This window comes from Mesorhizobium album (assembly GCF_033977205.1).
Lineage (GTDB): Bacteria > Pseudomonadota > Alphaproteobacteria > Rhizobiales > Rhizobiaceae > Mesorhizobium > Mesorhizobium album.
This window is the reverse complement of record NZ_JAVIIW010000055.1, coordinates 1-41,440: the sequence shown is the minus strand read 5'-3', so window position 1 is coordinate 41,440 and position 41,440 is coordinate 1. Positions and strand designations below refer to the sequence as shown.

Annotated in this window: 53 protein-coding genes and 1 pseudogene; 27 read left to right on the top strand and 27 right to left on the bottom strand. The window is 63.8% G+C overall.

From position 1 onward, the window contains the following. Positions 1-549 precede the first annotated feature (549 nt). Positions 550-1,074: a DUF4142 domain-containing protein gene (locus tag RFN28_RS30245; protein ID WP_320290798.1), complete on the top strand. Its 525-nt coding sequence runs from the start codon at positions 550-552 to the stop codon at positions 1,072-1,074. Continuing rightward, positions 1,071-1,391: a cupredoxin domain-containing protein gene (locus RFN28_RS30240; RefSeq protein WP_320290797.1), complete on the top strand. Its 321-nt coding sequence runs from the start codon at positions 1,071-1,073 to the stop codon at positions 1,389-1,391. Before RFN28_RS30245 ends, RFN28_RS30240 begins: the two co-directional genes overlap by 4 nt. On the opposite strand, the gene RFN28_RS30235 is transcribed toward RFN28_RS30240, so the two are convergent. Continuing rightward, entirely contained in the window at positions 1,370-2,245 is an 876-nt protein-coding gene (locus RFN28_RS30235; RefSeq protein ID WP_320290796.1) for a crotonase/enoyl-CoA hydratase family protein, read from the bottom strand. The two genes, RFN28_RS30240 and RFN28_RS30235, sit on opposite strands and share 22 nt — an antisense overlap. Positions 2,246-2,389: 144 nt before the next feature. On the opposite strand from RFN28_RS30235, the gene RFN28_RS30230 reads away from it, so the two are divergent. After that, entirely contained in the window at positions 2,390-2,974 is a 585-nt protein-coding gene (locus RFN28_RS30230; protein WP_320290795.1) for a TetR/AcrR family transcriptional regulator, read from the top strand. 57 nt (positions 2,975-3,031) lie between these two features. Next, positions 3,032-3,745 carry a hypothetical protein gene (locus RFN28_RS30225; protein ID WP_320290794.1) on the top strand — a complete coding sequence of 238 codons (714 nt, stop codon included), beginning with the start codon at positions 3,032-3,034 and terminating at the stop codon, positions 3,743-3,745. Between the two features lie 98 nt (positions 3,746-3,843). Here RFN28_RS30225 and RFN28_RS30220 read toward each other — a convergent pair whose 3' ends face one another. Continuing rightward, complete coding sequence (locus RFN28_RS30220) at positions 3,844-4,734, bottom strand: tetratricopeptide repeat protein (protein WP_347349864.1); 891 nt, start codon at positions 4,732-4,734, stop codon at positions 3,844-3,846. Positions 4,735-4,949: 215 nt separating this feature from the next. Here RFN28_RS30220 and RFN28_RS30215 point away from each other — a divergent pair, with 215 nt between their 5' ends. Genes RFN28_RS30215 through RFN28_RS30200 form a run of 4 tightly spaced genes read left to right on the top strand, consistent with a single transcriptional unit; the run spans position 4,950 to position 8,823 of the window. Then, positions 4,950-5,810: an FAD binding domain-containing protein gene (locus tag RFN28_RS30215; protein WP_320290792.1), complete on the top strand. Its 861-nt coding sequence runs from the start codon at positions 4,950-4,952 to the stop codon at positions 5,808-5,810. Beyond that, the gene (locus RFN28_RS30210) at positions 5,810-6,286 is read left to right on the top strand and encodes a (2Fe-2S)-binding protein (RefSeq protein WP_320290791.1); all 477 of its coding nucleotides are present in this window, start codon (positions 5,810-5,812) and stop codon (positions 6,284-6,286) included. The genes RFN28_RS30215 and RFN28_RS30210 overlap by 1 nt, the downstream gene beginning before the upstream one ends. A gap of 2 nt (positions 6,287-6,288) precedes the next feature. Next, positions 6,289-8,553: a xanthine dehydrogenase family protein molybdopterin-binding subunit gene (locus RFN28_RS30205; RefSeq protein ID WP_320290790.1), complete on the top strand. Its 2,265-nt coding sequence runs from the start codon at positions 6,289-6,291 to the stop codon at positions 8,551-8,553. A gap of 24 nt (positions 8,554-8,577) precedes the next feature. Beyond that, complete coding sequence (locus RFN28_RS30200; protein ID WP_320290789.1) at positions 8,578-8,823, top strand: MoaD/ThiS family protein; 246 nt, start codon at positions 8,578-8,580, stop codon at positions 8,821-8,823. 131 nt (positions 8,824-8,954) lie between these two features. On the opposite strand, the gene RFN28_RS30195 is transcribed toward RFN28_RS30200, so the two are convergent. Beyond that, the gene (locus RFN28_RS30195) at positions 8,955-9,551 is read right to left on the bottom strand and encodes a hypothetical protein (RefSeq protein ID WP_320290788.1); all 597 of its coding nucleotides are present in this window, start codon (positions 9,549-9,551) and stop codon (positions 8,955-8,957) included. A gap of 245 nt (positions 9,552-9,796) precedes the next feature. Here RFN28_RS30195 and RFN28_RS30190 point away from each other — a divergent pair, with 245 nt between their 5' ends. Together RFN28_RS30190 and RFN28_RS30185 are read left to right on the top strand one after the other, a co-directional pair. Further along, positions 9,797-9,967, top strand: a complete 171-nt coding sequence (locus RFN28_RS30190; RefSeq protein WP_320290802.1) for a hypothetical protein — start codon at positions 9,797-9,799, stop codon at positions 9,965-9,967. Between the two features lie 151 nt (positions 9,968-10,118). Then, the gene (locus RFN28_RS30185; RefSeq protein WP_320290787.1) at positions 10,119-10,322 is read left to right on the top strand and encodes a hypothetical protein; all 204 of its coding nucleotides are present in this window, start codon (positions 10,119-10,121) and stop codon (positions 10,320-10,322) included. 306 nt (positions 10,323-10,628) lie between these two features. Here the strand turns inward: RFN28_RS30185 and RFN28_RS30180 are convergent, their stop codons facing one another. From RFN28_RS30180 to RFN28_RS30150, 7 genes are all read right to left on the bottom strand, one after another. After that, positions 10,629-11,045 (bottom strand): DOPA 4,5-dioxygenase family protein, encoded by a 417-nt coding sequence (locus tag RFN28_RS30180; RefSeq protein WP_320290786.1) that lies wholly within the window; start codon positions 11,043-11,045, stop codon positions 10,629-10,631. Between the two features lie 318 nt (positions 11,046-11,363). Beyond that, positions 11,364-12,128 (bottom strand): Stf0 family sulfotransferase, encoded by a 765-nt coding sequence (locus RFN28_RS30175; RefSeq protein ID WP_320290785.1) that lies wholly within the window; start codon positions 12,126-12,128, stop codon positions 11,364-11,366. A 274-nt stretch (positions 12,129-12,402) separates the two neighbouring features. After that, the gene (locus RFN28_RS30170) at positions 12,403-12,930 is read right to left on the bottom strand and encodes a flavodoxin domain-containing protein (protein ID WP_320290784.1); all 528 of its coding nucleotides are present in this window, start codon (positions 12,928-12,930) and stop codon (positions 12,403-12,405) included. 465 nt (positions 12,931-13,395) lie between these two features. Beyond that, positions 13,396-14,196: a sulfite exporter TauE/SafE family protein gene (locus tag RFN28_RS30165; protein WP_320290783.1), complete on the bottom strand. Its 801-nt coding sequence runs from the start codon at positions 14,194-14,196 to the stop codon at positions 13,396-13,398. A gap of 154 nt (positions 14,197-14,350) precedes the next feature. Continuing rightward, the gene (locus tag RFN28_RS30160; RefSeq protein ID WP_320290782.1) at positions 14,351-14,644 is read right to left on the bottom strand and encodes a hypothetical protein; all 294 of its coding nucleotides are present in this window, start codon (positions 14,642-14,644) and stop codon (positions 14,351-14,353) included. Between the two features lie 256 nt (positions 14,645-14,900). Next, positions 14,901-16,979, bottom strand: a complete 2,079-nt coding sequence (locus RFN28_RS30155; protein WP_320290801.1) for an ABC transporter ATP-binding protein/permease — start codon at positions 16,977-16,979, stop codon at positions 14,901-14,903. Between the two features lie 81 nt (positions 16,980-17,060). Then, positions 17,061-17,714, bottom strand: a complete 654-nt coding sequence (locus tag RFN28_RS30150) for a LysE family translocator (RefSeq protein ID WP_430679216.1) — start codon at positions 17,712-17,714, stop codon at positions 17,061-17,063. A gap of 437 nt (positions 17,715-18,151) precedes the next feature. Between RFN28_RS30150 and cyoA the strand changes: the two genes are divergently transcribed. Genes cyoA through cyoD form a run of 4 tightly spaced genes read left to right on the top strand, consistent with a single transcriptional unit; the run spans position 18,152 to position 22,138 of the window. Further along, positions 18,152-19,054, top strand: coding sequence for a ubiquinol oxidase subunit II (cyoA, locus tag RFN28_RS30145; protein WP_320290781.1), 903 nt, complete (start codon positions 18,152-18,154; stop codon positions 19,052-19,054). 2 nt (positions 19,055-19,056) lie between these two features. Continuing rightward, the gene (gene cyoB, locus RFN28_RS30140) at positions 19,057-21,060 is read left to right on the top strand and encodes a cytochrome o ubiquinol oxidase subunit I (protein WP_320290780.1); all 2,004 of its coding nucleotides are present in this window, start codon (positions 19,057-19,059) and stop codon (positions 21,058-21,060) included. Continuing rightward, a complete protein-coding gene (locus RFN28_RS30135) occupies positions 21,057-21,731 on the top strand; it encodes a cytochrome (ubi)quinol oxidase subunit III (RefSeq protein ID WP_320290779.1) in 675 nt (224 codons plus the stop codon). The genes cyoB and RFN28_RS30135 overlap by 4 nt, the downstream gene beginning before the upstream one ends. Beyond that, the gene (gene cyoD / locus RFN28_RS30130; protein WP_320290778.1) at positions 21,728-22,138 is read left to right on the top strand and encodes a cytochrome o ubiquinol oxidase subunit IV; all 411 of its coding nucleotides are present in this window, start codon (positions 21,728-21,730) and stop codon (positions 22,136-22,138) included. The genes RFN28_RS30135 and cyoD overlap by 4 nt, the downstream gene beginning before the upstream one ends. 97 nt (positions 22,139-22,235) lie before the next feature. Here cyoD and RFN28_RS30125 read toward each other — a convergent pair whose 3' ends face one another. From RFN28_RS30125 to RFN28_RS30090, 8 genes are all read right to left on the bottom strand, one after another. After that, on the bottom strand, positions 22,236-22,469 hold the full coding sequence (locus tag RFN28_RS30125; protein WP_320290777.1) for a hypothetical protein: 234 nt from the start codon (positions 22,467-22,469) through the stop codon (positions 22,236-22,238). A gap of 157 nt (positions 22,470-22,626) precedes the next feature. Further along, positions 22,627-23,616, bottom strand: coding sequence for a substrate-binding domain-containing protein (locus RFN28_RS30120; RefSeq protein ID WP_320290776.1), 990 nt, complete (start codon positions 23,614-23,616; stop codon positions 22,627-22,629). 66 nt (positions 23,617-23,682) lie between these two features. Next, positions 23,683-24,738, bottom strand: coding sequence for an ABC transporter permease (locus RFN28_RS30115; protein ID WP_320290775.1), 1,056 nt, complete (start codon positions 24,736-24,738; stop codon positions 23,683-23,685). Further along, the gene (locus RFN28_RS30110; protein ID WP_320290774.1) at positions 24,738-26,255 is read right to left on the bottom strand and encodes a sugar ABC transporter ATP-binding protein; all 1,518 of its coding nucleotides are present in this window, start codon (positions 26,253-26,255) and stop codon (positions 24,738-24,740) included. The genes RFN28_RS30115 and RFN28_RS30110 overlap by 1 nt, the downstream gene beginning before the upstream one ends. Beyond that, entirely contained in the window at positions 26,252-27,265 is a 1,014-nt protein-coding gene (locus RFN28_RS30105; RefSeq protein WP_430679212.1) for a LacI family DNA-binding transcriptional regulator, read from the bottom strand. The genes RFN28_RS30110 and RFN28_RS30105 overlap by 4 nt, the downstream gene beginning before the upstream one ends. A gap of 432 nt (positions 27,266-27,697) precedes the next feature. Further along, the gene (locus RFN28_RS30100) at positions 27,698-28,924 is read right to left on the bottom strand and encodes an anion transporter (protein ID WP_320290772.1); all 1,227 of its coding nucleotides are present in this window, start codon (positions 28,922-28,924) and stop codon (positions 27,698-27,700) included. A 539-nt stretch (positions 28,925-29,463) separates the two neighbouring features. After that, positions 29,464-29,628, bottom strand: coding sequence for a DUF3309 family protein (locus RFN28_RS30095; RefSeq protein WP_320290771.1), 165 nt, complete (start codon positions 29,626-29,628; stop codon positions 29,464-29,466). A gap of 99 nt (positions 29,629-29,727) precedes the next feature. Continuing rightward, the gene (locus tag RFN28_RS30090; RefSeq protein ID WP_320290770.1) at positions 29,728-29,862 is read right to left on the bottom strand and encodes a hypothetical protein; all 135 of its coding nucleotides are present in this window, start codon (positions 29,860-29,862) and stop codon (positions 29,728-29,730) included. Positions 29,863-30,007: 145 nt separating this feature from the next. Between RFN28_RS30090 and RFN28_RS30085 the strand changes: the two genes are divergently transcribed. The 4 genes from RFN28_RS30085 (at position 30,008) to RFN28_RS30070 (ending at position 32,219) form a co-directional block, all read left to right on the top strand. Beyond that, on the top strand, positions 30,008-30,175 hold the full coding sequence (locus tag RFN28_RS30085) for a Thivi_2564 family membrane protein (protein ID WP_320290769.1): 168 nt from the start codon (positions 30,008-30,010) through the stop codon (positions 30,173-30,175). Positions 30,176-30,225: 50 nt separating this feature from the next. Continuing rightward, the gene (locus RFN28_RS30080; protein ID WP_320290768.1) at positions 30,226-30,516 is read left to right on the top strand and encodes a hypothetical protein; all 291 of its coding nucleotides are present in this window, start codon (positions 30,226-30,228) and stop codon (positions 30,514-30,516) included. Between the two features lie 155 nt (positions 30,517-30,671). After that, on the top strand, positions 30,672-31,160 hold the full coding sequence (locus RFN28_RS30075; RefSeq protein ID WP_320290767.1) for a GFA family protein: 489 nt from the start codon (positions 30,672-30,674) through the stop codon (positions 31,158-31,160). 513 nt (positions 31,161-31,673) lie between these two features. After that, positions 31,674-32,219, top strand: coding sequence for a PAS domain-containing protein (locus tag RFN28_RS30070; protein ID WP_320290766.1), 546 nt, complete (start codon positions 31,674-31,676; stop codon positions 32,217-32,219). Between the two features lie 47 nt (positions 32,220-32,266). Here RFN28_RS30070 and RFN28_RS30065 read toward each other — a convergent pair whose 3' ends face one another. Then, positions 32,267-32,536, bottom strand: a complete 270-nt coding sequence (locus RFN28_RS30065) for a hypothetical protein (RefSeq protein WP_320290765.1) — start codon at positions 32,534-32,536, stop codon at positions 32,267-32,269. Between the two features lie 171 nt (positions 32,537-32,707). Between RFN28_RS30065 and RFN28_RS30060 the strand changes: the two genes are divergently transcribed. Then, a complete protein-coding gene (locus RFN28_RS30060) occupies positions 32,708-32,902 on the top strand; it encodes a hypothetical protein (RefSeq protein WP_320290764.1) in 195 nt (64 codons plus the stop codon). A gap of 116 nt (positions 32,903-33,018) precedes the next feature. Here the strand turns inward: RFN28_RS30060 and msrA are convergent, their stop codons facing one another. The 7 genes from msrA to RFN28_RS30025 form a co-directional block, all read right to left on the bottom strand. Next, on the bottom strand, positions 33,019-33,537 hold the full coding sequence (gene msrA / locus RFN28_RS30055; RefSeq protein ID WP_320290763.1) for a peptide-methionine (S)-S-oxide reductase MsrA: 519 nt from the start codon (positions 33,535-33,537) through the stop codon (positions 33,019-33,021). 201 nt (positions 33,538-33,738) lie between these two features. After that, the gene (locus RFN28_RS30050; protein ID WP_320290762.1) at positions 33,739-33,975 is read right to left on the bottom strand and encodes a hypothetical protein; all 237 of its coding nucleotides are present in this window, start codon (positions 33,973-33,975) and stop codon (positions 33,739-33,741) included. A gap of 142 nt (positions 33,976-34,117) precedes the next feature. After that, entirely contained in the window at positions 34,118-34,441 is a 324-nt protein-coding gene (locus tag RFN28_RS30045; RefSeq protein ID WP_320290761.1) for a hypothetical protein, read from the bottom strand. Beyond that, positions 34,441-34,635 (bottom strand): hypothetical protein, encoded by a 195-nt coding sequence (locus tag RFN28_RS30040; RefSeq protein WP_320290760.1) that lies wholly within the window; start codon positions 34,633-34,635, stop codon positions 34,441-34,443. The genes RFN28_RS30045 and RFN28_RS30040 overlap by 1 nt, the downstream gene beginning before the upstream one ends. Next, entirely contained in the window at positions 34,620-34,859 is a 240-nt protein-coding gene (locus tag RFN28_RS30035) for an ABC transporter permease (RefSeq protein ID WP_320290759.1), read from the bottom strand. Before RFN28_RS30035 ends, RFN28_RS30040 begins: the two co-directional genes overlap by 16 nt. Positions 34,860-34,963: 104 nt before the next feature. Then, the gene (locus tag RFN28_RS30030) at positions 34,964-35,167 is read right to left on the bottom strand and encodes a Pam3-gp28 family putative phage holin (protein WP_320290758.1); all 204 of its coding nucleotides are present in this window, start codon (positions 35,165-35,167) and stop codon (positions 34,964-34,966) included. Then, a complete protein-coding gene (locus RFN28_RS30025; protein ID WP_320290757.1) occupies positions 35,164-35,901 on the bottom strand; it encodes a glycoside hydrolase family 108 protein in 738 nt (245 codons plus the stop codon). The genes RFN28_RS30030 and RFN28_RS30025 overlap by 4 nt, the downstream gene beginning before the upstream one ends. A 792-nt stretch (positions 35,902-36,693) precedes the next feature. Between RFN28_RS30025 and RFN28_RS34965 the strand changes: the two are divergent. From RFN28_RS34965 to RFN28_RS29990, 8 genes and pseudogenes are all read left to right on the top strand, one after another. Next, a pseudogene (locus RFN28_RS34965) lies at positions 36,694-36,804 on the top strand (glycosyltransferase family 25 protein); the annotation flags it as partial. Between the two features lie 199 nt (positions 36,805-37,003). Next, a complete protein-coding gene (locus tag RFN28_RS30020; RefSeq protein WP_320290756.1) occupies positions 37,004-37,336 on the top strand; it encodes a hypothetical protein in 333 nt (110 codons plus the stop codon). A 128-nt stretch (positions 37,337-37,464) separates the two neighbouring features. After that, complete coding sequence (locus tag RFN28_RS30015) at positions 37,465-37,926, top strand: hypothetical protein (RefSeq protein ID WP_320290755.1); 462 nt, start codon at positions 37,465-37,467, stop codon at positions 37,924-37,926. A 198-nt stretch (positions 37,927-38,124) separates the two neighbouring features. Continuing rightward, on the top strand, positions 38,125-38,394 hold the full coding sequence (locus RFN28_RS30010; protein ID WP_320290754.1) for a hypothetical protein: 270 nt from the start codon (positions 38,125-38,127) through the stop codon (positions 38,392-38,394). 145 nt (positions 38,395-38,539) lie between these two features. Then, positions 38,540-38,896 (top strand): hypothetical protein, encoded by a 357-nt coding sequence (locus RFN28_RS30005; protein ID WP_320290753.1) that lies wholly within the window; start codon positions 38,540-38,542, stop codon positions 38,894-38,896. A 251-nt stretch (positions 38,897-39,147) separates the two neighbouring features. Further along, complete coding sequence (locus RFN28_RS30000; RefSeq protein ID WP_320290752.1) at positions 39,148-39,753, top strand: hypothetical protein; 606 nt, start codon at positions 39,148-39,150, stop codon at positions 39,751-39,753. Between the two features lie 64 nt (positions 39,754-39,817). Then, on the top strand, positions 39,818-40,123 hold the full coding sequence (locus RFN28_RS29995) for a hypothetical protein (protein ID WP_040975155.1): 306 nt from the start codon (positions 39,818-39,820) through the stop codon (positions 40,121-40,123). Between the two features lie 72 nt (positions 40,124-40,195). Next, positions 40,196-40,612 carry a hypothetical protein gene (locus RFN28_RS29990; RefSeq protein ID WP_320290751.1) on the top strand — a complete coding sequence of 139 codons (417 nt, stop codon included), beginning with the start codon at positions 40,196-40,198 and terminating at the stop codon, positions 40,610-40,612. Between the two features lie 34 nt (positions 40,613-40,646). On the opposite strand, the gene RFN28_RS29985 is transcribed toward RFN28_RS29990, so the two are convergent. Beyond that, a complete protein-coding gene (locus RFN28_RS29985; RefSeq protein WP_320290799.1) occupies positions 40,647-41,069 on the bottom strand; it encodes a DoxX family protein in 423 nt (140 codons plus the stop codon). Between the last annotated feature and the right edge of the window lie 371 nt (positions 41,070-41,440).

Below are 41,440 nucleotides of genomic sequence, written 5' to 3'. Positions count from 1 at the left end.
CTGGCCAGGCGGCCGGTCAAGGTCGCCGTCGTCGCCCAGGCCGCCAAGACCGCCCGCATCATCTGGGCCATGCTCACCACGGGCCAAGAATACAGGGCGCCGGTTGCGGCAAGGCCGCTCCCAGGCCCTTAACAGTGTAAGGAGCACAAAGGCAGCACGGCAAAATGGTCAGGACCTGGGTCGGGAAAATCCGCCGTCGTCATCGCGCTTCCAAAGCGCGCTAGAATGATTGGGAGCCCGATCCGCGTAACCCTTGCGGGCCAGCGGTCTTTGAAATCGACCGCACGAAAGGCCGAATACATGACCGCTCCAGACTGACGCCGTCGTCGCCATTTTGCCTCTTGCCCAAAAGGGGCCGTCCATACATGACGACCTGAGAGGCGTTTCGGCCAATCTCCGAAGTAGGCGCAATCAACGAAGCGCGGCCATCCGCCACCCGGAAATGTCCTGGACTGCTCTTTCCCGGGAACGTTTCGCCCTTTCCCGCATCCAATGGCCGTCAACTCAAAACAAGCCCGAGGCCTTGCGCTGCCGGGCGAAGGAGATGCCATGTTTATCCGACCGACCGCAGCCCTCGCCGCCTTCCTCCTCGCAAGCGCCGCGCCTTATGCGCAGGCCGCCGAGAAGCCCACCGACCCGCAGATCGCCCACATCGCCTACACGGCCGGCACGATCGACATCGAGGCCGCCAAGCTGGCGATCAAGAAGTCCAAGACCAAGGAGGTCGTCGACTTCGCAAAGGACATGGAGCGCGACCACGAGGCGGTGAACAGCCAAGCGCTCGACCTGGTGAAGAAGCTGAAGGTGAAGCCGCAAGACAACGCCACCAGCCAGGCGCTGACCAAGGCGGCGAAGGAGGAGCGCGCCAAGCTGGCGAAGCTCAAGGGTGCCGCCTTCGACAAGGCCTATATCGAGAACGAGGTTGCCTATCACAAGCAGGTCGACAGCGCGCTCGAAGCCCTGCTCATCCCCTCGGCCAGCAATGCCGAGCTGAAGAGCCTGCTCGAGACCGGGCTCAAGATCTTCCAGGGACATGAGCAGCATGCCGAACATGTCGCCGGCGCGCTGAAATGAGGGCGGCACCGCTTATACGGCCGCTCCTTGCCGGGCTGGCGCTGGCGCTCGTCGCCTCGCCGGCGGCGGCCGCCACCATCGAGGTGGCGATCGACAAGCTGGTCTTCTCGCCGGCGAGTGTTTCCGCCAAAGTCGGCGACACGATCGAGTGGACGAACAAGGATGTCTTCGCCCACACCGCCACTGTGAACGGTGGCTGGGACGTGACGATCCCGCCGAAGGCCAAGGGCGAGGTCACGCTCAAGCAGACGGGAGCGGTCGACTATTTCTGCCGCTTCCACCCCAACATGAAGGGTCACGTCGAGGTTTCGCCGTGATCCGCCGCCCAGTCGAGGCGGAGCGAGACGCGCCTTGCCTCGGCCGGCCGGGTGATGTGTGTCCATGAGCCGTCGTAGACAGGCTGGCGCCGTTCGATCCAGGCGCCGAGCCCTTCGTTGAGATCGGCGGTCGGGGCCATGCGGGCGAAATGCTCGGCCTCGACCAGCAGGCCCTCGGCGATGCTTAGGTTGATGCCGCGCGCCACGGCAGTGAGGATGCTCGCCACCGCCGGCTGCGAATGGCGGATGATGCGGCTCGCGAGATCGAGCGCGGCCGGCATCAGCTCTTCATGCGGCACGACCCGGTTGACGAGGCCGAGTTCGAGCGCCCGCGCGGGCGAAAAAGGCTCGCCGGTAAGTAGCAGCTCGACCGCTCGTTTGCGTCCGGCAAGCCGCGGCAGGCGCTGCGTGCCGCCGAAGGTCGGCGGCATGGCGAGCTTGATCTCCGGCTTGGCGAACAGGGCGCGGTCGCTGGCGATGGCCAGCGGCACGGCTTCGGTGATCTCGCAGCCGCCGCCGAAGGCGAGGCCATTGACGGCAGCGATGACCGGCTTGCGATAAGCTTCCAACCGCGCCGTCAGCCGCTGGCCGCGCATGACGAAATCGCGCAGCGCCACATCCGTGCCTTCGGCGACGCTCAACGAGAATTCGTGGATGTCGCCGCCGGCCGAGAAGGCGCGCTCCCCTGCCCCGGTGAGGATCACGGCACGCACGGCATCGTCGGTCTCTATCCTGTCGAGGATCGCCAGCAGGCGGTCGATCAAGGCGTAATTCAGGGCGTTGAGTTTTTCGGGGCGGTTGAGCGTCAGCACCGCGACGCGGTCGCGGATATCGCAAAGCGCAAGCTCGGTCATGTCCATTCCCTTAACTGTTCGTTTTTCACGCAATTCCGGACGGAAAACCGCTCCACACTTTTCCTGGAATTGCTCTGTGGAGCGCGCCCGCAAAGGATCAGCTTTCTCCTTGTTTGTATATTCACTAGTCGGTATACTTACCGGATGAGCGAGAAGCCCAATCCCACCAGAAAACGCCTCGTCGACGCGGCGGCGAAACTCTTCTACGCCGAAGGGATCGGCCGCGTCAGCGTCGATGCCGTGGCGGAAAAGGCGGGGCTGACCAAGCGCACGCTCTACTACCACTTCAAGAGCAAGGACGAATTGATCACGGCCTATCTCGACAGCCGCGACCAGCCGAACCTCAAACAGATGGCCGGCTGGTTCGAGGCTGCGGAAGGCGGCGCGGACAAGAAGGTCGAAGCGATCTTCACCCACCTGGCGCGTGTGGCGCGGCACGTCAAATGGAAGGGCTGCGGCTTCCTGCGCACGGCCGCCGAACTCGCCGCCATGCCCGGCCATCCGGCGGTGAAGGCCGGCTCCCGCCATAAGAGCAATTTCGAGAAATGGCTGGCGGGCGAGCTTTCAGGCCATGGCGTGCGCGAAGCAAAGATGCTGGCGCGCGAGATCGTGCTTCTGATGGACGGCGCCTTTTCCAGCATGCTGATCCACCACGATCCCAATTATATCACGGCCGCCGGTCACGCCGCCGCGACGCTGGTGCGGGCAAGATCCCAGAAGAAAGACTGACCGGCGGCCGCTGGAGCGCGGCCGGCTGGCATGGTATCGCAGTGCCGGGAGGCGGCGATGCGTGTCATTTTCCGATGTGATCCGATGCTGGCCGAGCATTTGCCGCGCCCGATCCCGGCGCGCGGCGCTCTGCCGGACTGGCTGCGCGCCATGCCGGCCACCGCCTATTCCGCGATCCACGGCCGCGACATTCGCACACTCAAGCAGTGCCCGCCGGTGGTCGACGCGATGACCTATGGCTTCATGGTGCTGCTGCCATGCGATGTCACTGTCGACAAGGGGACATTTTCCTGGGACTGGGAGATCCCGGACCCCGTCACCGGAAACCATCCCAGGGCGCCGCTGAGCTTCCACACGCCGGGACAACTCGCCGGCAGCCCGTTTGCCCACCCCGGGCAGGCCGCGCTCAAATTCAACAGCTTCTGGACCATAGAGGTCGAGGATGGCTGGTCGCTGTTTGCGACGCACCCGGTCAACCGCGAGGATCTTCCCTTCAGGCTGGTGACGGGCCTGGTGGATTGCGACCGGTTCAGCGACGGCGGTATCAATTTCCCGGCGGTCTGGAAGGATTCCGAATTCTGCGGCGTGCTCGCCAAAGGCACTCCGGTCGCGCAATGCTTCGCGGTGCCGCGGGCGGCGCCGCGGCTGGAATTCGAAGTGTTCGACGAAAAACGCCAGGCCGCCTATGCGCAGACGGTCGCGGATGTCCTGTCAGCGCCGGGCGTCTACCGCAAGCGGTTCCGCGCCAGGCGCGGCCGCGCCAGCGAGTAGAGGGGTTCAGCGTTTGATAGAATCGCCGAACCGCTCTACCCCTTTGTTCTCACGCAATTCCGGACGGTAAACGGCTGCGACCTTTCCCTGGAATTGCTCTACCCTTTGTTCTCACGCAATTCCGGACGGAAAACCGCTGCGCACTTTTCCTGGAATTGCTCTAGTGAGCGGCGCAGCGCTTCCTCGTCGAGCCACAGCCTGCCGCTCGGCGCCGAGGTGAGCGCCATGGCGATGACACCGAAGGTGGATGGGCTGAGACGATAGGCTTGCGAATAGGCCGCCATCGCGCCGTCCAGGTCGCCGGTTTCCTGAAGGACGACGCCCAGATTGACCGCGGCCTCCGCGGCGTCCGGGCTCATCTCCAGCACATGTCGATAGGCCTCGGCGGCGCCGGCGAACTTGCGTAAGTCCTGACGCACCAACCCGAGGTCGAACCATTGCGCCGGATGCCCGCGGGCGGCGACGGCGCGCTCGAGAAAACTTTCCGCCTCGACAGGCGCACCGCGTTGCCACGCCAGGCGCCCGAGGCGCGCCATCGCTTCCACGGATTTCGGGTCGCTTTGCAGGACAAGCGCCCAGGACGCCTCCGCTGCCGAAGCGTCGCCCACCTGGTCGTAGGTGCGTGCCCGCTCGACGAGGATTTCCGCCTTGGATGACCGCCCGGCGGCGCGATCCAGCAACTGCAAGGCCGCTTCGAACCGGCCTTCGGCCCGGGCAATCCTGCATGCCAAGATCAAGGCGGGCACATTGTCCGGACGAGCGGCGAGGCTCGCTGCGATGCGCGCACGAGCCCCCGGTAGGTCCGCTCTGGCGAACAATATGGCCGCCAGGAGATGGCAAAGCGCCGGATCGCCCGGCCGCCGCTTCAGGCCGAGCTCGCACAAATCGGTCGCCTGGCCGTGATCGCCTGAATTGAAAGCGGCCACTGCGCGGCGGACCAAATCCGCGCTATCGCCTTGACTGGTGCTGGTCACTGAAGCTCTCTCCATGGTGGCGCGGACGGCCGGCTCAACGCAAACGAGTGGTTGCCGACGCCCAGGCTTAGAAAATTTGGGTCGGAATTAGGGCAACTCACCTGACTTGCATGGTGCAATGCAGGAAACGGCATGGCCATTATGAGCAGAGTCTTTATAACGGTCGCCGAGATCTGATAACGGTCCCAAGATAACGATCACTGCGATTTGCGATCAGCCAAGGGGAGACGATGCGCTACATACGTCCGCTTTCAATAGAAGATGCCGTCGGCCAGTTGGCCGGCGCGGCCGGGCCGGCCGCCGTTCTCGCCGGAGGCAGCGACCTGCTGGTCAGGATGAAGGGCGGCTTCATCGAGCCGGAGCTGATCGTCGACATCAAGGCGATCGCCGGCCTGAGCGAGATCACCGAAACGGCTGAAGGCTTCAGCATCGGCGCCGCGGTGCCCTGCGCGGTGCTTGGCGAAAACGCGGCGCTGGGGAAGGCATGGCCTGGCGTCGTCGAGGCAGCGAAGCTGATCGGCTCGAAGCAGGTGCAGGGACGCTGCACCATCGTCGGCAATCTCTGCAACGCCTCGCCAGCCGCCGACAGCGTGCCGGCGCTGGTGGCGGCCGGAGCCAAGGCTGTGGTCGCGGGGCCTTCAGGCAAGCGCACGATTGCCGTGGAAGCCGTGCCGACCGGTCCGGGCCGCACCTCGCTCGCCAAGGGCGAGATCATCGAGGCGATCCTGCTCGACAAGCGCGCGCCGCATTCCGGCGACGCCTATCAGCGCTTCATTCCGCGCACCGAGATGGACATCGCAGTGGTCAGCGCCGGCGTGAACCTGACGATCGATGGGCAAGGCATCATCAAATCGGCACGCGTGGCGCTGGGCGCCGCCGCACCGACGGTGCTGCTGGTCGAGGAGGCCGCGGAGGTCCTCATCGGCAGGAGGCCGGACGAGGCGACGCTGGAGCGGCTCGCCAAGATCTGCTCGGGCGCCTGCCGCCCGATCGACGACAAGCGCGGAACCATCGAATTCAGACGGAAAGTTGCGGGTGTGCTGGCCAAGCGTGTCGCCACCACCGCCTATAAGCGTGCAGGAGGCAAATGATGGCCGGTGTAGCGGTTTCAACGACAATCAACGGCGATCACGTCGAATACCTGTGCCAGCCGGACGAGACGCTGCTGGAAGTGCTGCGCGACCGGCTGGGGCTCACCGGCGCCAAGGAAGGCTGCGGCACCGGCGACTGCGGCGCCTGCAGCGTCATCGTCGACGACCGGCTGGTCTGCTCCTGCCTGGTGCTGGGCGCGGAAGCCGAAGGCCGCCAGATCGAGACCATCGAGGGTATGGCGCATGGCGACCAACTGCACCCGCTGCAGCAGAAGTTCCTGGAGCACGCCGCCCTGCAATGCGGCGTCTGCACGCCGGGCTTTCTGATGGCGGCCAAGGATCTTTTGGCAAAGAACCCCTCCCCGACCGAGGAGGAAATCCGCTTTGGGCTCGCCGGGAACCTGTGCCGCTGCACCGGCTATGACAAGATCGTGCGCGCCGTCCAGGACGCGGCAAACGTGATGAAGGGAGCGTAACGATGAATTTCGATCCGCGTTTCTCAGGCCGCAATTTCACCTCCGTCGGCACGCGCCCCATCCGCCCCGACGGCGTCGACAAGGTGACGGGCCGCGCCCGCTACGGCGCCGACTTCAACATGGCCGGGCAGCTGGTGGGGCGCATCCTGCGCAGCCCGCACGCCCACGCCGTGATCAAGAAGATCGACACCTCGAAGGCCGAAAAGCTGGCCGGCGTGAAGGCGGTGATCACCGCGGCCGACCTGCCCGACCTCACCGACGGCGATGCCGCCATGTACGACATCCTCGACAACTGCATGGCGCGCAAGAAGGCGCTCTATGACGGCCATGCGGTGGCCGCGGTGGCGGCGATCGACGCCCGCACTGCCCGGCAGGCGCTGAAGCTGATCGAGGTCGAGTACGAGGTGCTGCCGCATGTGACCGATGTCGACGAGGCGATGAAGCATTCCGCACCGCTGATCAACGACGCCATCTTCACCGAGGGCCTCGAGGAAAAGCCGGTCAAGCCCTCCAACGTCTCCAAGCGCACGCAATACGGCCATGGCGATGTCCACCAGGGTTTTGCCCAGGCCGACATGATCGTCGAGCGCTCCTTCAAGACCGAGCAGACGCACCAGGGCTATATCGAGCCGCATGCCTGCGTGGCGAGCGTCAATGCCGACGGCACGGCGGAGCTGTGGGTCTGCACACAAGGCCATTTCGTCTACCGCCAGCACTGCGCCCAGCTGCTTGGGCTCGAGGCCTCGAAGCTGCGCGTCACCTCCTCCGAGATCGGCGGCGGCTTCGGCGGCAAGACCCATGTCTGGGCCGAGCCGGTGGCGCTGGCGCTGTCGCGCAAGGCGGGCCGCCCGGTGAAGCTGGTGATGACCCGCGACGAGGTTTTTCGCGCGTCGGGCCCGACCAGCGCCACCTCGATCGACGTGAAGATCGGCGCCAAGAAGGACGGCACGATCACCGCCGCCGAAGCGACGCTGCGCTACTCCTGCGGCCCCTATGCCGGCATGTGGGCCGAGATCGGCGCCATGACGGCGTTCGCCTGCTATAAGCTCGAGAACGTCAAAACCGTCGGCTACGAGGTGCTGGTCAACCGGCCGAAGACGGCGGCCTATCGCGCGCCTTCGGCGCCGATGGCGGCGTTCGCGGTGGAGAGCGCGGTCGACGAGCTCGCCAAGGAGATCGGCATGGATCCGGTCGAGTTCCGCATCAAGAACGCGGCGCAGGAAGGCACCCGCGCCTCCTACGGCCCGGTCTACGGCCCGATCGGCATCGGCCCGACGCTGGAAGCGGTGAAGAACCATCCGCACATGAAGGCCCCGCTGAAAGCAAACCAGGGGCGCGGCATGGCCTGCGGCTTCTGGTTCAACTTCGGCGGCCAGACCTGCACCGACTTGAACATCGGCATGGACGGCTCGGTCTCGCTCGCCGTCGGCACGGTGGACGTGGGCGGCTCGCGCGCGTCGCTGTCGCTGGTCGCGGCGGAGGAGCTCGGCATCGACTACAGCCACGTCAAGGCGATCGTCGCCGACACCTCGAGCCTCGGTTACAACGACATGACCGACGGCAGCCGCGGCACCTTCTCCTCCTCCATGGCGACCATCTCGGCCGCCCGCAACGCGATCAAGGTGCTGCGCGAGCGCGCGGCGCAGATGTGGGACATTTCGGTCGACGATGTCGCCTGGGAAGCCGGCCACGCCGTCGCCAAGGGCGAGAAGCACGGCAATCTCGGCAAACTGTCGCTGAAGGAGATCGCGGCGCAGTCCGGCAAGACCGGCGGGCCGATCGCCGGCCATAGCGAGCTCGTCGCCGACGGCGCGGGCGTCTCCTTCGCCACCCATATCTGCGACATCGAGGTCGACCCCGAGACCGGCTCGACTAGGGTGATCCGCTACACGGTGGTGCAGGACGCCGGCAAGGCGGTGCACCCGACCTATGTCGAGGGCCAGTACCAGGGCGGCGCGGCACAAGGCATCGGCTGGGCGCTCAACGAGGAGTATATTTACGGCAAGGACGGGCGGCTGCAGAACCCGGGCTTCCTCGACTACCGCATCCCGGTATGCTCCGACCTGCCGATGATCGACACGCAGATCCTCGAAATCCCCAACCCCAACCACCCCTATGGCGTGCGCGGCGTCGGCGAGACCTCGATCGTGCCGCCGCTGGCGGCGATCGCCAATGCGGTGTCGAACGCGGTGGGCGTGCGCATGACTCACATCCCGATGTCGCCGCCGCGCATCCTGGCGGCGCTCGAGGCCGAACGGGAAGGCTAGAGCATTGATGAGGTTCTTGCTCTGATGGTCGAGGTGACGCTCTGGGGGTCGCTCAGTGCTGCCGCCGGAGGCCAGAGCAAGCTCGACATCGAGGCCAAGGACATCAGGGAGCTGTTCCGCAAACTCGCGGAACAGTATCCCGCCTTCGAACCCCTGATCGATCGCGGCATTGCGGTGGCGATCGACGGCACGATCTATCGCGATACGTGGTCGAAGGAGCTGCCGCCCGAGGCGGAGATTTTCCTGCTACCGCGGCTGGCGGGGGGATAGGCGGACCGGCGATCGCAATCGCCCGCATGGTCGGTCGATCAGGCCCGCGACGAGGCCTTGCTTCTGCTTTCACAGTTTTCGCGGGGGTTAGATCCGGTGCTGGACGTCGCCTCCACCGAGTTTTTACGTCCCTATAGGCCCGCAAGGGCCTGAGCAGTAAGCAGCCGAGCTACCAAGCGGTACTGCTCTACGAGGAAATCGTCATTGGTGAACCATTCGGCATAGGGTGCCATGCGAACTCCCTTCGCTTCAGCATCCTTGATTTGGCTCGCGCCGGCGAACATCAACCGCTTGCCGTCCGATGAACGAACCATCTCAGCGCTGACGGTCATCGCAATCCCTCGCCCATCGTTTGCGCCAACTGGAACGCTCAATGCGTGGTAGACGTTGATCTTCAGCCTGGCGGAGGCGGCTGATGCCGCGTCTGTCACGCGATATCCCTTGGTAATGAGGTCTTCCTTCGCCTGACTCTCGATGAGCTCGCGGAGATTTGTACGCGTATCCACGACCTCTTGAAGACGAGCAGTAGCCTCTGCCACCGTGGCGGGCACTTTCCCAGAACTTGCATTTGCCTCGCTTAGATTTGGCGCAAAGACAGAGGCTTTTGATAACTGCACAGGCTCCACGTAGACGAAGCCTATAGAGGCCTTGCTCTGCGGATCAATGGAGGACGCGACGCAAGCGGTAAGAGCGACCGCGACAATGGCAATAAGACTGCGGCGAAGCAATGGAATCTCCGAATTTTCAAAGTCGATTAAGTCGATTCGCAATACTACAGAACAGTCTATTCGGGGAGTACCGCACACGGTTACGACAAACTGGTCGGGATAGCGCGGACTGCGATCGGACCGACACCAGAACTGCGAACCTCAGCGATAACGTTGATGTTTTGATTCTGCGCCCTCGGCGAATGCTTACGCCTAGGGTGCGGCCCTTCAGTCTGCTTCCTGCAGGCGAGCGCGCCTCGCCCGCCTTGGAGCCCCTGATCGATCCCGGCATCGCCGTCGCGATCGACGGCACGATCTATCGCGACACGTGGTCGAAGGAACTGCCGCCCGGGGCGGAGATTTTCCTGCTGCCGCGGCTAATGTCCAACCCCGATTCGCTAAAGCGGTGGGGCAAGACGTATGTTCTAAATAAATAGCCTATTCGACGCCTTCCGTTCAGCGACGGTTTGCACAAAGCACCCCGGCTTTCACGAAGAACGCGAATGGCGCGTGGTTTATAACCCCGCGTTCAAGAAATCTGCCCGCATTGCGCCATCAGTGGAGGTGATCCGGGGAGTACCCCAGATCGTGCAGAAGATCCCGCTCGCGGACGTTCCAGAGGAGGGTCTAACCGGTATCACAGTTCCTGAACTGGTCGACCGGGTGATCATCGGCCCTACGAACTTCCCTTTTGAGATGAGGGAAGCGATCGTCGAATTACTTGCCGCGAAGGGCGTGGAGGACGCGGAATCGCAGGTTATTGTTTCCGATATCCCTCTTAGGCAGGGGTGAAAAACAGTCGCTAACCTCGGAATACCGGGATGAGGGACTTTGGTCATTGATGGCAATTATTCCATCTGACAATCCAGATCGTCGGCTTGCCAGATGAGGCGGTGGCGGAAAGCCGTGAGCGCGTGCGGGCCGTGCAGCCGGCTCGGCGCGGTGCGCGACGCCCATCCAGCACGAGGATATCGCGGCAAAAGGCGCGCGAAGGCGAGCCGCTTTTGTCCCCGCCGGACACGGTCTGGTCCCATGGCGCGTCTTCCTCGATCCTGTCTTTCCGATAGTCGAGCCCGACCTTGTCGCCGGCGCCTCCCCTTACACCCCCAGCGTCGGCTCCGTATTCACCTCCAGCGCCTCCTCCGCCTCGTCCTCCTCGCCAAGCTCATCGCCCTTGACCGCCAGCGGGCGGCCGATCCAGATCGGGTCGACCAGATGGTCGCGCTTGGGGTTGGTGGTGTTGGGGTGGATGAGGATGCTCAAGCCGCCGTGGTTCAGCATCAGCCAGGGAACGAGCGTCGCGAAAATCCCGGTCGCGAAGGAGACCTGGTACATGGGCTGCTGGTGCGGGCCGACCGGCTCGTCGCGCCAATTGCCCAGGCGCACGCGGAAACGTTCGCCGATGCGCTGGCGCAACCATTCGGCCTGCCGCCGCTCAGCCTCGCCGTCATAGTAGATATGGGCGTGATAGCTGGCGATCTCAGCGATCGGCCTTGGATTGGTGACTTCGCTCACCTCGATGCTCCCCTTCGATGATTGGCGCCCGGCAAAACTCTAGCCGAAGCACGCACGCTTTGTCTGCAGCGTGCGGCAGCCCCGGAAATTGCACAGACTGTCTTCGGCAGGGACTTCTCGATGGCGTCATCGGAAGGGCTGGACAACCGCAGACGGCAGCGCCGCCCCCCTCCGTCTCGGCGCTGCGCGCCGAGCCACCGTGCCGGGGCGAGCCACGGGTCTCGCCCGTCCTTCGGACCCCCCGCTCCCGCGGGGGCGAGGAATTCAAGCATCGCCCCGCCCTCGCGCCGCGCCGGGGCGATGTCGCGGCTGTGGCCGTCAAAACCGCCTTCTGGTGAGTGACCGCTTCGTTGCAAAACGGGCCAGATTGTCGAGCGTGCGCGGCACCTGCTCATCCTCGATCGCCTCGATGGCGCCTTTCTCCGCGGCTTCCTGCCGAAAGCGCTTTGCCCAATCCTCGGTGAGGTCATCCCGCTGAATCGCATATGGGGAGACCGGCACTGTTGCCGGAACAGGAACATCCAGCAATTGCGCGACGGCTTCGACATAGGGCCGCGGGTCCGGCTGGAGGTCCTCGTAGACGAACTGCCGGTAGGGCAATTGCGAAAGGTTCAGGTAAGCCCGCCAGAATGCGTAGCTTTGCTCGATCTGGAAGAAGGCCCGGCTGATGCCGGCAAAGCTGTACTCAACAGGCGTGCCGGCCCCCTTGTGCCGGATTGACCACAAGCGCGAAGCGCTGGCGCGGTAGAACGAAATGGCCTGGCGAAGACGATCACGGCGTTCAAGTAGGATGAAGCCCAGATCGTTGTTCCTGCGAATTTCGAGCAGGAAATCCTTGCCGCATTTGCCCTTTGACCAGATCAGATGGCGCGGAAACACCTTGATGGCGAAGCGACCGTTTTCGGTCGCGGATTTCCGGATGACCGTTTCTTCAAGGACATCGTATCTGCGAGGCTCCAAGCCCAAATAGGCCGACTTGAGCCATTCTCCCGAACAGCCCATGATGCCTGTCGCATTCGTAAGGCTTCCCAGCCAGCTCGAACCGCTTCTTCCTTCGGTTAAGACCGCAACCCCCTTCACCATGACCCCTTTCGAGTGCTTCCAATAAAGCGGCTAAAATGCGCGGGCTTAACAAGCAACAGGCGCCCGCCGCTGCTTAATGTCCCTATCGGCTTCCGCCTCGCGGTTACAAGGCAGGGAACGCCCTGGCATAATCGCGATGCAGGCCCAGCCGGGCTCAGGCACCTCTTCGACTAAAGCGCGTCGCGATCTTTCAGATTCGCTCCATGCGCTTTAGTTTTTTGACTTTACGCATGTCTTTGTCCCGAAACCGGTTCCCACTTTCGGGAGACATGCTTTAGCCGATCGTCTCGAGAAATCGATCGGTGAAGTCAGCGAGTGCGTTCCAGTCGGTGAATTCGTAATCGCGCTCGGGGTTCGGATCGCCACCCTTCATGACGACGAATCTGACGAACTGCTCCTGAAAGTAATCGTACTTGGTGAAACGCAAGGCACCTCCGAGAAGGAGGGTCATGCGCGGTTGCCATCCTGTCACGGAGACGAAGCGATCCACGTATTTTTGAGCGTCCGCTTCGTGTCCTTTCAGCGCCGCCGACAGGCTGACGGATATCAGGGCCGAAGGCTTGGTGCTCAGCAGTTCGTGATGCGCAAAGACGAAGTTCGTGATGGCTTCCTGGTGATGCTCCTGGTGCACCGATCCGGCAATGACGAACGCGTCGAAATGCCCGAGCTTCAAATCGGATGTGAACTCCGCGCTATCCAGCAGCTCGACCTGGTGCCCGCGCCCGCGAACGTCCGTTGCCACCCGTTCGGCAATTTTCCGCGTCTGCCCTTCGGTCGTTCCAAAGACAATCAAGAGGTTCACGATGTCCCTCCGACAACGAAAAGGCCATTGATAGGGACGATCGATACCGGCATGCCGGTACCTCAATGCAACGGCGATTGACCGCATTATAGCCCACGGAACAGGCTTCACGAACCCATTTTCGCCGCGATCTGGGCCAGAAGGCCCGCGACCGCCAGCGGCCATCACTTGATGGCCGCCCCAGCCCTATCTCATGTCACGCCGCCTCTCGCTGCTCCCCCACAACGCCCGCTGCAGCAACCCCCGCTTTCGCTTCCTCGGCGCCAGCTCCAGGGCGATCTTTGCAGCTGTGAAGGCTTCCAGCTCGGCGCGGTGCGCCACGCTGATGATGACTCGTGACCAAAGGGCCGCCAGGCATGCCCTAAAGCGCGTCGCGATCTTTCAGATTCGCTCCATGCGCTTTAGGTTTTTGATTTTGCGCATGTCTTTGTCCCGAAACCGGTTCCCACTTTCGGGAGACATGCCCTAATCCCACGCGACCCCGCCTAGAGTCGGCAGGCCGCTCGCGAGTTGGTGATAGAGCGCGATGATGAGCTCGTGCTGCTTCCAGATCATCAGGACGCCGCTCACGGCCATCAGCGCCGGGACTGCCGTGCGAAATTGGCGTCCGCTCATCCGCTCGAGCCATGGCTTTGCAGCAAGCGTCGAGAGCGCCGCGCCGAACCCGGTCGCCAGGCCGAAGGCAAGGGCGTGCCCGCTGAACACTCCGAGGCCGGTGAACACCGCGATCTTGACCACATCGGTCGCGAAGGAGTTCACCGACTTCGTCGCCACCAGCGTCTCCTTGCTGGAACCATAGTTCAGGTAAAGCGAGTTCAGCACCGGGCCCACCATGCCCATCAGCGCCGAGAGCAGGGACACGATGAGACCGGCGGGCAAGAACCACCAGCGCCGGGCTCGATAGCTGCGCTCGCGTGCGCCGCCCCGGAACTCCCAAACCGCGCCTATCAGATAGAGCCCGATGAGGATCTGCAGCCACTCGGCGCGTGCGCTGGCGAACAGCCAGGCGCCGGCCGCCGCGCCGGCGACGGCTCCGGGCAAATACCAGCGCACGATGCTCCAATCGACGTCGCGGCGAAACGCCAGGATCCGCGCCGGATTTGCCATGAGCTCGGTGAGCGTGATCACCGGAGCGACGGCAGCGCTGCCGGTCAGGAAGGTGACCGCGGGAATCAGCAGCAGACCGGCGCCGCCGGCCGACAGCGTGTTGAGGGTCCAGGCCAGAAAGCCTGCGCCGCAGAGCAGTCCCAGTTGCAGCCAGTCCATCGGCCAGAAAACGCGCCCCACGCCCGGCCGTTCCGGCCGATGAGTGCGCGTGACGACTGACGGCCGGGCGGTGCGCTCCTACCCAACACCCCTGGGCGGCACCCTGGTGATCTATGGATACCGCCCGGAGAGCGCTCGGAGGGTGAAGCGACTGTCAGTGAGCGTTGGCCGATGGTGCCGTCTTGCCGTCAATGGCCGACGGCATGCTCCTAGTCGAGGCACCCGTCTGCGTGTCGGTGGCCGGCACTGTATGCTCGGCGCCGGACAGCGGACTACCCTGCCCCGGCACGGCGTCGGCTGTCGGAGCCGTGTTGTTTATGCCGTTCTGGAACGGCTGGCTGTCGGTGGTCAAACCACCTGCCGCTGTGGCGCTGAAGAGGTGATCGGCTGCCGACACGGGGCCGGCGAGCAGCGAAAACGCTGCAATGAGGATAAGTGTTCGCATCATGGGTTCTCCAATGATTGCAAGGAGTTCAATGTCCCGTCCGATGCGCGACCTTAAGGTGATCGGAAGGCCAACAGCGGCGGGGGCGGCTGTCCCTTCAATGTCTTCAACGCCGCGCTTGGTCGCCGTATTCCCGAAAATCGCAAGGGAACGGTGGAGCATCGCAATCGGCAGCGCCGCTCGACCGGTCCGGGCACGCGAATGCGCCAGAGATCGCCGATGCATTCGTCGTCGGATTCTTTCGGCAAAAGCGCGGGGCTTATGAGCCGCGCTTGCCGCCCTGCTCACGCCGTCTTCGGATCGCACCCCCGGAGCCCCACAAGGCGCGTGTGATGAGACTCCGCTTCCGCTTCCTCGGCATAAGCTCGACATCGCTGACAAGCTTCGCCCCGCCCTCGCGCCGTTCCAGCGTGATCTTGCGGCTGTGAAAAGCTTCCAGCTCGGCGCGGTGCGCCACGCTGATGATGGTGACCTTCGGCAATGCGCGGATCAGCGTCCGCATCATCTTGTCCTGGCTCTTCTCGTCGAGCGCCGAGGTCGCCTCGTCCAGCACGACGATGTCGGGGCAGTGTAAGAGAAGACGCGCGAAGGCGAGGCGCTGCTTTTCGCCGCCGGAGAGCGTCTGGTCCCATGGCGCCTCTTCCTCGAGCCTGTCCTTCAGATAACCTAGGCCGACCTTGTCGAGGGCGGCATTGATCTTCCTGGTCGTCCAGTTGTCGGCGGGGGCCGGATAGGCAACTGCGCGGCGCAGCGTGCCGGTGGGGATGTAGGGGCGTTGCGGCAGCATGAACAGCCGCCTGTCGGCGTGGAAATTGACGCTGCCGCCGCCCCACGGCCACAGCCCGGCGACTGCCCGCACCAGCGTCGACTTGCCCGTGCCGGATTCGCCGGAGACCAGCACCCGCTCGCCCGGTTCGATCTCGACCTCGGTTTCCTTGACCACGCCGGTGCCGTCGTTAAGCGTCACGGAAAGATCGTCCAGGCTGAGCATGGCGCCGTTTTGCGTTTCGCCGTGTCTGATGCGTCCGAACGCCTCGCTCCGTTCGGCGCGCTCCAACCCGTCGAGCGACATCATCAGCGAGGCGATGCGGCGGGCCGACGCGTTCCAGTCGGCAAGCCGCGGATAGTTGTCGACCAGCCATCCGAACGCGCCCTGCACGATGGCGAAGGCCGAAGCCGCCTGCATCACCTGGCCGAGCGTCATCGAGCCTTCAAGGAACTTTGGCGCGCACAGCAGCACCGGCACGACCGGCGCGAACAGGCTCGAGCCTTGAGAGACCACCGCCGTGCGCATGTGCTGGCCGGTCAGCAGCGCCCATCGCCTGAGCACGCCGCCAAACGTCCTGTCGATGCCGCTGCGTTCCTCCTCCTCGCCGCCGAGCAAGGCAATGCTCTCGCCGTTTTCGCGCACGCGTGTCAGCACATAGCGGAATTCGGCTTCCGCCTGGTTCTTCTGCTCCGAGAGCTGGACGAAATGGCGGCCGATGACCGTCATCGAAGTGGAGGTGATCGCGGCATAGAGCACCGCGGTGATGACGAGGAAGCCGGGAATGGTGACGGTCGAACCGCCGATCGGCAGGCTGAGCGCCCCGCCGATCGTCCACAGCACCACGATGAAGGTCGAGGCCGACAGAAACGCGTTGAGGACGCCGGCGATGAAATCGACAGGCGACTCGGTGGCGATGCGCAAATCCTCCGTGAGGCGGGCTTCGGGGTTCGTGTGGTCGCCAGCCACAAGGTTCAGCTGATAGTAGCGGCCGTTGGCGAGCCAGCGCGCGATGACCGATGTGGTGAGCCAGGAGCGCCAGCGGCGCTGGATCGTCATGCGCAGATAGACCTGCGCGACGACAAGGCTCGCGCTGCCGGCCACCAGCGGCAGGAAGATGGCGCTGAGGAAATACACGGTATGGACATTGCGTTGCTCGATAGCGTCGAAAAACGCGCGGTTCCAGACATTGATGCCATACTGGAAGCCGACATTGGTGCATATCAGGACCAGCAGCCCGATCGTGAACGGCAAGGCGAGCTTGTCGCCATGCCGGCCCCAGTAGCCGCGCCCGCTGATCCAGAAACGCCGCAGCAGGTATTTCTTGCGCGCCTGCTCGGCCTGTTCGGGCGTCAGCTCAGGATTGGGCTCGACGGCATCCGGCGGCGGCGCGGCCTGGCCGTCGACCTCGGGCGCGGCTTCGGCGGTGGATTCCTTCTCTTCGCTCGATTTCTTTGGGCGCGACTCCTCTTCGTGCGGCTTTTCTTCGTGCGGCTTTTCTGGGCGCGACTTCTGGGCACCACGCCGTTTGGCGCGGTCGGTCGGTTTCAGTTTGGATTTAGCCTCTGACATCAGGCCGACAACGGCCTGAAAATCAGAAAGTTTCACGATATCCGCCGCTTCTCCCCAACCCCGCGGGGTTTCGGCCTCACCTCAGCCGCCGATGCCACGCCGCGCGGCGGCCATGCCCTCCCACATCAGCTTGATCCCGAGCGCGCCGACGACGGCGCCGGCGGCGCGGTCGATCCAGTGCTTGGTGCTGAGATAGGCCGAGCGCGGCTTGCTGGAGGAAAAGGCGAAGGCGACAACCGCGTACCAGACGAATTCGTTGCAGAAGAGCAGCGGCGGCAGGACGAAGAGCATCCAGAGCGGCGGCGAGGACGGCAGCATGGCCGCGAACATCGAGGCGTAGAAGATCGCCGTCTTCGGGTTGGCGAGCTGCACCAGAAGCGCGCGACGCAGCGCCCGCCAGAACGAGCCGGCGCGCACCGAGGCACCGCTCGCGATCTCGATCGGCTCGTTGGCACCGCGCCAGATCTTTATGCCGATCCACAACAGGTAGGCGCCGCCGGCAATGCGCAGGACAATGTCCAGCCAGGCGACCTGGACGAGCAGTGCGGTCAGGCCCGCGACCGCAATGGTGGCGAAGATGAAGCCGCCAATGCCCATGCCGATCGCCGCCGCCAGGCCGTCCGTGCGCTCGCCGGCCACCGCGATGCGCGAGACGACGACGAAGCTAGGCCCGGGGCTCATCGCGCCCAGCAGGAAAACGCCAAGGATGGACAGGATGGTTGCAATCTCGGACAAGGTTTTCCTCCAAGGTCGGTTCAAGTTCCGGCGCAATAGAAATGCACGCGCCGCGCGCCTTGTCACCACCCTGGCGAGCGGTCAGCGATTACAAGCGTGCCGAGATGGCCGTCTGGTCGGGCCGGAGCCGCGCCCTATTTCTCCCCAAGCCCGTCCAGCCACCGGGCATGAACCGCCTCTGCGGAACGAGCGGCAGGTGCTTGAGGGAGATGCCCTGTTCGGCAGGGGGCGGAGCTTTTGCAGAAGTGCCTCTGCATCCGGGGAGACTTCAGATGAAAGATGCCGCAAAACGCGCCCCTCACCGACGCGAGTTCCTCAAACGCCGACGCCGTGCCGGCCTTCACAGCCTCCCACCAACATGTTCCCACCGCACATGATCCGTTCCAGTGCTTCCGCTCCCTAGATCCGGGCGAGGCCGCTCGCCACTCTGGATAGTCTTGATCGCAACGCTGTCCGGTTGCGCGGGAGGGGTGCTCGACCCGCAGGGCCCGATCGGCGCTGGCAACCGCACGATCCTGCTCAACTCGCTGGCGGTGATGCTGGTCATCGTCATTCCGACGCTGGTGGCGCTGCTTTTGTTTGCCTGGATGTTCCGCGCTTCGAACCGCAACGCCCGCTACGAACCGGAATTCACCTATTCGGGCCGCATCGAGCTGATCGTCTGGTCGATCCCCACACTCACCATCCTCTTCCTCGGCGGGCTGATCTATTACGGGTCCTACCATCTCGATCCGCGCCGGCCGATCGACTCCAGCCAGCCGCCGCTCGACATCCAGGTGGTGGCGCTCGACTGGAAGTGGCTGTTCCTCTACCCGGACCAGGGCGTCGGGACGGTCAATCAGCTCGTCATCCCGGCCGGCGTGCCGGTGCGTTTCAAGATGACCTCGGCCAGCGTGATGAACACCTTCTTCGTGCCGCAGCTCGGCAGCATGGTCTATGTCATGAACGGCATGCAGACCGAGCTCAACCTGCAGGCCGACCGCGAGGGCGACTATCTCGGCCTGTCGGCGCATTTCAGCGGCGACGGCTTTTCCGACATGAATTTCCGCCTGCGGGCAGTCTCGACCGACGCGTTCACCCGCTGGATCTCTTCCTTGCATGGCGGCGGCGGCGTGCTCAACGCCAACGCCTATCGCGAGCTTGCCAGGCAGAGCATCAAAGCGCCGCCGGCGTCCTTCGGCCATGTGCAGCCAGGCCTGTTCGACGCGATCGTGCGCCAAACTTTGCCGCCGGGACCGGGACCCGCCGAAACCGCCGCCGGCGAGCCGCAGGTGAGCCCGAAATCTGAGTTCAAGGCGGGAACGCCGCCCCCGGCTCAACAGCCCAAAGTGGGAGGATGACGATGCTCGGCAAGCTCGACTGGTCGGCCATTCCCTTCGATCAGCCCATCCCGCTGGGTTCTGCCCTCATCGTCTTCCTGGCGGCCGTCGCGGTGCTGATCTGGGTCACGGTGAAAGGCTACTGGCCCTATCTCTGGCACGAGTGGATCACCTCGGTCGACCACAAGCGCATCGGCGTCATGTATATCGTGCTGGCGGCGCTGATGCTTTTTCGCGGCTTCGTCGACGCCGTCATGATGCGCACGCAGCAGGTGCTGGCCATCCACGGGCCGGGCTACCTGCCGCCGGAGCATTACGACCAGGTGTTCTCGGCCCACGGCACGATTATGATCTTCTTCGCCGCGATGCCCTTCGTCATCGGGCTGATGAATTTCGTCATGCCGCTGCAGCTCGGCATCCGCGACGTCGCCTTCCCGACGCTGAATTCGGTGAGCTTCTGGCTGACGGCGACCGGGGCGCTGCTCGTCAACATCTCGCTCGTCGTCGGCGAGTTCGCGCGCACCGGCTGGCTGCCCTATGCGCCGCTGTCGGAGACGACCTACTCGCCGGGCGTCGGCGTCGACTATTACCTCTGGTCGATCCAGATCTCCGGCGTCGGCACGCTGCTCACCGGCGTCAACCTGGCGACGACCATCCTCAAGATGCGCGCGCCCGGCATGGGCTATCTGCACATGCCGATGTTCTGCTGGACCTCGCTCGCCTCCAACCTGCTGATCGTCGCGGCCTTTCCGATCCTCACCGCCACGCTCGCCATGCTCACACTCGACCGCTATCTCGGCTTCCACTTCTTCACCAACGAAGCCGGCGGCAACCAGATGATGTTCATGAACCTCATCTGGGCGTGGGGGCATCCCGAGGTCTACATCCTCGTGCTTCCCGCCTTCGGGATCTATTCCGAGATCTTCTCGACCTTCTCGTCGAAGCCGCTGTTCGGCTACCGGTCGATGGTCGCGGCGACGCTGTTCATCTGCATCGTCTCCTTCATGGTCTGGCTGCACCACTTCTTCACCATGGGCGCCGGGGCCGACGTCAATGCGGCCTTCGGCATCGCAACCTCGGTCATCGCCGTCGGCACCGGGGTCAAGATCTACAACTGGCTCTTCACCATGTATGGCGGGCGCGTACGCTTCGACACGCCGATGCTGTGGGCGCTGGCCTTCGTCACCACCTTCATCATCGGCGGCATGACCGGCGTGCTGCTTGCCGTGCCGCCGGCCGACTTCATGCTCCACAATTCGCTCTTCCTCGTGGCGCATTTCCACAATGTGATCATCTCGGGCGTGCTGTTTGCCGCCTTCGCCGGCTTCACCTACTGGTTCCCGAAAGCCTTCGGCTTCCGTCTGCATGAAGGCTGGGGCAAGGCCGCGTTCTGGTTCACGCTTGCCGGCTATGTGCTGGTCTTCGTGCCGCTCTATATCGTCGGCCTGCTCGGCATGACGCGCCGCCTCCAGCACATCGACATGGACCTGTGGACGCCGTGGCTGATCGTGGCCGCGATCGGTATTGCGGTGATGATCGTCGGCGCAGCGTGTCAGGTCGCGCAGCTCATCGTCTCGATCAGGCATCGCGACGAACTGCGCGACGAGACCGGCGATCCGTGGGACGGCCGCACGCTGGAATGGTCGACATCCTCGCCGCCGCCTTTCTTCAACTATGCGCGGTTGCCTTATGTCGAGAACGAGGAGCCCTACTGGACGGTCAAGCAGCGGGCGCTGGACGGGCAAGCCCCGGCCAAAGACGAAAGTTACGAGCCGGTGGAGATGCCGCGCAACAGCCCGACCGGCTTCGTCGCCGCCTTCTTCGCCACGCTGATCGGCTTCGCGCTGATCTGGCATATCTGGTGGCTGGCGATCGTCGGCTTTCTCGGCGCCTACGCCACCTTCGTCGTCTTCGCCTGGCGCGAGCATGGCGACTACGAGATTCCGGCGGACGAGGTCGAGCGTATCGACCGCGACGGCAGAGCCGCGCAGCTTGCCTGGATGCGTAAGAGGGAGCGCGTGGCATGAGCGACATCACTGCCGGCAGCGCAATACACGAACCATACCGGCCCGGACAGTCCAGCGCGCACGGCCACGGCCTGTTCCCGGCGACAGGCCATGGCAAGGGCGGCCCGGCCTCGAAATTCGTCACGGCCGCCTACGGCTTCTGGATCTTCCTGTTGTCCGACATCATCATGTTCTCGGCCTTCTTCGCATCCTTCGCCGTGCTGTCCCGGGCGACGGCCGGCGGGCCGACCGGCAAGGAGCTGTTCGAGCTCACCCGCATCGCGGCGCAGACCGGGCTTCTGCTCACCTCGAGCTTCACCGGCGGCCTTGCGACGCTCGCGACCCACCGCCGGTCGATCGCCGCCACCCAGTTTTGGCTGCTCGTCACCGGCCTGCTCGGCGCCGCCTTCCTGTTCCTCGAGGTGCAGGAGTTCGCGGCGATGGCGAACGAGCAGGCGGGCCCCTCGCGCAGCGCCTTCCTCTCCGCCTTCTTCGCCCTCGTCGGCTGCCACGGCACCCATGTCGGGCTCGGCCTGCTCTGGCTCGGCACCATGATGGCGCAGCTCTGGGTGAAGGGCTTCCGGCCGGACTTGTTGCGGCGGCTGCACTGCTTCGGCCTGTTCTGGCACACGCTCGACATCATCTGGATCGCCATCTTCACCCTGGTCTATCTCCTGGGAGCATCACCATGAGCGACATCAACAGCCGGACCGACGAAGAGCTCGACCGCCGCGATACAGCGCCGGGCGAAGAGAGCATCACCGAACACGAGCCGGCGGGAGGGCTGTCGGGCTATCTGCTCGGCTTCGGCCTGGCGATCCTGTTGACCATCGCCTCATTCCTCGCCGCCCAAACCAACCTGATCTACCAGCCGGCGGTGATCTCGGCGCTGGTGGTGCTGGCCATCGCGCAGATGGGCGTGCATCTCGTCTTCTTCCTGCACCTGACCACCGGGCCGGACAACACCAACAACGTGCTGGCGCTCGCCTTCGGCGTGCTGATCGTCGCGCTCGTCGTGATCGGCTCGGTGTGGATCATGGCCCATCTCAACCTGAACATGGCGCCGATGAGCGCCCACCAGGCCGAGATGATGCCTTGAGCGATGCCGGGAAAACTGTGTAACGGTTTTCCGTCCGTGGCCGGGTGCACCAGCGTTTCCTACTGCGCCTTGTCCGGCGCCCAGTCGGCGCGCGGCCCTACTGGTTCGAAAACTTAACGGTCACGCCGCGCTGCCGAAAATAAGCTTGCATCAACTTGCGGCCCGAGCGGTTGTTGTGCGCCAACCTGGTCGGATCGAACACCGCCTCTTTTAACCCTTCTCGTGCCAGCGCCGCCTTAAGCGTCGCGATATGTGCGTCGATGTCGGCATTGTCCGCACGGAGCGAGGCGTAGATGCTTTCGGTCGCTTGGGCCACAGTGGGTTCGTTCACTGGCGTCGTCCTTTGGTTGGTGGTGCGGCGGCTTAACACGGATTCGCGCCGCCGCCGATACCGATGAAACCGTCAGCGCACAGCGCCTGGACCCCAAAAAACAAGGCCCCGTGAGGGGCCTTGTCATGTCAACTTCGATGTAGGGCCGGACCCTACCCTACTTCCCCATCAGCTGTTTGGCGTTTTCCGCCGTGATCGCGGTGGTGTCCACCGTCACCGTGGGCTCCACCGAGCTCGCGCAGTCGAGCAGGATCTTCTTCGACATCTCGATCGCTTCCTTGGCGCCGGTCGGGTAGGTGAAGGTCGCCGCCCAGTCGCCCTTGGCGACCGCCTCGATGCCGCCGGCAGGACCCGGTAGGCCGTCGGTGCCGATGATCTTCACGTCCTTGCCGGCGCCCTTGGCGGCCAGCAGCGCGCCCGCCGCCATCATGTCGTTCGAGGCATAGAGCACCTTGATGTCGGGATGCGCCTGGAGCATCGCGGAAAAGGCGGTCTGGGCTTTATCCGGAACCCAGTCGGCGGCCTGCTCGGCGACGATCTGGATCTTCGGGTTCGCCTTCACGCCGTCCTTGAAGCCGTTCAGGCGCTCCACTGCCGGCGTCGAGCTCGGCAGGCCTTCCAGCACCGCCGCCTCGCCGCCATCGGGCAAAAGCTTCGATGCCGTGAACTTGCCGGCTTCCTGGGCGATCTTGAAATTGTCGCCGCCGATGAAGGCCGTGTAGTCCTTGCCTGGGTCGCCCACCGTCTTGCGGTCGAGCTCGATCACCGGAATGCCGGCATCCATGGCGCGCTTCACGGCCGGCGTCAGGGGCGCCGCCTCGAAGGGCGAGATCAGCAAGAGATCGACCTTCTGGGTGATGAAGTTGTCGACCTGCGAGGTCTGCGTGTTGACGTTGCCGGCGCCGTCGGCGATCTGCAGCGTGAAGCCCGGCACTTCCTTGGCCGCCGCCGTCAGCTCGTCATTGACGTGCTGGCGGTAGGGCTCGGCGTTGTTGGCCTGCGAAAAGCCGATGACGAACTGGCCGTCCTTGGCACAGGCCTTCACCATCGGGTTGGCCGCCTGCGCGGTGCCCGCTATGCACAGGCCGGCGCCGGCCAGAAGCACGGCTTTGAGCGCGCTGCTTAATCCTCTCTGTGTGGTTCTCATGCTCAATCTCCTCCTCGTCCGGCTCGGGATGCCAGACCTTTGGTGCGGGATGCTGCCGCCGACCTCCTATCGTCCCAAACCCTCGCGGCGGCGAACGAGGGATTGAAGCACTGCCGCCAAGACGATGATCGCGGCGGTCGCGAGCAGCTGCATGGCGGGGGTGATGTTGTTGAGCTGAAGGATGTTGGCCAGTGCGCCCAGCATGATGGTGCCGGCGACGGTGCCGACCATCGAGCCCGCACCGCCGAACAGGCTGGTGCCGCCGATGACAACGGCGGCGATGGCCGTGAGCTCATAGCCCATGCCGTCATTGGCGCTGCCGAAGTTGAACTGGCCGGCATGCACGATGCCGGCAAGCGCGGAGGCAAAGCCGGTGATGGCGTAGACCGAGATTTTCACCATCGACACCGGCACGCCGGAAATGCGCGCGGCGCGCTCGTTACCGCCGACGGCATAGACGTAGCGGCCGAAGCGGGTGGTGTTGAGCACCAGAGTGGCGATCGCGGCAAAGATGATGAAGACGATGGTCGCCACTGGCACAGTGTTGTCGAACAGACGCTCGCCGAGCACCGCGAACACCGGCGGCGCCAGGCCTGGTCCGTCGCCATAGGAAATGTTGATGTACTGGTTGCCGGAAACGACGAGCGCCAGACCTCGCGCGGCCTGCAGGCCGGCGAGCGTGACGATGAAGGGCTCGAGCCGGAAGCGGGTGGAAATCGTGCCCTGGATGATGCCGAAGACGGTACCCATGACGAGCACGGCCAGGATGGTGGCGATAAGGCCGAAGCCGCCGGAGATCATCATGGTGGCGGTGACGACGGCGGAGAGGCCAAGCACAGCGCCTACCGACAGGTCGATGCCGGCGGTGATGATGACGAAGGTCATGCCGATGGCGATGATGCCGGTCTCCGACACGGCGCGCACGATGTTGGCGATGTTGTCGGGGTTGAGGAACAGGATCTCGCCATGCCGCCGGGGCGAGAAGATGACGCCGCCGATCGCCACCAGCACCAGGCCGATCAGGCTCTGGAAGCGCACGATGATGGCCAACGGATCGACCCGATGCTTCGTCGCCACCGCAGGCGCCGGGCTTGCAGCCACCGAAATCTTCTGGTCCGACATCAGGCCTCCCTGCCATTTGCCGCGGCAAGCACGGTGTGCTCGTCGACGCCGCCGATGAATTCCGCCACATTGCGCCCCTGGCGCAGCACCACGATCCGGTCGCAAAGCCCGATCAGCTCCGGCATTTCGCTCGACGCGACCAATATGCCCAGCCCCTGCGCCGCGAGCGCCCTGAGCCGCGCGTAGATCTCGCCTTTGGCGCCGACATCAACGCCGCGCGTCGGCTCGTCGAGCAGCAGGAGCCGCGGCTTGCCTAGGATTTCCTTGGCCAGCACCACCTTCTGCTGGTTGCCGCCCGACAGCGCGCCGACGGCGATGTCCGGGTTCTTCGGGCGAATGTCGAACTGGCCGAAGGACTGCCGCACGGCTTCGGCCTGGCGGCGCGGCGACATCAGGCCTACCGGCGAGATGCGGCGGATCACCGACATCACCAGATTGAGGCCGACCGCCATCCTGAGCATCAGGCCGCTGCCGCGCCGGTCATCGGTGACGAAGGCGATGCCGGCCTTGCGCGCTGCATGGATGGATTCGAGCTTCACCGGCCGGCCGTCGACCGCGACCTCGCCCTGCCAGCGGCCGGCAAGGCCGGTGCCGTAGAGCGCGGAAAGCAGCTCCGTGCGCCCGGCGCCCATGATGCCGGCAAGACCCACGATCTCGCCTTCCCTGACTTCGAGCGAGATGCCGTCCGGCGGCTGCCAGCCGGCGCTTTCGCGGGCGAGCCTGAAGCTGGCGTTCTTCAAGCTGAGCAGCATCTCGCCGGCGCTTTTGGCGCGTTCGGGATAAAGCTCGTCGAGCGGCCGCCCGACCAGGAGGCGGACCAGTTCGGCCTGCGGCGCATGCGGCTCGGTGATGCCGGCGACGCGGCCGTCGCGCATCACCGTCACGCGGTCGGCGATATCGGGCACTTCCTCCAGCCGGTGCGAGATGTAGACGATGCCGACGCCGGTCGCGGCAAGCTTCCTCATGATGCCGAAGAGCCGCTCGACCTCGCTGACGGTGAGCGCCGCTGTCGGCTCGTCCATGATCAGCACGCGCGAGGCATAGGACAGCGCCTTGACGATCGCCACCACCTGGCGCTGGCCGATGGAAAGGTCGGCGACGAGGCGCGCGGGGTCGATCGCGAGCTCGATCGCCTCCAGCCGCCGCCTGGCCTCGCGGCGCATCGCCGGCACGTCGAGCAAGCCGCCCGGCCGCATAAGCTCGCGGCCGAGGAAGAGGTTCGCCGCGACGTCGAGCGAGGGCACGAGGTCGAGTTCCTGGAAGATGGTGGCGATGCCGGCCGCTTGCGCCTCGCGCGGATTGTTGAAATGCACCTGCTTGCCGTCGATGCGAATCTGGCCCTCGTCCGGCGTGTAGACACCCGACAGAAGGTTCATCAGCGTCGACTTGCCGGCGCCGTTTTCGCCGAGCAGGGCGTGGATCTCGCCGGCCTTCAGGTCGAAATCGACGCCGCGCAGCGCTTGCACGCCGCCGAAGCGCTTTACGGCGCCGGTTACGGAAAGCAGCGGCGCGCTCATGCCGGCCTCGAGTGGGCCGGCCTCGCGCAGGATTGGCGCGCCTTGAGCGTCGCCTGCAGCCGCACGGCGCGGGGCGCTGCGTCGCTGGAGGCGATGCGCTCGCTGAGCAGCGCCGCCGCCTGCCTGCCGATCTCGGTGCAAGGCTGTTCGACCAGTGTCAGCCTTGGCTCGAAGCAGTCGGCCCATTCGAAATCGTCGAAGCCGACCAGCGAGAGGTCGCGCGGGATCGAAAGACCCTTCTCGCGGATGGCACGGACTGCCCCGATCGTCGTCATGTTGTTGCCGGTGACCAATGCGGTGGGCGGCGCCGGCAGCGACAGGATCGCATGTGTCGATGCCGCAGCGCTCGCCGTGTCGACATTTTCCGGCGAGACATAGTGCGGCAGGCACTCAAGTCCATTGGCGGCGAGCGAGGCGTGGAAGGCGTCGACGCGCTCGCGGGTGGTGGCAAGGCCCGGCTGACCTGCGATGTAGCCGATGCGCCTGTGGCCGAAGGAAGCGACGTGGTCGATCAGCGCCCGCATCGCCGTCTCGTTCTCGACGCCGATCTGGTCGAAGCGGTCGTCGGCGAAGCGGTCGATGAGCACGCAAGGCAGCTTCTTTTCGGCGAGATAGGCGATCGCGCGCTCAGGCGAGCCGGAGGGCGCGAGGATCACGCCGTCGACGCGGCGCTGGTGGAAGGCGCGCACCACCTGAAGCTCGCGGTCGGGGTCTTCCTGCGTATCCGACAGGAACACCATGAGGCCGAGGCGCGCGCATTCGGCTTCGACGGCGCAGATGATGTCGGTGAAGTAGGGGTTGGAGATCGCCGAGATGGCTAGACCGACGCTGTTTGTCGAGGCCACTTTCAGCGAGCGCGCCAGTTCGTTGGGCTGGTAGCCCATGGCGGCGATGGCGTCGTTGATGAGCTGCGCCTTCTCTGGCGAGACGAAGCGCGTGCGGTTGACGACATGCGATACAGTCGAAACCGATACGCCAGCGCGGCGCGCGACTTCAGCCATTGTCGGCATGGCGGCCCGAACGGAGTGCCCGCAAGCGCCCCTCCCCTGATTGCGTTTCCCGTCCGCTCTGCGGCGGATCTGGCGAGACCATAGAGTCATCGAAACGTTTGCGCAATCGATTCGATGATCGGCTGTGGAAATTCTTTTGGAGCGCGTGCCAAGGGCTGTTTGAGGCGACAGCGGCTTCCTTATCGATGTCGGCGCTGCCCCTCATCTGGCTGCCGCCATCTTCTCCCCGTGAACAGCCGTGAACCGGGAGAAGGGCGCCGACATCCCGGATTTCGCCAATCACGAGCGTCGCGGAAAGAGCGGAGGCATCGCGGCCAGCCCTCTTCTCCTGTTCACGGGGAGAAGATGGCGGCAGCCAGATGAGGGGCACCGCGAACGGCCGAGTTGCATCACGCCGAGGCGATTGCACGTCCCGACGAAGGCTCCCGGCGGCTACGAAGTAACCGCCAGCCACGCCGTGCCGAAGGCCAGCGTCAGCAAGGTCAGCGGCAGGCCGACCTTGAAGAAGGCTGCGAAGGACAACTCCTTGCCTGCCGCCCTCGCCTGCTCGGCGACGATAAGGTTGGCGACCGAGCCAAGCAGGGTGAAGTTGCCGGCGAGCGTCGAGCTCATCGCCACCACTAGCCAGGCGCGCTCGGGGTTTTCCAGGCCCGGGATGAAGGGCCTGAGCGCAAGTACGGCCGGCACGTTGCTCATGATGTTGGAAAGCACGGCGGTGAAGCCGGAGAGCCGCCAGACGTCGTCGAGGCCGATATTCTTTGCCCAGGCGATCATGTCGGGGCTAAGCAGCGTGCGCTCGGCACCCGCGACCACCACGAACAGGCCGGCGAACATGAAGAGCAGCGGCCCGTCGATCTCGCGATAGATACGGTGCGGCTTGATCGCGCGGGTGACCAGCAGAAAGGCGCCAGCGATCAGCGCCGCCTTGGCGACGGGCACACCGGCGAAGAAGGCGATGGCCAGCACCACGCAGACGATGGTCGCCTTCAGCACCTGTCCCGGCAGCATGCGGCCGCGATAAACCTCCGGGCTGAGCTCCGCGGGCCGCGAGAATTCGGCACGGTAGACGATGCGGACGATGACGATGACGGCCACCAGGCCGAACAGCGCCACCGGCGCGAGCGCTGCCGTGAAGGCCGGATAGGAAATGCCCGATAGCGCGCCGATCACCATGTTCTGCGGGTTGCCGGTGATGGTGGCGACGCTGCCGCAGTTGGAGGCCGTGCAGGTGGCGATGAGATAGGGCACCGGGTTGCGCCGGATGACACGGGTGACGTGGACGACGATCGGCGCCATGACCAGGCAAATCGCGTCATTGACCAGGAAGGCAGAGAGCAAGCCGGTCAGAAGCGTCACCATGACGAGCAGCATGAAGGGCGCGTGCGCATGCTCGATGGCGAAGCCGCCGAGCGCCCGGAAGGCGCCGGATACTTTCAGATGCGCCACCACGATCATCATGCCGAGCAGCAGCGTGATGGTGTCGAAATTGATGGCGCGGTAGGCGTCCTCCATGCCGATCGCGCCAATGGCGATCATGGCGGCACCGCCGAGCAGCGCGATGCCGGCGCGGTCGAGCCTGAAGCCAGGAATGCGGCCGACGGCGACGCCGGCATAGGTGGCTACCAGGATGAGAAGCGCGCCCGCGCCGGTCCATGTCATTGCCGGAAGACCCCGTTGCCTGCCCTGCCCGGCGCAATCTGCTCGGGCGCTCTTGCCGGACCACCTTTAGCAAGGGCGGCGCAAAGAGGAAGCATCGACCGATGAAACTTTCGTCATCCGTCCCGAGCTTTTACATCACGGATAGCTAATGTAATGTTTTCCGAAAAACCGGGCCGACAATCCAGTCGTTGGGGACTAAACGGATGAACACGGTCGTGGAAGGGAGCATCCGTCTCGCCCAAGGAAAAGCTGATGCCCTCGACGGAGTGCCGGCGCTGCCACGGCGCCAGGAAAGTCTTCATTTGCGAACGCTGGGTTGCCTCCAACGGCCATTGCTGCCCGGAAGGGACACACCGGCCGAACTGCCCGGGACACAGTATGGTGTGCCTCGAATGCGGCGGAGGCCAAGGCCGCTGATGGATCGCGTTTCGAGAAGCCAGCCGCCTACCCGCAGTGGCCTGCGGGCTCCCCGGGAGCCCAATGCGGCTATCGAAATGCAGCACCCATACCCGTGAGATGAGGCATCGGTCAGGCGCCAGTCAGAGCCGCCCAAGCAGCACGAGGATGATCAGGATGACCAGAATAAGGCCAAGTCCACCCCCTCCATAGTAACCTGTGCCGTAGAACGGCCCACCGCCGAGCCCGCTTAAGCCCCCAAGCAAAGCAAGAATAAGAATAATGATAAGAATTGTACCGAGGCTCATGACTTTTTCTCTCTTTCGACTGTGCGATCCGCCGCCTGTTGCGTGGAGATGAACTCTTAGGCGGCGCGCATGTTCCGCCAAAATTCTCAGAAATCTTGTTTACCGCAAACCGGCTTGGTCGGACGTCACGACGGGGCTCGGATTGGCCTCGAAACCCTTGGGAGCCATCAACATGAGCACGATGACGACGGCGATCGATACGATGATCGCCGCGGTGCTAAAGACATCCTTCATCTTCCATCCTCGAGTATTCGAAGATGCTAAATAACGCACCACGCCGCCACGCGTTCCCCGTCAAGTGCTTCCCTTTCGGCCCGGAACCATTCCACTCCGCCAACGTTAGGGGCAGCCTACTTGGGGCGAGAAGGAGACAGGCAATATGGGTGCATCGATCCTCATCGGCATCCTGATCACCTTCCTGGTGGTGATCCTGGTGCTTTATCTCATCCAGCGCCTGCCGCTCGACGGCCGCACAAGGCAGATCGCCCAGATCGTCGTCATCATCATCGGCATTGTCTCGTTGCTCAGATATCTTGCGGTGTTCTAGCAGCTATCCATATTCTTCACCGCAACGCCATGACTGGAAGCGGTGTCTCCATGAAAAGCCTGTCGATCGCCTTTGTTGCCGGCACGGTATTGTGGAGCGCGAGCGCCGCCAACGCCCGGCCCGACACGCGCGCTATGACCTGCGCCGAGACGCAGGCGCTGATCCAGAGCCGGCACGCCGCGGTGCTGACCACCGGGCCCAACACCTATGATCGTTTCGTGCGCCGGTACGGCAATGAGTGCGACTGGCCAGAAGTGCCGATGTCGATCTCAGTCCCGACCCGGGACGGCCAGTGCCGCGTCTACCGTTGCGAGGAGCCGGTCCTCGACTTCCCGGATTGAGAATCGCCTCGCCTTTTCCAGGCAAGTTGGGAACCGTCACGGCCCGGCAGGAATTGTAGCCCGACAGCAGCCCGGCGGCGATGCCAGGACTCTTCGGAAATAGGTTCGCATCGCGCGGGATTTCGGGTTGTGACGTGGGACAAGGAGGAACGGCCATGTCCAACGATATCGTGCGCAGCGGCAGTTGCCTGTGCGGCGGCGTCCAGTTCAGGGTGACCGGCGAGCCGCTGAGGGTCGGCCTATGCCACTGCAAGGACTGTCGCAAAACGAGCGGGTCGGCCTATCAGGCCTTTGCAATTTGGCCGCGCAACGCATTCGAATGCGAGGGAATCACCAGCACCTATGGCGGGCGCAGCTTCTGTCCGACCTGCGGCAGCCGCCTGCCAACGGTCGGCGAGGATGAGGTCGAGGTGATGATCGGCAGCCTGGATATCGCGCCGACGGAAGGGCTGGAGCCAAGCTACGAACTGTGGATCGGCCGACGCGAGCACTGGTTGCATCCCCTGCCCGAGGCGCGCCAGTTCGAGCACGACAGGACCGCAGGCGATTCGGCGACCGATGCCGGCGAACCGGAAAATGGGGCGGGAGCCGCAACGGAAATCGGCCTAGGTCCTGACGCCCGGCAAGGCCTAAGCCCTAGCTAAACAAAGCTTCGGTCCCCAACCGGCCGGCAACACACCAGGAAAAGGCCGACCGCTGAGCGCGGAGCACCTTCTTCTTTTGGAATTCGCGCATTTTCAACCGCAGGTCGGTTTGCCGGTGTGACAACGGCCGCTAGCATTCCCCGCGCGGCAAACCTTTGGAGGCCGCTCTGGCCGGCGCGGCTCAGGCAACAACCAGCATTGCCGCGCCGGCCTTGCAATGTCCACCACTGGCTGAGATTCCAGGCGAATACAACCTTCGAGGTTGTTTCGAGTTCATGGGCTTTTGCTTATCGCGCGAAATACAAGCTTTAGTCGCGACAGCGGCGAGAAAATCGTTTAACTAGAGACGTTTTTTTCTTCATTCGTATTTCTGGTCACGGCAACTATGCCTCCAGGCTCTGCGAGCAAGCAGCATGCCTAGGATTTCCAGCCTCATACAAAAGACCACCTTTGTTTCTTTGCTGTTTTGCGACATAGTATCGTCGACTCTTGAAACCGAACGGGGCGGTTTTCATGACGTGGGCGCCTGAACGCGGCCGCAACCTGCACATGCGGCATCCACCGATTGACGGGTTCTGGACTTGGGATATCAAACGCGACCGCATCTATGGCGACGCGAATCTTTCCGCTTATTTCGACCTGACGCTCGAAGAGTTCTCGCATGGCGCGCCGCTGGAACGGTGGATGCAAAGCATAGAACGCGAAGACCAGCCGAGGGTTCGGCTGGCGATCCGCAAGGCGATCGAGCGCAGGTCGGGCTTCCGCGAAGTCTACAAGGTTCGCTCGCAGAAGATGGGGCTGCGCAAGATCCTGGCCGTTGGCCGATGCTATGTCGATGGCACGGGCGAGGCGGCGCTTTATCCCGGCTGGTTCGTCGACCTGACGCAGGATGCCGGGAGCGAGGAACGCTCGCTGCGCGAAATCCACGACCATGTCGAGCAGGCTAAGGAAATCGCGCAGTCGATCGGGCACGACATGCTGTCCTACCTCCTCGACAACATCCAGGAAGAAATCCAGCAGAGGCTGGGTGAGAAATCGAGGAGGCGCAAATCGTCCTGAGGCAAGCTTCGTCAGTTTGTTTGCCGGTTTCTTTGCCTGTTTCTGGGCTAGCTTCTGGACGGGATCTTGCGGCGCCTGCCGACCTCGGCCGTCACCATGCGCGCGAAATGCGACTGAGGGGATCGGCGCTCGATGAGCCTGGCTCTCTCGAGCGCGGCATCGCCGTAGAATTCGATCAGCACATCAGCCGCCTTGGCGGCGTCGGCCTTCAGCCTGCCGACATCGACCTGTCCGCTCCCGCCCGCGGGCTCGCTCCTGGCAACCACGTCAAGCATGGCTTGCAACTTGTCGGGAGTGCTGCCCTCGTCTTCGTGCATGGTCGCGGTCCGATTGGGGTCGCAAAAATATCGACAATTCCGGAGGATGTCCAACGGCTCCTTCGACCTGGCGCGCCGGTACAACCGGGATAAAGCTTCGCTGTTAATCAGACCACAATCTTCGTACAAGTATAGTGAGTCAAACTTCCGATACAGACATTGGGGGCACCAATGGATCAGCCAAGCAAAATGGAGAACCTGCAGCTTGCGCAGGGGATCTTGCGGGAGCTTCGCCAGAGGGCTGAGGCCGATGGTGAAAAGCTTCTGACCTATCTCATCGACATGGCCTATCTCGAGGCCAGCGACCGCATCCGCGCCCAATGGATCGGCAGCCACGAGAACGAGAATCGCCGGGCCAAGGGCTGAGTCCGCCTGCGGCGATCCGGGACCTGTAACGCCCGGAACGCAAAAAGCCCGCCATGCCTTTTGGCACGGCGGGCTTAAATCCTGGTCAACGGGCTACAGCGCGTAGCCGCTGATTTTTATGACGCAGCCGCCTTTTCGCGGACCGGAAGCTTCCAGCCCGGCCGGACGAAATGGCAGGTGTAGCCGTTGGGATAGCGCTCCAGATAATCCTGATGCTCGGGCTCGGCCTCCCAGAAGGGACCGGCCGGCGCGAGCTCGGTGACGACCTTGCCGGGCCACAGGCCCGAGGCGTCGACATCGGCGATGGTGTCCTCGGCCACCCGCTTCTGCTCGTCGCTGGTGTAGAAGATCGCCGAGCGATAGCTCGTGCCGACATCGTTGCCCTGACGATTCCGGGTCGTCGGGTCGTGGATCTGGAAGAAGAATTCGAGCAGGGTGCGGAATCTGGTCCTGGTCGGATCGAAGACGATCTCGATCGCCTCGGCGTGGGTGCCGTGATTGCGGTAGGTCGCGTTGGGAACGTCGCCGCCGCTGTAGCCGACACGGGTGGAAATCACGCCTGGGAAGCGGCGGATCAGATCCTGCATGCCCCAGAAGCAGCCGCCGGCAAGGACCGCGCGTTCGGAAGAAGCCATGTCAAACCTCCTTTGGATTTCTCCATAGGTGGGGATTGTGGCCTGCTTCTTCCAGCCGCTCAAGCGGTTGGAAAGGGCGGCTGGAAAAGGGCGATCGGAAAAGGGTGGCTGGAAAGGAACGCAACCAAACGCGGCGCTGGATTTCTGCCGACGCTCGCCGGTCGTGCAAAATCGGCGAGCATCGGAAGCCTGAGGTCGGCCTCACTTGGGCCCCTTGTCGCCCCTGCCATTATCGCCTCTGCCGGGATTGCCCCGGTCATGCCCCTTGCTTTCGCCACCGAGGCAGTTGGCGTCGCCGACGCCGCAGCAGCGGCCGGCCCAGAGCTTGTTGGTCGGAGTGTTGTCGCATTCGTAGATCTGCTGGCCGGCCATCGCGGAGCCAGCCAGCGCCGACACGGCCACGGCGGCGAGAAGTGCATTGCGCAGGATTGCAGTCATCGGAAAATCTCCATGGGTAGATGGTGTTCATTTGCACCCATGCGTCGCATGGCGGGGCGAATTGGTTCACGGAGTTTTGGGAGAATCTTTTGCCGGGTTCGAAGTCGCCGAAGATCGGGCGATCGGCAGTACAAGGCCACCCTCATTCTTCCGGCGCCGGCCTGAACCGGCGCACCACCACCTCGAACACGATGTCCGATATCCACGTGGCCGAAACGCCAATGAGAAACGCTGCCGCAAGTGTGGTGGTGTCGTCGGCTGCGTCGGGCATCGGCACGCCGCTGGCCTGGACCCATGCGACCGCGGGCAGTGTCAGATAGGCGGCGGCGAGCGCACCGCAGATCGGGGAGGCGATCATCTCGCGCATCTTGTAGCGGTGGCGCGACAGTGCCCTCAGCACCCCGCCGGCGAGACCTGCGGCCACCACCTGGCCCTTGATGCCGAGCAGATCGAAGATGTCGTGCATCACGGCCTCCAGCCGCAGAGCTTCTCGCCCTTGCGGTTATGGGCGAGAAGCGCCCTCGCCTCCTCGTCCGACAGCGCATCGACCGCCCTGCCGGAGAGGCGCAGCGGTGAAGACACCGCGCAGAAGCCGCCTCTGGCCGTGGTGCAGCCGCTGAGCGCGGCAACGAAGGCGGCGATGATCAGTCCCTTGCCCATGACTTCAGCTCCTTCTTGACCGCATCGGCGGGCAGAGCGCCGATATCGTTGTCGACCTGGTCGGCGATATCGCGGGCCGCGGCTTCGCCGGCCGCCTGCCTGGCGCGCTCGGCCTTGGCGCCGGCCAGCCGCTGGTGAAAGCCCCAGCCAAGTGCTCCAATGAAGGACGCCAGCACGCCAAGGATCGCCGGGTTGCCGGAGAGAAAGGACAGGAGCGCCGTCATGCCAGCCACCACACGACAAGGGCGCCGATGAGGAGCAGCGCGCCGATGACCCAAGGCATGGCCTGGCGGATGAGTTCGGTGAAGACTTCGACCATTTTGTCCCCCTATTTCGACCAGTGGAATTTGCGGGCGAGCGCGTACCAGGCCTCGGTGGCGAGGCTGAGCGCCAGGCCGATGCCGGTTTCGAGCGCCATCTGGATGTCGGGATCGGCCGAAAGCGCCGCGGCGTCGCCTGCGCCGAGCAGGCCGCGCGCGACGAGGATGCCGGCGCCATAGCGCAAGGCGATGCGGATGATGACGGCGATCATTGGCAGAAAGCTTCGAGCAGATTGCAGGGAAGATGCGCGATCCAGGCGGCGGCCGAGCCGAGCGCCAGCGCGATCAAAGCGAAAACGGCGGCCGCCTTGCCGGGCGATGGCGGAGCCGGCGGAGCGGCCGACGAGATGCCTTTGTCGCCAGAGGCGCCGGCGGCCGGCTTGCCCGTAGCGGGTGCCGGCGGACGAGCCGAAGGCTGGAACGGCGCTTTAGGCTGTGCGGAAAGAAGCAGCGCCTTGGCCCGCACCGAGGCGACGCGCGCGCTCCAGCCCTTGCCGAAGGTCGGCCAGGTCGGCAGCCGCTGCAGGAAGGCGAGCCGCGCATCGCACAGCGTGTCGATGACGACGCCGGCGGGTTTCGCCCTCGCCGCGGCAAGCGTGGCAGGGCCGATCCTGCCGTCCTCAGCAACACCAAGCGCGGCCTGCAGATATCTGGCCGCCCTGCCCGGCCCGCTGTTCACGGCGAAGTCGAAGACGACGTAGTCGATGCCGTCGGGCAGCTCGGAGCCGGCGAAGGCATCCCAATAGAAGCGCCGGTAGACGGTGGCGAGCTGGTCATCCGTGATCCTCGCCAGGTCGGCCTTTGAGGCATCGGCCTTCACGTAGCGGCGGAAATTGGCGAGTGTGACGCCCTTCATGGTGGCGCCGCCGGGATCGGCTTTTTTGTCCGACCAGCCGCCTTCGGATTCGAGCACGAGCGCGAGCGCCCGCTGGAAATTGCGGTCCATTGGGGAGGCTCCTTGGCATGCGGATTGGGTGGGGAAATTTTGCCGGCGAATTGCATTCGCAAGGTTTTGCTGCTTTAGAAAAACCTTAATTGCCGTCAGGTAATGTCAGGAGATGGCGGGTGGGGACCCGCCGGTTCGTTGGGTAGGGTTGCGGCACTGCCAGGCAGTGCCGAAGGGGTTGGGGCAAATGGGTTCGGCGTTATCAGAAACAGGCGAATGCCAGGGTTGCGGCGGCACCGGAACGATCTTCGAATGCCCGCGATGGCGCAGTTCCAACGGCCATTGCTGTCCGGCAGGCACGCATCAGCACAGGTGTCCCGGCGTGAGTGTGCGCTGCGCGGAGTGCGACGGGACGGGTGGGGTGAGGCAGGCTGAGGGGTGTGGGGCGGAACGTACGATCTGAGACAGGTCTGGCACCTCCCATCAGATGGGGTTGTGCCTTTGCCGGAATGCTCGACCAGCCCATAGGCCTGATAGTTGAGCGGCCATCATAGTGGTCTCGCCTGAATCGGTGAGATTTGCCCGACCGCCTTCTGAATTCAGGACGAGCGCAAGCACTCGCTGGAATTTCGCGGTCTATCGCATTTTCCTTGAAACGGTTGTGTTGAAGGTTGGTGGCGGCAGCTACCTTGGAGCTGTTAGCGAAGTATCTGGTCATGCCGAAGTCCTTGTGCTTTACAAGACGTCTGGGAATGACGCGGAATTCAATGAAGTGCCTAGTAATTAACCTTAACAGGTCAGCAGACCGGCTGACTCACATGGCGTCAGAATTCGCCAAGATCAGCGTTCGGTTTGAGCGGATCCCCAGCGGTTGACGCTTCCACCGAGGCTTCGTTTCCCGCTTCACGACGTCTTACCAAGCCGGAAGTCGGATGCTTTCTCAGCCATCGCAAATGCTGGCAAATCATCGCTGAAGGTTCAGACCACTATGGCGCCGATGCCCGACCACCGCGAACGCCGGGCCGCCAAAAGCGGCTTGATTGGGACAGGTCGCCGCAGGGGCTTTTTTGTCGGAACCATGCGCGGCGCGAGCGGTTGGCCCCTGGTCGCGGCGCGACGACCTCGCGACGTGACGACCTTTCGCTAAGAAAAGGAGAAGATCATGTTGAAAACAATCCTTGCGGCTTCGGTGCTCACGATCGGTCTTGCCACGGCGGCGATGGCCGCGGGTGCCGGCCACATGGGCTCAGGCACGAGTTCAGGCAGCACAAGCGACACGACCGGCGGCACCAGCCAGACGGTCGTCCCCAATCCCGATTCCGTCGATCCGGGCACGACCGGCAGCATCACCGGAAGCCCGGCCGTGAACAACGAGATGAACTCGAACGCCGACCGCAACTGCGCGGCGGGCCCGCAGGGCGCGCAGCCCGATGCCAGCAACCTTTCGCCCGGGACTACCGCGCCGACCGTCAACGACAAGAACTGCGGCAAGTAGCATTTGAGCGTCGTTCCTCCGGGGCCGTGGAGTTCGCCCCACGGCCCTTGCTTTGGTGGACGCGGATACCAGCGGGGAACCATGGACCGTCCCGGCCGTTCAACAAAAAAAGAAAAGGGAGAAACCCGATGGTAGACAACGACATAGGCACATCCGGCCCGGCAAGAGGCAACGGCAAGGGCAGGACGAGCGCCGCGCGCAGCAGAAGCGCGCCGCGCCACAGCGCGCGGTCTTCGGGCGCTTCCCAGGAGGCGATGAAGAAACAGATCGCTGAACTGAAGCGCGAGGTGAGCCGGCTCAACCGCATGCTCGCCGACCAAGCCGACGAGACAGCCAATAGCTGGTATCAAAGCGCCGCCGACAGCGCCTCGGACTTGTACCACGGCGCTTCAAACCGCGCCTCGCGTGCGGCCAGGCAGTTGCGCACCCAGGCGCATAGCGTATCCGAAACGGTGCAGCACAACCCCGGCACCATCTCGACCGCGGTTGCGATCGGCGGGCTGTTCGGCGTGCTGATCGGTCTCGCTATGGCGAGAAGCGCGGAGCCGGACCCCGACTGGTTCCGCCGCTGGAGCCACTGGAGCCGCTAAAGCGCGAGACGGCTTGCCGTCTCGTCGCTTACTCGCCGATCCGGCAGGAAGTGCCGGACGGGCGTGAGCCGTTTGCCGTCTCATCGTTACCTTGCTGTCCTGGCCGGAAACGCCGGGCCGTGGACCAGGCTTTGCACAGTCTGGTCATTAGCCGGACCTTATGGAATCATCTGCCCATTGGAATCGCGGAGAGCGGGCATGGACAAACCTGCCATGGCATCCGTTTTTCGGATGCGGCATGTGCCAGCAAGCATTTCGGGCGTTCGCAGCCTGGGCCGGGGCCAGGCGAATCCGATCTTTCATTCAAGACCGCTCGGTGAGGCCATCCGCTTCATCGCCGAGGCCGACGGCCAGTACGATTTGAGCGCCGTCGCCATCTCCTACGGCGACCGCTCGACGCCGCCGCTCGGCAGCCGTGAGGTCAAGCAGCTCTGGAGCGAATATGGCGAACGCCTGATGGAGGCTTAGACCTCGCCGGCGCCCGGCTCGCGGCTGCTTTCACTGAGAAATCGTCGCAGTGGACCAGGTTATTTACTTCGAACTCATCTGAACCGCCTTGTTCGCGTCATGGAATTTTGCTCGGTTCGGGCGCGATTTGATTTCAGGAGGACAGATGCGTTTCGAAATGCGTTTTGGCGCGGTGCTGCTCGGCGCCTCACTTCTGGCCGGGTGTACAAGCGCCAAAGAAGGCCAATGGAACACTGCGCAAGCGGCGATGCGGGGCAGCCCTGCCTTCAAGCGAGGAATCATCGCCGATTGCACCAAGCAAATCGGATCGCGCCGTTTGGAGGACAGGCAGACCGTGGCGAAGCTGATGAAGGTCAGTATCGCCCGTGTTCCGGACGCCTTCTGCAATCGGTTCTTCAATGCGTGGGCGAGCGGCCGCCTTACCTATCGCGACATTCAGGGCATCCATTCCCAGACTGCCGACAACAGCCGCTTCGTGCGTATCCTGCAAGGCAGGGACTAAATCGCGTCGCGATCTTTCAGATTCGCTCCATGCGCTTTAGGTTTTTGATTTTGCGCATGTCTTTGTCCCGAAACCGGTTCCCACTTTCGGGAGACATGCTTTAACTGCCCGTTGGCCGCCATGCAGCTCGAACTCCAGCGCCTGATCGACGATTGCTACGATGCGTTTGCGCCCTACCCGCCGCCGCGTAGCCTCCATGCTTCGCCGCTCCGGGATCCCGTGGCGATCCTTGCTACGCTGACCTCGGCGCCGTGCGCGAACTGACCGGAGAGCAGATCGGTCCCTACGCAGGCTGGGCCATGACGACAGTCGGCGATGTCGCTGACTACAAGCATTTTCTGCCGCGCATCCTGGAACAGGCCGTTCGCGAGTCGCTTTGGCCGGGCAGCGATCCGCCGATTATTGCCGAACGCCTGAAGATGGCCCAGTGGCAGGATTGGCCGGACGCCGAACGTGGAGCGATCCGAGCGTTGTTTGCCCGAGCCTTTTCGCAAGCGATCGAGGGGCATCCCGATGACGGGGATGATGCCGAGGACTGGATATGCGAAATCGCCATCCTCGATCTCAGTTTGTCGGCAATGCTCGATACATGGCAAGCGGCGCCGTCAATGAAAGCAACGTTACAGCTGGCGACGTTTCTGGTGAGGAGCAGCCTGTTCGAGGCCGATCCGGTCGAGCGCGCCTATTGGAGTTATGTCGATGCACCGGCGGTTCACCTGGTGAGGCAGTGGCTGCTCACTGATCATATCCATCAGCGGCTGTCGTCGGCTCGCGGTTGGACCGCGCCCTCGGATGAGTGGATGATCGACAAAGCCCTTGCCACCCAAGCTGCCCTCAGGCTGAAAAGGCTGCAATAGCGGCTCCCCGGATCGGAAACGCCGTTCGTGCGTTTTTGAGGCGAGGTCAATGGGAGGAAACGCCATGAACGTCGCCAATCTGCAACTCGAGGGCCTGCTGATGGCCGTCGCCGCAATCAACCACGTGCTGGTGCGCAAGGGGGTGCTGACGGTCGAGGAGATCGACATCGCGTTGCGCAAGGCCGAGGCCGTCGAGACCGGTGAGGACCGGTCCGAAGGCATGTCGGCGTCGAGCCGCGACGCCGTCAACTTCCCGATCCGCCTGCTCGAGCTCGCCAACCAGTGCCAGCCGGAGGCGGACATGCCGTCCTTCTCCAAGCTGGCGCGTATGGTCGGCCAGATGAAGGAGCCTTACAACGACCAGATGTGAGCCTGTCTTCCAGAAGCTAGCGTCAGCCCAAGAATCCGGTTTATGTTTGGGTTGGAAGATCCGGGGGGACTGATGAACTACTGGTTGAAGTGGCTACTTATCGACATCGTCGCCCTAGCTTTGGCAACCTTGATCGGACTGCTTGTCCTCTCTCAAGTCTATTTCCTCAAGCTTAATGTGGGACACAACCCGGCTAGTCCGCTAGTTTTAGGCTTTATTGTCTCCCTGGTTGTCGCCATCGCAGCCCCAGCAACACGGTTCATGCCTCGGTTTATCGTCCTGAGCGGTATTTTTGCAGGAGAGTATCTGCTCTCCTTCGTCGTCTCCAATGTGACCCTTTTCATGGCCAACGCTTATTGGGATGGCGACATCGGGGCAGCAAAGCCTTGGATATATGGCGGAGCCATTATTCCCCTCGTCACCGGCGTGACGGGCTTCCTGGCATTGCGACGATACCGCCATTCCAACCCAGCTGACGTTTTCCGGTAATGAGCCCTTTGACGCGCGGCTGATTTCGTAAACCTCACGCCCCGCCTGGCCAACTCTGCCTAACGGCTAGCACGCTGCCCGGTCCGTGGACGGCCGCGAAGAGCAAGCCGGCGGCGAAGGGGAAATGCGACATGAAGGCGCCGAACTCAGCCTGGTTCGAGGCCCAGTGCGATGGGCCGTGGAAGGCAAAGCCGAGGAAGATGACGTAGACCGCGCCGATCAACGCTGCCGGGGTCAAGAAAGCGCCAGTCAGGAAGGCGATCACCAGCAGCGTTTCGAGGATCGCGGCACACCAGGCCAGAAACAGCGGGAATGGAAAGCCGGCAGCGGCGATGTAGCCGGCGGTGGCGCCCATATCCGTGAATTTGAAAGCCACCCCCATCGCGAACATGGCGGCGAAGATCAGGCGGGCGATGAGAATGGCGGCGGTCTGCCAGGTCGATTGCGGTTCCACGATGTTCCCTCCAGGTTGAAGCGGTTGATGTGCTCCAAGGACGGAGGACGGGCGATGGTTCCGACAGGGGTGGGAAATTTTTCTCCCCTTCTCCCCTTGTGGGAGAAGGTCGATCGGCGCGCAGCGCCGAGACGGATGAGGGGTGTTGGAAGAAACGCGGCCTAAAAAGACCTAGCAATTTTAAGCGCTTAGATCTTCAAGGTAGTGCTCCGTCCAACACCCCTCATCCGTCCGAGCTTCGCTCGGCCACCTTCTCCCACAAGGGGCTAGCGTGCGCACACATTTGCGTCTGTGGGATGTCAAGCGGAAGGTGGGGCTGCGAAAGGGGCTTGAAGGGCTGGAATCACGTGTGATTCTGTAGCGGCCATTGTTGA

What these genes read in the sequence shown, in the direction of transcription:
- RFN28_RS30030 (WP_320290758.1), bottom strand. Translation starts at nt 35,167, where the DNA reads ATGATCGCCGTCATCATCCGCATCGCCTTGCGCTATGGCGCCGGCATC.
- RFN28_RS30115 (WP_320290775.1), bottom strand. Translation starts at nt 24,738, where the DNA reads ATGTCGGACCAGAAGATTTCGGTGGCTGCAAGCCCGGCGCCTGCGGTG.
- RFN28_RS30045 (WP_320290761.1), bottom strand. Translation starts at nt 34,441, where the DNA reads ATGCACGACATCTTCGATCTGCTCGGCATCAAGGGCCAGGTGGTGGCC.
- RFN28_RS30205 (WP_320290790.1), top strand. Translation starts at nt 6,289, where the DNA reads ATGAATTTCGATCCGCGTTTCTCAGGCCGCAATTTCACCTCCGTCGGC.
- RFN28_RS29995 (WP_040975155.1), top strand. Translation starts at nt 39,818, where the DNA reads ATGAACGTCGCCAATCTGCAACTCGAGGGCCTGCTGATGGCCGTCGCC.
- RFN28_RS30085 (WP_320290769.1), top strand. Translation starts at nt 30,008, where the DNA reads ATGGGTGCATCGATCCTCATCGGCATCCTGATCACCTTCCTGGTGGTG.
- RFN28_RS30005 (WP_320290753.1), top strand. Translation starts at nt 38,540, where the DNA reads ATGCGTTTCGAAATGCGTTTTGGCGCGGTGCTGCTCGGCGCCTCACTT.
- RFN28_RS30065 (WP_320290765.1), bottom strand. Translation starts at nt 32,536, where the DNA reads ATGCACGAAGACGAGGGCAGCACTCCCGACAAGTTGCAAGCCATGCTT.
- RFN28_RS30090 (WP_320290770.1), bottom strand. Translation starts at nt 29,862, where the DNA reads ATGAAGGATGTCTTTAGCACCGCGGCGATCATCGTATCGATCGCCGTC.
- RFN28_RS30235 (WP_320290796.1), bottom strand. Translation starts at nt 2,245, where the DNA reads ATGACCGAGCTTGCGCTTTGCGATATCCGCGACCGCGTCGCGGTGCTG.
- RFN28_RS30010 (WP_320290754.1), top strand. Translation starts at nt 38,125, where the DNA reads ATGGACAAACCTGCCATGGCATCCGTTTTTCGGATGCGGCATGTGCCA.
- RFN28_RS30215 (WP_320290792.1), top strand. Translation starts at nt 4,950, where the DNA reads ATGCGCTACATACGTCCGCTTTCAATAGAAGATGCCGTCGGCCAGTTG.
- cyoB (WP_320290780.1), top strand. Translation starts at nt 19,057, where the DNA reads ATGCTCGGCAAGCTCGACTGGTCGGCCATTCCCTTCGATCAGCCCATC.
- RFN28_RS30025 (WP_320290757.1), bottom strand. Translation starts at nt 35,901, where the DNA reads ATGGACCGCAATTTCCAGCGGGCGCTCGCGCTCGTGCTCGAATCCGAA.
- RFN28_RS30245 (WP_320290798.1), top strand. Translation starts at nt 550, where the DNA reads ATGTTTATCCGACCGACCGCAGCCCTCGCCGCCTTCCTCCTCGCAAGC.
- RFN28_RS30075 (WP_320290767.1), top strand. Translation starts at nt 30,672, where the DNA reads ATGTCCAACGATATCGTGCGCAGCGGCAGTTGCCTGTGCGGCGGCGTC.
- RFN28_RS30230 (WP_320290795.1), top strand. Translation starts at nt 2,390, where the DNA reads ATGAGCGAGAAGCCCAATCCCACCAGAAAACGCCTCGTCGACGCGGCG.
- RFN28_RS30050 (WP_320290762.1), bottom strand. Translation starts at nt 33,975, where the DNA reads ATGACTGCAATCCTGCGCAATGCACTTCTCGCCGCCGTGGCCGTGTCG.
- msrA (WP_320290763.1), bottom strand. Translation starts at nt 33,537, where the DNA reads ATGGCTTCTTCCGAACGCGCGGTCCTTGCCGGCGGCTGCTTCTGGGGC.
- RFN28_RS30240 (WP_320290797.1), top strand. Translation starts at nt 1,071, where the DNA reads ATGAGGGCGGCACCGCTTATACGGCCGCTCCTTGCCGGGCTGGCGCTG.
- RFN28_RS30020 (WP_320290756.1), top strand. Translation starts at nt 37,004, where the DNA reads ATGTTGAAAACAATCCTTGCGGCTTCGGTGCTCACGATCGGTCTTGCC.
- RFN28_RS30035 (WP_320290759.1), bottom strand. Translation starts at nt 34,859, where the DNA reads ATGACGGCGCTCCTGTCCTTTCTCTCCGGCAACCCGGCGATCCTTGGC.
- RFN28_RS30155 (WP_320290801.1), bottom strand. Translation starts at nt 16,979, where the DNA reads ATGTCAGAGGCTAAATCCAAACTGAAACCGACCGACCGCGCCAAACGG.
- cyoD (WP_320290778.1), top strand. Translation starts at nt 21,728, where the DNA reads ATGAGCGACATCAACAGCCGGACCGACGAAGAGCTCGACCGCCGCGAT.
- RFN28_RS30095 (WP_320290771.1), bottom strand. Translation starts at nt 29,628, where the DNA reads ATGAGCCTCGGTACAATTCTTATCATTATTCTTATTCTTGCTTTGCTT.
- RFN28_RS30120 (WP_320290776.1), bottom strand. Translation starts at nt 23,616, where the DNA reads ATGAGAACCACACAGAGAGGATTAAGCAGCGCGCTCAAAGCCGTGCTT.
- RFN28_RS30100 (WP_320290772.1), bottom strand. Translation starts at nt 28,924, where the DNA reads ATGACATGGACCGGCGCGGGCGCGCTTCTCATCCTGGTAGCCACCTAT.
- RFN28_RS30200 (WP_320290789.1), top strand. Translation starts at nt 8,578, where the DNA reads ATGGTCGAGGTGACGCTCTGGGGGTCGCTCAGTGCTGCCGCCGGAGGC.
- RFN28_RS30165 (WP_320290783.1), bottom strand. Translation starts at nt 14,196, where the DNA reads ATGGACTGGCTGCAACTGGGACTGCTCTGCGGCGCAGGCTTTCTGGCC.
- RFN28_RS30060 (WP_320290764.1), top strand. Translation starts at nt 32,708, where the DNA reads ATGGATCAGCCAAGCAAAATGGAGAACCTGCAGCTTGCGCAGGGGATC.
- RFN28_RS30070 (WP_320290766.1), top strand. Translation starts at nt 31,674, where the DNA reads ATGACGTGGGCGCCTGAACGCGGCCGCAACCTGCACATGCGGCATCCA.
- RFN28_RS30210 (WP_320290791.1), top strand. Translation starts at nt 5,810, where the DNA reads ATGGCCGGTGTAGCGGTTTCAACGACAATCAACGGCGATCACGTCGAA.
- RFN28_RS29990 (WP_320290751.1), top strand. Translation starts at nt 40,196, where the DNA reads ATGAACTACTGGTTGAAGTGGCTACTTATCGACATCGTCGCCCTAGCT.
- RFN28_RS30225 (WP_320290794.1), top strand. Translation starts at nt 3,032, where the DNA reads ATGCGTGTCATTTTCCGATGTGATCCGATGCTGGCCGAGCATTTGCCG.
- RFN28_RS30220 (WP_347349864.1), bottom strand. Translation starts at nt 4,734, where the DNA reads ATGGAGAGAGCTTCAGTGACCAGCACCAGTCAAGGCGATAGCGCGGAT.
- RFN28_RS30110 (WP_320290774.1), bottom strand. Translation starts at nt 26,255, where the DNA reads ATGAGCGCGCCGCTGCTTTCCGTAACCGGCGCCGTAAAGCGCTTCGGC.
- RFN28_RS30175 (WP_320290785.1), bottom strand. Translation starts at nt 12,128, where the DNA reads ATGGTGAAGGGGGTTGCGGTCTTAACCGAAGGAAGAAGCGGTTCGAGC.
- RFN28_RS30080 (WP_320290768.1), top strand. Translation starts at nt 30,226, where the DNA reads ATGAAAAGCCTGTCGATCGCCTTTGTTGCCGGCACGGTATTGTGGAGC.
- RFN28_RS30135 (WP_320290779.1), top strand. Translation starts at nt 21,057, where the DNA reads ATGAGCGACATCACTGCCGGCAGCGCAATACACGAACCATACCGGCCC.
- RFN28_RS30015 (WP_320290755.1), top strand. Translation starts at nt 37,465, where the DNA reads ATGGTAGACAACGACATAGGCACATCCGGCCCGGCAAGAGGCAACGGC.
- RFN28_RS30160 (WP_320290782.1), bottom strand. Translation starts at nt 14,644, where the DNA reads ATGATGCGAACACTTATCCTCATTGCAGCGTTTTCGCTGCTCGCCGGC.
- RFN28_RS30040 (WP_320290760.1), bottom strand. Translation starts at nt 34,635, where the DNA reads ATGGGCAAGGGACTGATCATCGCCGCCTTCGTTGCCGCGCTCAGCGGC.
- RFN28_RS30105 (WP_430679212.1), bottom strand. Translation starts at nt 27,265, where the DNA reads ATGCCGACAATGGCTGAAGTCGCGCGCCGCGCTGGCGTATCGGTTTCG.